General features: G+C 74.9%; 46 protein-coding genes (2 of these 46 cut by a window edge). 12 read left to right on the top strand and 34 right to left on the bottom strand.

Features of this window, described 5'->3' with window-relative positions:
• Positions 1-923, top strand: the 3' portion of a protein-coding gene (locus ACU610_RS04275; protein ID WP_446766477.1) for a tellurite resistance/C4-dicarboxylate transporter family protein. 64 nt of this gene lie to the left of the window's left edge; only the last 923 of its 987 coding nucleotides appear in the window; the start codon falls outside the window, past its left edge; the stop codon is at positions 921-923.
• A gap of 343 nt (positions 924-1,266) precedes the next feature.
• Here the strand turns inward: ACU610_RS04275 and dnaE are convergent, their stop codons facing one another.
• From dnaE to lspA, 5 genes are all read right to left on the bottom strand, one after another.
• Entirely contained in the window at positions 1,267-4,827 is a 3,561-nt protein-coding gene (gene dnaE / locus ACU610_RS04270; protein ID WP_446766476.1) for a DNA polymerase III subunit alpha, read from the bottom strand.
• 184 nt (positions 4,828-5,011) lie between these two features.
• Entirely contained in the window at positions 5,012-5,437 is a 426-nt protein-coding gene (locus ACU610_RS04265) for a GNAT family N-acetyltransferase (RefSeq protein WP_446766475.1), read from the bottom strand.
• Positions 5,434-6,225, bottom strand: coding sequence for a CPBP family intramembrane glutamic endopeptidase (locus ACU610_RS04260; RefSeq protein WP_446766474.1), 792 nt, complete (start codon positions 6,223-6,225; stop codon positions 5,434-5,436). The genes ACU610_RS04265 and ACU610_RS04260 overlap by 4 nt, the downstream gene beginning before the upstream one ends.
• Positions 6,226-6,244: 19 nt before the next feature.
• Positions 6,245-7,192: an RluA family pseudouridine synthase gene (locus tag ACU610_RS04255; protein ID WP_446766473.1), complete on the bottom strand. Its 948-nt coding sequence runs from the start codon at positions 7,190-7,192 to the stop codon at positions 6,245-6,247.
• A gap of 37 nt (positions 7,193-7,229) precedes the next feature.
• Positions 7,230-7,955: a signal peptidase II gene (gene lspA, locus ACU610_RS04250; protein WP_446766472.1), complete on the bottom strand. Its 726-nt coding sequence runs from the start codon at positions 7,953-7,955 to the stop codon at positions 7,230-7,232.
• A 108-nt stretch (positions 7,956-8,063) separates the two neighbouring features.
• Between lspA and mqo the strand changes: the two genes are divergently transcribed.
• A complete protein-coding gene (gene mqo, locus ACU610_RS04245; RefSeq protein WP_446766471.1) occupies positions 8,064-9,557 on the top strand; it encodes a malate dehydrogenase (quinone) in 1,494 nt (497 codons plus the stop codon).
• A gap of 316 nt (positions 9,558-9,873) precedes the next feature.
• Here mqo and ACU610_RS04240 read toward each other — a convergent pair whose 3' ends face one another.
• The gene (locus tag ACU610_RS04240) at positions 9,874-11,385 is read right to left on the bottom strand and encodes a potassium/proton antiporter (RefSeq protein ID WP_446766470.1); all 1,512 of its coding nucleotides are present in this window, start codon (positions 11,383-11,385) and stop codon (positions 9,874-9,876) included.
• 118 nt (positions 11,386-11,503) lie between these two features.
• On the opposite strand from ACU610_RS04240, the gene ileS reads away from it, so the two are divergent.
• Positions 11,504-14,698: an isoleucine--tRNA ligase gene (gene ileS / locus ACU610_RS04235; protein WP_446766469.1), complete on the top strand. Its 3,195-nt coding sequence runs from the start codon at positions 11,504-11,506 to the stop codon at positions 14,696-14,698.
• 101 nt (positions 14,699-14,799) lie between these two features.
• On the opposite strand, the gene ACU610_RS04230 is transcribed toward ileS, so the two are convergent.
• Complete coding sequence (locus ACU610_RS04230; protein WP_446766468.1) at positions 14,800-15,648, bottom strand: hypothetical protein; 849 nt, start codon at positions 15,646-15,648, stop codon at positions 14,800-14,802.
• A 53-nt stretch (positions 15,649-15,701) separates the two neighbouring features.
• Positions 15,702-16,811, bottom strand: a complete 1,110-nt coding sequence (locus ACU610_RS04225) for an ABC transporter ATP-binding protein (protein WP_446766467.1) — start codon at positions 16,809-16,811, stop codon at positions 15,702-15,704.
• Between the two features lie 301 nt (positions 16,812-17,112).
• Here ACU610_RS04225 and ACU610_RS04220 point away from each other — a divergent pair, with 301 nt between their 5' ends.
• The 3 genes from ACU610_RS04220 (at position 17,113) to ACU610_RS04210 (ending at position 20,535) form a co-directional block, all read left to right on the top strand.
• Positions 17,113-18,486, top strand: a complete 1,374-nt coding sequence (locus tag ACU610_RS04220; RefSeq protein ID WP_446766466.1) for an ABC transporter substrate-binding protein — start codon at positions 17,113-17,115, stop codon at positions 18,484-18,486.
• A gap of 139 nt (positions 18,487-18,625) precedes the next feature.
• Complete coding sequence (locus ACU610_RS04215; protein ID WP_446766465.1) at positions 18,626-19,615, top strand: carbohydrate ABC transporter permease; 990 nt, start codon at positions 18,626-18,628, stop codon at positions 19,613-19,615.
• Entirely contained in the window at positions 19,612-20,535 is a 924-nt protein-coding gene (locus tag ACU610_RS04210; RefSeq protein ID WP_446766464.1) for a carbohydrate ABC transporter permease, read from the top strand. Before ACU610_RS04215 ends, ACU610_RS04210 begins: the two co-directional genes overlap by 4 nt.
• 192 nt (positions 20,536-20,727) lie before the next feature.
• Here ACU610_RS04210 and wag31 read toward each other — a convergent pair whose 3' ends face one another.
• The 18 genes from wag31 to mraZ form a co-directional block, all read right to left on the bottom strand.
• Positions 20,728-21,456 carry a DivIVA-like cell division protein Wag31 gene (gene wag31, locus ACU610_RS04205; protein ID WP_446766463.1) on the bottom strand — a complete coding sequence of 243 codons (729 nt, stop codon included), beginning with the start codon at positions 21,454-21,456 and terminating at the stop codon, positions 20,728-20,730.
• A 103-nt stretch (positions 21,457-21,559) separates the two neighbouring features.
• The gene (locus tag ACU610_RS04200) at positions 21,560-21,859 is read right to left on the bottom strand and encodes a YggT family protein (RefSeq protein ID WP_446766462.1); all 300 of its coding nucleotides are present in this window, start codon (positions 21,857-21,859) and stop codon (positions 21,560-21,562) included.
• 55 nt (positions 21,860-21,914) lie between these two features.
• Entirely contained in the window at positions 21,915-22,748 is an 834-nt protein-coding gene (locus ACU610_RS04195) for a cell division protein SepF (protein WP_446766461.1), read from the bottom strand.
• 32 nt (positions 22,749-22,780) lie between these two features.
• The gene (locus ACU610_RS04190) at positions 22,781-23,485 is read right to left on the bottom strand and encodes a YggS family pyridoxal phosphate-dependent enzyme (RefSeq protein ID WP_446766460.1); all 705 of its coding nucleotides are present in this window, start codon (positions 23,483-23,485) and stop codon (positions 22,781-22,783) included.
• 216 nt (positions 23,486-23,701) lie between these two features.
• Positions 23,702-24,433, bottom strand: a complete 732-nt coding sequence (gene pgeF / locus ACU610_RS04185) for a peptidoglycan editing factor PgeF (protein WP_446766459.1) — start codon at positions 24,431-24,433, stop codon at positions 23,702-23,704.
• 63 nt (positions 24,434-24,496) lie between these two features.
• Positions 24,497-25,774, bottom strand: a complete 1,278-nt coding sequence (gene ftsZ, locus ACU610_RS04180) for a cell division protein FtsZ (RefSeq protein WP_446766458.1) — start codon at positions 25,772-25,774, stop codon at positions 24,497-24,499.
• Positions 25,775-26,132: 358 nt separating this feature from the next.
• Complete coding sequence (locus ACU610_RS04175; protein ID WP_446766457.1) at positions 26,133-26,717, bottom strand: peroxidase-related enzyme; 585 nt, start codon at positions 26,715-26,717, stop codon at positions 26,133-26,135.
• A gap of 42 nt (positions 26,718-26,759) precedes the next feature.
• Positions 26,760-27,557, bottom strand: a complete 798-nt coding sequence (locus ACU610_RS04170; protein WP_446766456.1) for a cell division protein FtsQ/DivIB — start codon at positions 27,555-27,557, stop codon at positions 26,760-26,762.
• Positions 27,554-29,029 carry a UDP-N-acetylmuramate--L-alanine ligase gene (gene murC / locus ACU610_RS04165; RefSeq protein WP_446766455.1) on the bottom strand — a complete coding sequence of 492 codons (1,476 nt, stop codon included), beginning with the start codon at positions 29,027-29,029 and terminating at the stop codon, positions 27,554-27,556. Before murC ends, ACU610_RS04170 begins: the two co-directional genes overlap by 4 nt.
• A gap of 76 nt (positions 29,030-29,105) precedes the next feature.
• Positions 29,106-30,212 (bottom strand): undecaprenyldiphospho-muramoylpentapeptide beta-N-acetylglucosaminyltransferase, encoded by a 1,107-nt coding sequence (gene murG, locus ACU610_RS04160; RefSeq protein WP_446766454.1) that lies wholly within the window; start codon positions 30,210-30,212, stop codon positions 29,106-29,108.
• A gap of 76 nt (positions 30,213-30,288) precedes the next feature.
• The gene (ftsW, locus tag ACU610_RS04155) at positions 30,289-31,827 is read right to left on the bottom strand and encodes a putative lipid II flippase FtsW (protein ID WP_446766453.1); all 1,539 of its coding nucleotides are present in this window, start codon (positions 31,825-31,827) and stop codon (positions 30,289-30,291) included.
• Between the two features lie 175 nt (positions 31,828-32,002).
• Complete coding sequence (gene mraY, locus ACU610_RS04150; RefSeq protein ID WP_446766452.1) at positions 32,003-33,082, bottom strand: phospho-N-acetylmuramoyl-pentapeptide-transferase; 1,080 nt, start codon at positions 33,080-33,082, stop codon at positions 32,003-32,005.
• On the bottom strand, positions 33,079-34,473 hold the full coding sequence (locus ACU610_RS04145) for a UDP-N-acetylmuramoyl-tripeptide--D-alanyl-D-alanine ligase (RefSeq protein ID WP_446766451.1): 1,395 nt from the start codon (positions 34,471-34,473) through the stop codon (positions 33,079-33,081). Before ACU610_RS04145 ends, mraY begins: the two co-directional genes overlap by 4 nt.
• A gap of 73 nt (positions 34,474-34,546) precedes the next feature.
• Positions 34,547-36,115: a UDP-N-acetylmuramoyl-L-alanyl-D-glutamate--2,6-diaminopimelate ligase gene (locus ACU610_RS04140; protein ID WP_446766450.1), complete on the bottom strand. Its 1,569-nt coding sequence runs from the start codon at positions 36,113-36,115 to the stop codon at positions 34,547-34,549.
• Between the two features lie 180 nt (positions 36,116-36,295).
• Complete coding sequence (locus ACU610_RS04135) at positions 36,296-38,128, bottom strand: peptidoglycan D,D-transpeptidase FtsI family protein (RefSeq protein ID WP_446766449.1); 1,833 nt, start codon at positions 38,126-38,128, stop codon at positions 36,296-36,298.
• 2 nt (positions 38,129-38,130) lie between these two features.
• Positions 38,131-38,613 (bottom strand): hypothetical protein, encoded by a 483-nt coding sequence (locus ACU610_RS04130; protein ID WP_446766448.1) that lies wholly within the window; start codon positions 38,611-38,613, stop codon positions 38,131-38,133.
• 355 nt (positions 38,614-38,968) lie between these two features.
• A complete protein-coding gene (gene rsmH / locus ACU610_RS04125; protein ID WP_446766447.1) occupies positions 38,969-39,961 on the bottom strand; it encodes a 16S rRNA (cytosine(1402)-N(4))-methyltransferase RsmH in 993 nt (330 codons plus the stop codon).
• Positions 39,962-40,399: 438 nt separating this feature from the next.
• Positions 40,400-40,834 (bottom strand): division/cell wall cluster transcriptional repressor MraZ, encoded by a 435-nt coding sequence (mraZ, locus tag ACU610_RS04120; RefSeq protein ID WP_446766446.1) that lies wholly within the window; start codon positions 40,832-40,834, stop codon positions 40,400-40,402.
• A gap of 554 nt (positions 40,835-41,388) precedes the next feature.
• On the opposite strand from mraZ, the gene ACU610_RS04115 reads away from it, so the two are divergent.
• Genes ACU610_RS04115 through ACU610_RS04105 form a run of 3 tightly spaced genes read left to right on the top strand, consistent with a single transcriptional unit; the run spans position 41,389 to position 46,116 of the window.
• Complete coding sequence (locus ACU610_RS04115; RefSeq protein ID WP_446766445.1) at positions 41,389-42,369, top strand: AAA family ATPase; 981 nt, start codon at positions 41,389-41,391, stop codon at positions 42,367-42,369.
• Position 42,370: 1 nt separating this feature from the next.
• Positions 42,371-43,729 (top strand): DUF58 domain-containing protein, encoded by a 1,359-nt coding sequence (locus tag ACU610_RS04110; RefSeq protein WP_446766444.1) that lies wholly within the window; start codon positions 42,371-42,373, stop codon positions 43,727-43,729.
• On the top strand, positions 43,726-46,116 hold the full coding sequence (locus tag ACU610_RS04105; protein WP_446766443.1) for a transglutaminase-like domain-containing protein: 2,391 nt from the start codon (positions 43,726-43,728) through the stop codon (positions 46,114-46,116). Before ACU610_RS04110 ends, ACU610_RS04105 begins: the two co-directional genes overlap by 4 nt.
• Before the next feature lie 93 nt (positions 46,117-46,209).
• On the opposite strand, the gene ACU610_RS04100 is transcribed toward ACU610_RS04105, so the two are convergent.
• The 3 genes from ACU610_RS04100 to dinB form a co-directional block, all read right to left on the bottom strand.
• Positions 46,210-46,548, bottom strand: a complete 339-nt coding sequence (locus ACU610_RS04100; RefSeq protein ID WP_446766442.1) for a hypothetical protein — start codon at positions 46,546-46,548, stop codon at positions 46,210-46,212.
• A gap of 83 nt (positions 46,549-46,631) precedes the next feature.
• Positions 46,632-47,042, bottom strand: coding sequence for a DUF3040 domain-containing protein (locus ACU610_RS04095; RefSeq protein ID WP_446766441.1), 411 nt, complete (start codon positions 47,040-47,042; stop codon positions 46,632-46,634).
• Positions 47,043-47,274: 232 nt separating this feature from the next.
• Positions 47,275-48,444, bottom strand: a complete 1,170-nt coding sequence (gene dinB, locus ACU610_RS04090) for a DNA polymerase IV (protein ID WP_446766440.1) — start codon at positions 48,442-48,444, stop codon at positions 47,275-47,277.
• Between the two features lie 276 nt (positions 48,445-48,720).
• On the opposite strand from dinB, the gene ACU610_RS04085 reads away from it, so the two are divergent.
• From ACU610_RS04085 to ACU610_RS04075, 3 genes are all read left to right on the top strand, one after another.
• Positions 48,721-49,020 carry a hypothetical protein gene (locus tag ACU610_RS04085; RefSeq protein ID WP_446766439.1) on the top strand — a complete coding sequence of 100 codons (300 nt, stop codon included), beginning with the start codon at positions 48,721-48,723 and terminating at the stop codon, positions 49,018-49,020.
• Positions 49,021-49,328: 308 nt separating this feature from the next.
• Positions 49,329-50,327, top strand: coding sequence for a cupin domain-containing protein (locus ACU610_RS04080; RefSeq protein ID WP_446766438.1), 999 nt, complete (start codon positions 49,329-49,331; stop codon positions 50,325-50,327).
• A 96-nt stretch (positions 50,328-50,423) separates the two neighbouring features.
• A complete protein-coding gene (locus tag ACU610_RS04075; RefSeq protein ID WP_446766437.1) occupies positions 50,424-51,365 on the top strand; it encodes a sucrase ferredoxin in 942 nt (313 codons plus the stop codon).
• An 11-nt stretch (positions 51,366-51,376) separates the two neighbouring features.
• Here the strand turns inward: ACU610_RS04075 and ACU610_RS04070 are convergent, their stop codons facing one another.
• The 5 genes from ACU610_RS04070 to ACU610_RS04050 all read right to left on the bottom strand — a co-directional run.
• On the bottom strand, positions 51,377-52,642 hold the full coding sequence (locus ACU610_RS04070; protein ID WP_446766436.1) for a serine hydrolase domain-containing protein: 1,266 nt from the start codon (positions 52,640-52,642) through the stop codon (positions 51,377-51,379).
• A 95-nt stretch (positions 52,643-52,737) separates the two neighbouring features.
• Complete coding sequence (locus tag ACU610_RS04065) at positions 52,738-53,907, bottom strand: alkaline phosphatase family protein (RefSeq protein WP_446766435.1); 1,170 nt, start codon at positions 53,905-53,907, stop codon at positions 52,738-52,740.
• Positions 53,907-54,659, bottom strand: coding sequence for a class I SAM-dependent methyltransferase (locus tag ACU610_RS04060; RefSeq protein WP_446766434.1), 753 nt, complete (start codon positions 54,657-54,659; stop codon positions 53,907-53,909). Before ACU610_RS04060 ends, ACU610_RS04065 begins: the two co-directional genes overlap by 1 nt.
• 224 nt (positions 54,660-54,883) lie before the next feature.
• On the bottom strand, positions 54,884-55,363 hold the full coding sequence (locus tag ACU610_RS04055; RefSeq protein WP_446766433.1) for a VOC family protein: 480 nt from the start codon (positions 55,361-55,363) through the stop codon (positions 54,884-54,886).
• Between the two features lie 460 nt (positions 55,364-55,823).
• Positions 55,824-57,671, bottom strand: the 3' end of a protein-coding gene (locus tag ACU610_RS04050) for a DNA polymerase III subunit alpha (protein ID WP_446766432.1). 1,959 nt of this gene lie beyond the right edge of the window; 1,848 of the gene's 3,807 nt are visible here — the last part of the coding sequence; its start codon lies off the right edge, out of view; the stop codon is at positions 55,824-55,826.

Raw genomic sequence — 57,671 nt, 5'->3', positions numbered from 1 at the left:
TCGCCCTCGTGATGGCCAGCGGCATCGTCTCCATCGGGCTGGACCAGCACGGGCGGCACCTGCTCTCGGTGCTGTCACTGCTCGTGTGCGAGGTGTCCTACGCCGTACTGCTCGCCCTCAGCGGGTGGCGCGTGCTCGTGCACCGCGATGCAGTACGCGCGGACCTGGCCGACCCCAACCGGGGCTTCGGCTTCTTCACCTTCATTGCGGGCAGCAACGTCCTGGGAGTCCGCGTGGCCATGGACGGCCACCACGCCGTCGCCCTGGTGCTGCTGGTGGTCGCCGGACTGGCGTGGCTGGTGCTGGGTTACGTCATCCCGTGGACCGCGGTCATGGCCCGGCACCCGCACCCCGTGCTCGGAGCCGCAGACGGCACCTGGTTCACCTGGGTGGTGGCTGCGCAGTCGATAGCCGTCTCCGCCGCGACCCTGGAGCCGGAGCTGCCCGACCTGCGCCACGCGCTGGCCGCGGCTGCGGTGTTCTCCTGGTCGGTCGGTGTCTTCCTGTACGCCGCGGTCGGCGTCCTGGTCTCCGTCCGGCTGCTGGTGTACGACCTGCGGGCCACCGACCTGACCCCGCCGTACTGGATCGCGATGGGTGCCACCGCCATCAGCGTGCTCGCGGGGGCGCGGATCGTGGACATGCGCCCCTCTCCCATGGTCGAGGCCACCCGCGGGCTGATCGCCGGTGTCGCGGTCCTCCTGTGGGCCTTCGGGACCTGGCTCATCCCCGTCCTCGTGGCGGCCGGGTGGTGGCGCCACCGGGTGCACCGCGTGCCATTGGTCTACGAGTCCTCGCTGTGGGCGATCGTCTTCCCCCTGGGCATGTACGCCGTCGCCGGCACGTACCTCGGCCGGGTCGACGCCCTGCCGCTGGTGGGCGTGGTGGGGGCGGCCGGCATCTGGCTCGCACTCGCGGCCTAGATGGTGACCCTGGCCGCCATGCTCGTGCACCTGTTCCGGACCCTTCGACGGCCCGGCCCCGCCCGGGGCGGCTGACCGGCTCGCAGCGGTCGGCGGACCGGCGGCCGTGCTGCAGGGGCCCGTGCCTCGCGAGGCGCGGGCCCCTGCAGCGGCCCCGTGCCGAGCACCCGAGCGTGCGAGGTGTCGGACGGCCCGGTCCGGAGGCTCGCCGCGACCCCGTCCCGTGGCCCCCTGCAGGGTCCCGCCGCGAGCCGGCGAGTGGCGGCGGGCAAGGGGGTCCTCCAAGGGGAGGACGGGGTCCTTCCCACGGTGAGAGGGACGGGGCCGTCTCGGGGGTCCTCGGTCAGAGCAGGGCGACGCTGGTCGGGCCCAGCAGCGCCTTGATGTCGCCCATCAGCGCCGTGCTGGGCCGCACCCGCAGGCCCTGGTCGAGCCGCAGCACGGTCTCCCGGCCGTTGTTGAGCAGCTTGAGGTGGACCTCGGTCGTGCCCGGGTGGCTGCCCAGGACCTCACGCAGCCGCTCGACGACCGGCGGGGTGCAGCGAGCCGCCGCCATCGAGACCAGCACCGGGCCGCGCGCGCCCTCGGTGAGCTCCGGGATGGTCACCTCGGAGCCGAACATCGAGGGCTGGTCGTCGCGGCGGCTGATCCGGCCCTTGACCACGACGATCTGGTCGCGGACGACCTTCTCCGAGACCTCCGCCCACGTCTTGGGGAAGAACAGCACCTCGATGCCGGACTCGAGGTCCTCCAGGGTCGCGATGGCCCACGGCGCGCCCTGCTTGTTGGTGCGCGGCGCGACCGAGGTGAGGATGCCGGCGATGGTGACGTTGGCGCCGTCCTCGATGCCGCCGGCGTTGATCTCGGCGATCGGCGTGTCCGCGTTGGCCGCGAGCACGTGCTCCACACCGTGCAGCGGGTGGTCGGAGACGTAGAGGCCGAGCATGTCGCGCTCGAACACCAGCCGCTCGGACTTCGACCAGTCCGCCGTGGGGATCGCGATGTCCAGCGCCCCGCTGAACGGGTCGTCGCCGCCCTCGTCACCGAAGCTCCCGAAGAGGTCGAACTGCCCCTCGGCCTCCTTGCGCTTGAGCGCCATCGCCGAGTCGACGGCCTGGGCGTGCACCGCGACGATGCCCTGCCGCGAGTGGCCGAGGGAGTCGAACGCGCCGGCCTTGGCCAGGGACTCGATGACCTTCTTGTTGCAGGCCACCGTGTCGATCTTGCGCATGAAGTCCGCGAAGTCCTTGAAGGCGCCCTTCTCCTCGCGGGCCCGGCGGATCGAGTCGACGACGTTGTGCCCGACGTTGCGCACCGACGCGAGGCCGAAGCGGATGTCGGTGCCGACGGCGGTGAAGTCCCAGGACGACTCGTTGACGTCCGGCGGGAGGACCTTGATGCCCATCCGTCGGCACTCGGCCAGGTAGATCGGCCGGCGGTCCTTGTCGTCGCCGACGCTGGTGAGCAGCCCGGCCATGTACTCGGCCGGGTAGTTGGCCTTGAGGTACGCGGTCCAGTAGGACACCAGGCCGTAGGCGGCGGAGTGGGCCTTGTTGAACGCGTAGTCGGCGAACGGGACGAGGATGTCCCACAGCGTCTTGATCGCGGCATCGGAGTAGCCGCGCTCCTTCATGCCGGCCTCGAAGCCGACGAACTCCGCGTCGAGGACGGACTTCTTCTTCTTGCCCATCGCGCGGCGCAGCAGGTCGGCCTTGCCGAGGGAGTACCCGGCGACCTTCTGCGCGATCGCCATGACCTGCTCCTGGTAGACGATCAGGCCGTAGGTCGTGCCGAGGATGTCCTCCAGGGGCTCCGCGAGCTCGGGGTGGATCGGCGTGATCTCCTGCTGGCCGTTCTTGCGCAGCGCGTAGTTGGTGTGCGAGTTCGCGCCCATCGGGCCGGGCCGGTAGAGCGCGCCGACGGCGGAGATGTCCTCGAAGTTGTCCGGCCGCATGAGGCGGAGCAGCGAGCGCATCGGCCCGCCGTCGAACTGGAAGACGCCGAGGGTGTCACCGCGGGCCAGCAGGTCGTAGGTCGCCTTGTCGGTGAGGTCCTTGCTGATCTCGTCGAGGTCGATCGGCTCCTTGCCGTTCGCGACGATGTTGCGCAGCGCGTCGTCGATGACCGTGAGGTTGCGCAGGCCCAGGAAGTCCATCTTGAGCAGGCCGAGCGTCTCGCAGGTCGGGTAGTCGAACTGCGTGATGATCGCGCCGTCGGCCTCGCGCCGCATGATCGGGATGCTGTCGATCAGCGGGTAGCGGCCGATGATGACGCCGGCGGCGTGCACGCCCCACTGGCGCTTCAGCCCCTCGAGCTTGCGCGCCTGGTCGACGACCTCGGCCGCCCCGGGGTCGGACTCGTAGCGCGCGCGGAACTCCGCGGCCTCCTTGTAGCGGGGGTGGGCCGGGTCGAAGATCCCCGACAGCGGGATGTCCTTGCCCATGACGGCCGGCGGCATCAGCTTGGTCAGCTCGTCGCCGACCGAGTAGGGCCGGTCGAGCACGCGGGCGGCGTCCTTGATCGCGGCCTTGGCCTTGATGGTGCCGTACGTGACGATCTGGCTGACCCGCTCCTCGCCGTACTTCTGCGAGACGTACTGGATGACCTCGCCGCGCCGGCGGTCGTCGAAGTCGATGTCGACGTCGGGCATGGAGACGCGCTCGGGGTTGAGGAACCGCTCGAAGATCAGCCCGTGCGCCAGCGGGTCGAGGTCGGTGATGCCCATGGCGTAGGCGGCGAGCGAGCCCGCCGCCGAGCCACGGCCCGGTCCGACGCGGATGCCGTTGTCCTTGGCCCAGTTGATGAAGTCGGCGACCACGAGGAAGTACCCCGGGAAGCCCATCTGCGTGATGATCCCGACCTCGTAGTCGGCCTGCTTGCGCACGTGGTCGGGGATGCCGTTCGGCCAGCGCTTGTGCAGCCCCCGCTCGACCTCCTTGACGAACCAGGAGGTCTCGTCCTCCCCCGGCGGCAGCGGGAACCGGGGCATCAGGTCCGCGCCCTCGGTGAAGCTGACGTCGCACTGCTCGGCGACCAGCAGCGTGTTGTCGCACGCCGGGGCGAGTTCGTCGGGGAACAGCGCGCGCATCTCCGCGGCGCTCTTCAGGTAGTAGCCGTCACCGTTGAACTTGAAGCGGTTGGTCTCGTTGAGCCGCGACCCGGTCTGGATGCACAGCAGGGCGTCGTGGGCCTCGGCGTCCTCCTTGTGCGTGTAGTGCAGGTCGTTGGTCGCCAGCAGCGGGATGCCCAGCTCCCCGGCGATCTGCATGAGTTGGGGGCGGGTCTTCTTCTCGATCGCCAGCCCGTGGTCCATCAGCTCGGCGTAGAAGTTCTCCTTGCCGAAGATGTCCTGGAAGTCGGCCGCGGCCTGGCGGGCGCGCTCGTACCTGCCGGCGCGCAGCCACATGTTCACCTCGCCCGACGGGCAACCGGTGGTGGCGATGAGGCCCTTGCCGTACCGCTCGAGCAGGTCGCGGTCGAAGCGCGGCTTGCGGTACTGCCCCTCGAGGCTGGCCATCGAGGAGATGCGGAAGAGGTTGTGCATCCCCTCGGTGGTGCGCGCCAGCAACGTCATGTGCGTGTAGGCGGCCTTGCCGCGCGAGGAGCCGCCCTCGCCGTCCTCGTCGATGAGGTTGTCGCCGAAGTCGAACGGCGCGCGGTCGAAGCGCGAGCCGGGCGTGTAGTAGCCCTCCATGCCGATGATCGGCTTCACGCCGGCGGCCTTGGCCTGCTTGTAGAAGTCGTAGGCGCCGAAGACGTTGCCGTGGTCGGTCATCGCCAGCGCGGGCATCCCCTGCTCGGCGGCGGCCCTGGTGACCTCCGGCAGCTTCGCCGCGCCGTCGAGCATCGAGTACTCGGTGTGTACGTGCAGGTGCACGAACGAGTCGGACGACGGGGTGCTCACGGGCCTTCGTGCTCCTCACGGGTCGTGCGTGCCCGGCCGTCGGGATCCGGCAGGCGACCGGCGGGGAAGACCGGCGGTGCTGTGGTCCGGGGTGCGGGCCGGGGGTGACCCGATCCTCGCACCTGCAGAGGTCTACTCCGGGGCTCTGACAAGACGTGTCCCGGCGATCCGGCGGACCGATCCGTCACACGAGCGGACGCCGCATCGTGACGTGGGCGATGCCCGCCTCCTCGTACACGTCTCCGACGGCGGTGTAGCCGGCCCGCTCGTAGAAGCCCCGCGCGGTGAGCTGGGCGTGCAGCTCCACCTCGGTCAGGCCCAGTGCGACGGCCTGCCGGTGCAGCTCGGCGAGGACGGCGGCGCCGTACCCCCGCCCGCGGGCCGCGGCGTCGACCGCCATCCGGCCGATCACCGCGCGCCCGTCGCGGACCAGCAGCCGTCCGGTGGCCACCACGCACCCCTCGTCGTCCTCGGCGAGGGCGTGCACCGCGGTCGCGTCGTGCGCGTCCTGCTCGATCTCGGCGGGCACGCCCTGCTCCTCGACGAAGACCCGGGCGCGCAGGGCGGCCACCTGGGGCCAGTCCGCGGCAACGGCCCGGCGGGCCCTCACGTCGGCCGCCGGAGGACGTCGGGCAGCGCGGACGCGGGCACCAGCAGGAAGCGCAGGTCGATCAGCGCGTGCAGGACGACGGGCAGCAGCAGCGACCCGGTGCCCAGGTAGAGGCCGGCCATGACCCCGCCCAGCACGCCGGTGGTCACGATGCCCGCGACGCCCTGGTAGGCGTGTGCCAGCCCGAACGCCAGCGCGCCGACCGCGACCAGCACCGGCGTCGGCAGCCCCTCGCCGACGGCGGCGACCACGGCGAGGAAGAACCCGCGGTAGAGCCACTCCTCGCAGACGCCGGCGGTGACCCCGACCAGGGTGAACAGCCGCCGCTCCGCCGTCGTCCGCGGCAGCAGCGCCAGCGTGGCGTGCACGGCCGGCTCGGCGTGCCGCCCCTCCCCGGGCCGGCGCAGCTCGGCCGCGCGCGCCAGCCCACCGGAGCGCAGCGCCCGCGTGGAGACGACGACGAAGCCGAGGACCAGCACGGTGGCGGCGACGGCGACCGGCCCGGGCCACGACTGCGGCCAGCGCAGGCCCACGGCCGCGGCGTCCACCCCGGGTGCCGACAGCCACACGACCAGGGCGAGCGCCGCGAGCCCCCACTCGAGCACCAGCAGCCGGCCGTAGAAGGACCGCCGGGCGCCGTCGTCGGTGCGCAGCCGGCCCTCGAAGCGGCGGTGCAGCACGTGCCCGACCACCGGCTCCCCGACCACCAGGTACCCGGCGACCACCACCGCGGACAGCGCGGCCGGGCCGAAGTCCCCCAGCGAGCCGGGGAGCCCCACCGTGCTCACGGTCGAGCTCGCACGGGCGTCAGGACTCGGCGCGCAGGATGTCGAGCGCGCCGGCCAGGTCAGGCGGGTAGGGACTGGTGAACTCCATCCAGTGGCCGTCGGCCGGGTGCGGGATGCCCAGCCGGGCGGCGTGCAGCCACTGCCGGGAGACGCCCAGCCGGGCGGCCAGCGTCGGATCGGCCCCGTACACCGTGTCGCCGACGCAGGGGTGGCGCAGCGCGGAGAAGTGCACCCGGATCTGGTGGGTGCGGCCCGTCTCCAGCCGGATGTCGACCAGGCTGGCGGCCGGGAACGCCTCGACGACCTCGTAGTGGGTCACCGACGGGCGCCCGCCCTGGACCACGGCGAACTTCCAGTCGTGCCTGGGGTGCCGGTCGATCGGGGCGTCGATGGTGCCGCGCGACGGGTCCGGGTGGCCCTGGACGAGGGCGGCGTAGCCCTTCTCGACGGTGCGCTGCTTGAACGCGGCCTTGAGCGCGGTGTAGGCCCGCTCGCTCTTGGCCACGACCATCAGTCCCGTCGTCCCGGCGTCGAGCCGGTGGACGACGCCCTGCCGCTCGGCGGCACCCGAGGTGGAGATGCGGTACCCGGCGGCGGCCAGTCCGCCGACGACGGTGGGCCCCTCCCAGCCGGGGCTCGGGTGCGCGGCGACGCCGACGGGCTTGTCGACCACCACGACGTCGTCGTCGTCGTGGACGACGGTCAGGCCCGGGACCGGCTCGGGCGGGACCGGCTCACCTGGCGGCGGGGGCAGCTCGACCTCCAGCCAGCTGCCGCCGCTGACCCGGTCGCCCTTGCCGCGGACCCGCCCGTCGAGGACGACCGCACCCGCGTCGGCGAGGTCGGCGGCCGCGCCGCGGGAGAGGCCGAACAGCCGGGACAGCGCCTGGTCGACGCGCTGGCCCTCGAGCCCGTCGGGCACCGGGAGCGCTCGGTGCTGGCCGGCGGGGTTCGTCACGGGGTCCATTCTGACCGGGGCAGCGGGAGGGCCGGCGTCGAGCGGGTCAGCCGCGCGCGGTGTCGCCGTCTCCGGCGCCCCTGCCGCTGCTGCGGGTGCCGTCGAACTCGATGCCGCGCAGCGCGAGCACGACCCCCAGCACACCCCCGCAGACGATCGCCGAGTCGGCGATGTTGAAGACCGGGTAGACCTCGCCGTCCGGCGCGAACACCGAGATGAAGTCGACGACCCCGCCGCGCAGGAAGCCCGGCTCGCGGAAGACGCGGTCGACGAGGTTGCCCACCGCCCCGCCCAGCACCAGACCCAGCGCGACGGCCCAGCCGGTGGAGAACAGCCGGCGCGCCGTGCGCACGATGACCACCGCCACGGCGACCGCGATGAGCGTGAAGACGACCGTGAAGCCCTCGGCGAAGGAGAACGCGGCACCGGTGTTGCGGGTGTGCGTCAGGTACAGCGCCCCGCCGAGCAGCCGGATGTCGGCTCCGCGCTCGACCGTGGCCACGACGAGCAGCTTGGTGGCCAGGTCCAGGGCCAGCACCGCCAGCGCGAGCAGGAGCAGCAGCCGGGTGCGGGGACGCCGTCCGGGGGTGCCGGTCGCCGCGACGGCGCCGTCCCGGGGGTCGCTCGGATCGGACAGGAGGGCTCCTCGGTCGATGGCCTGGCGGGGGCCGGCGCGGCCGGTGGGCGCCGTCCGGACCGACGATAGCCGCGGCGGTCGAGCGGCCCTGCCGCGCACCGCGCCGAGCCGCAACTCGAACGCGGTGTGATCCATCTCATGACGCGGTGCGACATGATTCACCACGGGGAGTGACACGTTGAGGAGCTAGCTGGTCGATGTTTGGGAGAGCACCCGTTCTCTCCCCGAGCAGGGAAGGCCCCCGTGTCCACCGATCTCGCCCCGGCCACCGACCCCGACGTAGTCCTCGTCGGGGGTGGTGTCATGAGCGCGACCCTCGCGTCGCTGCTCGGCATCGTCGCCCCCGACTGGAGCGTCACCGTCTTCGAGTCCGGGCCGGCGGTCGCGGGTGAGAGCTCCGGCCCCTGGAACAACGCGGGCACCGGACACGCGGCGCTGTGCGAGCTCAACTACACGCCCGCCGGCGCGGACGGCTCGGTCGACGTCACCAAGGCCGTGACGATCAACGAGCAGTTCCAGGTCTCACGGCAGTTCTGGTCGCACCTGGTCCGCTCGGGGCTGACCGGCTCGCCCAAGGACTTCATCACCCCCGTCCCGCACGTCAGCTTCGTGACCGGCGAGGGCGGCCGCGCCTACATGCGCACGCGCCACCGGGCGATGTCCGCACAGCCGGTGTTCGAGGGCCTCGAGTACACCGACGACTCCGGCGTCATGGCCGCGTGGCTGCCGCTGATGATGGCCGGACGTCCCGCCGACCAGGTGGTCGCCGCCACCCGCTCGGCCGCCGGCACCGACGTCGACTTCGGGTCGCTGACCCGGCTGCTGCTGGACGACGCCGAGGAGCGCGGCGTGCACGTGCACGTCAACCAGCGGGTCACCGACGTCGAGCGGCGGGACGACGGCCGCTGGACGGTGACGGTGCGCGACACCGTCAGCAGTGAGGAGCGCACCGTCCGCACCCGGTTCCTGTTCGTCGGGGCGGGTGGTGGCGCGCTGCCGCTGCTGCAGAGGGCGGCCATCCCCGAGATCCGCGGCTTCGGTGGTTTCCCGGTCAGCGGCATGTTCCTGCGCACCCGCTCCCCCGAGCTGGTCGCGGCCCACCAGGCGAAGGCCTACGGCCAGGCCGCCGTCGGCGCACCGCCCATGTCGGTGCCGCACCTCGACCTGCGGCTCATCGATGGCGACCACTCGCTGCTGTTCGGGCCCTACGCCGGCTTCTCGCCGAAGTTCCTCAAGGCCGGTTCGGTGTTCGACCTGCCGCTGAGCGTCAAGCCGAACAACCTGAGCTCGATGCTGGGCGTCGCCCGCACCGAGATGGCGCTGACCCGCTACCTGATCGGCGAACTGCTCCAGTCCCGCAGCGCCCGGCACAAGACGCTCACCTCGTTCGTGCCGCTGGCCGAGCAGCAGGACTGGGAGATGATCACCGCCGGCCAGCGGGTGCAGGTCATCAAGCGCGACCCGGCGACCGGCCGCGGCGTCCTGCAGTTCGGCACCGAGCTCGTCGTCGGGGGCGAGGGGACGATCGCCGGTCTGCTCGGCGCCTCCCCCGGTGCCTCGACCGCCGTCTCGGCGATGCTCACCGTGCTGGAGCGCTGCTTCCCCGACCGGATCGCCGGCTGGCGCCCGAAGCTGCAGGAGGCCATCCCCTCCTACGGTCGCCGCCTCAACGAGGACCCGGCCCTGCTGGCCGAGGTCCGCGCCGAGACGATGCAGACCCTCGAGCTCAACGGCTGAGTCCATCGTCGGCCTACCGGCCGACACCGCGGCCAGGTGCCGTCCCCGGCCGGCGCCGAGCCGCTGCCCGTGCCCCGACCGGGGACCCTCCGGGCCCCACACCCGGTCCACCGCGGCCAGGAGCCGTCCCCGACCGGCGCCGAGCCGCTGCCCGTGCCCCGACCGGGGACCCTCCGGGCCCCACACCCGGTCCACCCCGCCCAGGTGCCGTCCCCGACCACCGCTGAACCGCTCCGCCCCGTCCCGGGATCCCGGAGTGGCCCCCTGCAGGGTCCCGCCGCGAGCCTCCGAGTGGCGGGAAGCAGGGGGTCCTCCTTCAGTCCGCCTCCGAGGCGGCGCCGCTCTCGCCGCGCCAGCTGGCCAGCCGGCCGGCCCGGCTGACCGCGCGCAGCCGCCGCTCGGCCTCCGCTCGCGACCTCCGCGTGGACACCAGCAGCGCCTGGTCGCCGCGCATGAGCCGGGTCGTCGGACCCGGCACGAACGACCGGCCGTCGCGCACGATGAGCACCACGGCCGCGTCCTCCGGCAGTCGCAGCTCCGGCAGGTAGACGCCGTGCAGCCGCGAGCCCTCCGGCACGGTCAGCTGCATCAGCTCCGCGTCCAGCTCCTCCAGCGGTGCCGCTTCGACCTGCACGTCGCGCGGCGTGACGGGGGTGGCGATCCGCAGGCGCCGCGCGAGCCACGGCAGCGACCAGCCCTGGACGACCGTGAAGACGACGACCAGCACGAAGACCGTGTCGAAGACGGTCCGCGCCCCCGGGACCTGCATGGTCAGCGGGATGATGGCCGCGACGATCGGCACCGCCCCGCGCAGGCCGGCCCAGGAGATGAACACCTGCTGCGCCCACGGGAACCGGAACCACGCCAGGCTCGCCACCACCGACAGCGGCCGGGCGAGCAGCAGCAGCGCACCCCCCACCACGAGCGCCGGCCCCACGCCGTCGACCAGCCGGCCCGGTGACACGAGGAGACCCAGCAGGACGAACAGGCCGATCTGCGCCAGCGAGGCCATGCCCTCGGCGAACCCGATGCTCGCCGCCCGGTGCGGCAGCGCGGCGTTGCCCAGCACCAGTCCGCAGAGGTAGACCGCGACGAAGCCGGACGTGTGCGCCAGCGACGCCGACGAGTACGCGAGCACGCAGAGCGCCAGCGTCGCGAGGGGGTAGAAGCCGGCCACGGGGAGTGCCACCCGGCGCAGCAGCGCGGCGCCCCCGAAGCCGATCCCGACCCCGATGACGGTCCCCCCGGCGAGCTCGGCGGCCACCTCCAGGCCGACCAGCCACCACGGCAGCGTCGACGCCCCGGTGAGCGACTCGGCCAGCACGGTCACCAGCAGGATGACCGGCGCGTCGTTCAGGCCGCTCTCGGCCTCCAGGGAGGCGGCCATCCGCCGCGGGAGGGGCAGCCGCCGCAGGGTCGCGAAGACGGCGGCGGCGTCGGTGGAGCTGATGACCGCGGCCAGCAGGAGGGCGAAGCCCCAGGCGTAGCCGAGGACCCAGACGCCGACGGCCGCGGTCACCACCACGCTGACCGCCACGCCGACCGTGGACAGCGCGACCCCGGGTCCGATCGCCCGACGGACGTCGGCCCACCGCGTCGTGAGACCGCCCTCCGCCAGGATGACGACGAGGGCGGCGTACGCCAGCGTGTGCGTGAGGCGGTAGTCCTCGAACTGGACGCCGAGGCCGCTCTCCCCGATGGCCACCCCGAGCGCCAGGTAGAGCAGCAGGCTGGGCAGTCCCAGCCGGTCCGCCAGGCGGAGCGCGACGGCGGCCACGAGGACGACGACCGCCCCCGCGGCGAGCGCGACGGTGACCGTCGAGTTCACCGCGTGCCCCTGTCCACCTCCGCAGTCTCCCGTACGTCGAGGCCAGCGCCGCCCCGCGACCCGGCGGCCCGGACGGCGGCCTCGGGAACCGGGTCGCGCGGGGTGGGAGAATCGCGGCGTGAGCTCACCCGGCCCCTTCCGCGCGCTGCCCCCTCAGGTCGACCTGCCCGCCCTGGAGCAGGAGATCCTGGGTCGCTGGGAGGCCGACAAGGTCTTCGCCCGCACGCTGGAGGCCACCGCGGGCCGCCCGCAGTGGAACTTCTACGAGGGCCCGCCCACCGCCAACGGCCGCCCGGGGACCCACCACATCGAGGCGCGGGCGTTTAAGGACGTCTTCCCCCGCTTCAAGACCATGCAGGGCTGGCACGTCCCCCGCCGTGCCGGCTGGGACTGCCACGGCCTGCCGGTGGAGATCGCCGTCGAGCAGGAGCTCGGCTTCGCCGGCAAGCCCGACATCGAGCGCTACGGCATCGCCGAGTTCAACGCCCGCTGCCGGGAGTCGGTGGAGCGGCACGTCGCGGACTTCTCCGACCTGACGCGCCGGATGGGCTACTGGGTCGACATGTCCACCGCCTACTGGACGATGGACCCGACCTACATCGAGAGCGTCTGGTGGTCGCTCAAGCAGGTGCACGCCAAGGGCCTGCTCGTCGAGGACCACCGGGTCGCGCCGTACTGCCCGCGCTGCGGCACCGGCCTCTCTGACCACGAGGTGGCCCAGGGCTACGAGTCGATCACCGACCCGTCGGTGTACGTGCGGCTGCCGGTCACCAGCGGCGAGTGGGCCGGGAAGGCCGACCTGCTCATCTGGACGACGACGCCGTGGACGCTGCCGTCGAACACCGCGGTCGCCGTGCACCCCGACGTCACCTACGTCGTCGCGCGAAGCACCGGGGACCCGGCCCACCCCGCCACCCTCGTGGTCGCCGAACCGCTGCTGGAGGCCGTCTTCGGCGACACCGACGACGTCGAGGTGCTGGCCCGCACCACGGGGCGGGACTGGGAGCGGGTGCACTACCAGCGGCCGTTCGAGCTGGTCGACTTCCCCGAGGGCCCCGACGGTCGGCCGGTCGACGCGCACTTCGTCGTCCTGGCCGACTACGTGACCACCGACGACGGCACCGGGCTGGTGCACCAGTCCCCCGCGTTCGGCGCCGACGACCTCGCCGTCGGCCGGTCCTACGGCCTGCCGGTGGTCAACCCGATCGACGCGACCGGGCACTTCCTGCCCGACGTCCCCCTGGTGGGCGGGCACTTCTTCAAGGCCGCCGACCCCGCGCTGGTCGAGGACCTGCAGGCCCGGGGTGTGCTCTGGCGCGAGCAGCGCTACGAGCACAGCTACCCGCACTGCTGGCGCTGCCACACGCCGCTCATGTACTACGCGCAGCCGTCCTGGTACATCCGCACCAGCGCGGTCAAGGACCAGCTGCTCGCCGAGAACGAGAAGACGCACTGGCACCCCGAGCACATCCAGTGGGGGCGCTACGGCGACTGGCTGCGCAACAACATCGACTGGGCGCTCTCCCGCGACCGGTACTGGGGGACGCCGCTGCCGGTCTGGCGCAACGACGCCGACCCGGGCCGCATGGTCGTCGTGGGGTCGTTGGCCGAGCTGTCGGAGCTGACCGGCCGCGACCTGTCCGACCTGGACCCGCACCGGCCGTTCATCGACGAGGTGACCTTCACGCTGCCCGGCGAGGAGGGCACCTACCGCCGGGTGCCCCAGGTCATCGACGCCTGGTACGACTCCGGCTCGATGCCCTTCGCCCAGTGGGGCGCGCCGTACCGCAACCAGGCCGAGTTCGAGGCCGCCTACCCGGCGCAGTTCATCTGCGAGGCGATCGACCAGACCCGCGGCTGGTTCTACTCGCTGATGGCCGTCGGCACGCTGGTGTTCGGCGAGAACTCGTACGAGAACGTGCTGTGCCTGGGCCACATCCTGGCCGAGGACGGCCGGAAGATGAGCAAGCACCTGGGCAACATCCTCGAGCCCATCCCGCTGATGGACCGGCACGGCGCCGACGCCGTCCGCTGGTTCATGCTGGCCGGCGGTTCGCCGTGGTCGGCCCGCCGGATCGGGCACGAGACGCTGTCCGAGGTGGTCCGCAAGGTGCTCCTCACCTACTGGAACACCGCCAGCTTCTTCACCCTGTACGCCGACACGAACGGCTGGGACCCGACCTCGAGCCCCGCACCGGCGCGGGCCGAGCGGCCGCTGCTGGACCGGTGGGCGCTGGCCACCCTGGCGGAGGTCACCGAGGGCGTCACCGCCGCGCTCGAGGACTTCGACACCCAGGGCGCCGGGCGGCTGATCGCGCAGTTCGTCGACGACCTGTCCAACTGGTACGTGCGCCGCTCGCGGCGGCGGTTCTGGGACGGCGACCCCGCGGCGCTGGCCACGCTGCACGAGGTGCTCGACGTGCTGACCCGGCTGATGGCGCCGTTCACGCCCTTCGTCACCGAGGAGGTGTGGTCCCGCGCCGTCGTCCCTGGTGTGGCCGACGCGGTCGACAGCGTGCACCTGGCCGCCTGGCCGGCCGTCGACGAGGACGCCCGGGACCCGCAGCTGGTCGAGCAGGTGGCGCTGGTGCGCCGGCTGGTCGAGCTCGGCCGCTCGGCGCGCACGTCGGCCAAGGTGCGCACCCGCCAGCCGCTGGCCCGCGCGGTCGTGGCCGCGCCGGGCTGGGCGGAGCTCCCGCGTGACCTGGTCGCCGAGGTCGCCGACGAGCTCAACGTGGCCGAGCTGATGGACCTCTCCGCCGTCGGCGGCGACCTGGTCGACGTGAGCGTGAAGGTCGACTTCCGTGCGGTCGGTCGTCGGCTGGGCAAGCAGGTGCAGGCGGTGGCGAAGGCGGTCGCCGCCGCCGACGCGCCGGCCCTGGTGGCCGCCTACCGCGCCGGGACGGCGTCGGTCGAGGTCGACGGCGCCACCGTGCCCCTGGAGGACGGCGACCTGGTCGTCACCGAGACGCCGCGCGAGGGGTGGACCGTGGCCAGCGGCGGCGGGCTGACCGTCGCGCTGGACCTGGAGCTGACCCCGGAGCTGGAGCGGGCCGGTCTGGTCCGCGAGGCCGTGCGGCTGGTGCAGGAGGCCCGCAAGAACGGCGGGCTGGCCGTCAGCGACCGCATCGAGCTCTGGTGGACCGCTGGCGACTCCTCCGCCGACCCCATGGGCCAGGCCCTGACCGAGCACGGTGCGCAGGTGGCCGACGAGGTGCTCGCCGTCCGCGTGCACGCGCAGCAGCCCGGGGACGGCGAGGGGGTCGAGGGCCCGGCCGGCTCGCGGTTCTGGATCGCCCGCGCCACCGACTGAGGACGGACCCCGTCCTCCCCACCCTCCGCAGGCTCGGGGCGGTGCCCGGGACGGGGCCGCTCCCGGTTCCCGCGGTCCGGGAACGCCCTGGCCGGGCCGGCTCAGTCCCCGCGGGACGCTTGCCGGCGGGAGCGCTCGGTCTCGGCCAGGTGCCGCACCGGGCGGCAGGTGGCGCACGGGGTGAAGCCGCCGGTGCGTGCCTCGACCACGGGTAGGCCGACGCCCACCCGGCCCCGGAGGAACGGGCAGCCGCGCAGGTGGTAGCGCGGGTGCTCGTCGACGACCAGCACCTCGTCGTCGAGGTCCATCACGAGGAGCAGGTCGGTGACCTCGACGTCCTCCTCGCCGGGCTCTCCCGTCGCCGGGTCCGCGAGGGCCTCCCGCGGCTCGTGGGCACCGCGGCGCGCCGGCGCGCCGTCGGCGAGGTGGCCGTTGCCGGTCGGCGCAGCCGCCGGGAAGGCGGACGCGGGCTCGGCCGGCGACTCCACGGCGGGTTGCCCGTCGCGGGGTGGCTGCGGCAGTCCGGCGGCGTGCTGGTCCGGGCGCCGCGGCTCCGCGGGGGGCACCGGGGGGCCCGGCTCAGGGAGCGGCTCGGCCTCGGTTCCCCGGACCGCCGTCGCCCCGGCCGGCCGGCGCGGGGGCTCCGGCGTCCGCTCCACCGGCTCGCGAGCCGGGGCCTGCTCCTCGGCCGGCACCGCCGGTCGCCCGGCCGCCTGGCGCGCGTCGGGCGTCCAGGTGCGGGCCGCGTCCGCCCGCGCGGAGGTCTCCGACGCGCGGTGGTCGACGTCGCCGGCCTCGCGCGCCGGGCGCAGCCGGGCTCCGACCAGCAGGACGGCGGCGAGCCCGCACGCCGCCACGCAGCCCCAGTAGAGCGCCGTCGTCCCGGTGACGATGCCGCCGACGAACAGGCCCAGGCCCAGGAGGACCAGCAGACCCGCGCCCAGGACCACCGCAGGCTCCCTAGGCGCCGGGGGTCCGCGCCGGGTGGCGGTGGGACCGCGGGTCAGTCGTCGGCATGCGAGACCCGTACCCCGGTCTGGGCCGAGAAGACGTGCGCCTCCCCCGGGCGGATGGCCACGTGCACGACCTCGCCCTTGGCCGGGGGTCGGCGGGCGTCCGCCCGGAGCACCAGCGGACCGGTCGGCGCAGGGGCGGCCCCGTCCTGCAGGCGGCCGTAGGCGAAGGCGTCCGAGCCGAGCTCCTCCACCACCTGGACCTCGACGGGGATCCCCCGTCCGGGCGCCACGAACTCGACGGCCTCGGGCCGGAAACCGACGGTGGCCGTGCGGCTGCTCTCCGCGGCGAGGGCGGCGAGGACGGACCGGGGCAGCGGCAGCGGGTGCCCGCCGAGCACCGCGCCGCCCTCGGTCAGCGGCACCGGGACCAGGTTCATGGCCGGGGAGCCGATGAAGCCGGCGACGAACTCGTTGGCGGGCCGGTCGTAGAGGGCGCGCGGGCTGTCGACCTGCTGCAGGACGCCCTCCTTGAGCACCGCCACCCGGTCGCCCATGGTCATGGCCTCGACCTGGTCGTGGGTCACGTAGACCGTCGTCGTCCCGAGGCGGCGCTGCAGGGCGGCGATCTCGGTCCGGGTCTGCACCCGCAGCTTGGCGTCGAGGTTGGACAGCGGCTCGTCCATGAGGAACACCTGCGGCTGGCGCACGATCGCCCGGCCCATCGCGACGCGCTGGCGCTGCCCGCCGGACAGGGCCTTGGGCTTGCGGTCCAGGTACTGCTCCAGGTCGAGCAGCCGGGCCGCCTCGCGCACCCGGGCCAGGCGCTCCTCCTTGCCCATGCCGGCGATCTTGAGCGCGAAGCCCATGTTGTCGGCCACCGTCATGTGCGGGTAGAGCGCGTAGTTCTGGAACACCATCGCGATGTCCCGTTCCTTGGGCGGCAGCCGGGTCACGTCCCGGTCACCGATGCGGATCGACCCGTCGGTGACCTCCTCCAGGCCGGCCAGCATCCGCAGTGAGGTGGACTTGCCACAGCCCGACGGGCCCACGAGGACGAGGAACTCACCGTCCGCGATCGACAGGTCCAGCGCGTCGACCGACGGTCGGGTGGCGCCCGGGTGGACGAGCGTCGCCCGGTCGTACGTGATGGCGGCCATGTGATCCTTCCTGCGCCGGTGCAGAGCGCGCCCACTGTGACACGCGACCGGTCGGGCAACCAGCGACCGGATGGGTCGGCACGCGCCCGGGTGCCCAACCGTGACCCGCCCGTGACCTGCGGGAACGCGCGACGCTGGCGTGACGATCTCGTGTCGAAACCGTTACAGAACGGCTCGGTCTGGGTGCGCGACTCGACGTTATGGTCCCCGGGCGAACGTGACGGTCCGCACGGTGCCGTCGACGCAGAGCTACGCAGCGCGGCGGGGACGCCGCGAGGAGTCCGGAGGAAGACAGATGAACATGCGCGCGAGAGGCCGGCGCTCGACGGCTCTGGCCGGCGGCCTGGGTGTCGCGCTGGTGCTCGCCGGCTGCGGGGCCAGCGAGACCAGCAGCGGCGGCGGAGGTGGCACCGCGGAGGCCTCCGACCAGACCATCGACTGCGCCCCGTACGAGGCGTTCGGCGACCTCGAGGGCGAGACGGTCAGCGTCTACACCTCGATCGTCGACCCCGAGGACCAGCCGCACATCGACTCCTACGTGCCCTTCGAGGAGTGCACGGGCATCGACGTGCAGTACGAGGGCTCGCGGGAGTTCGAGGCGCAGCTGGTGGTGCGTGTCCAGAGCGGCAACGCGCCCGACATCGCCTTCATCCCGCAGCCGGGTCTGCTGGCCACCCTGGTCGGCGCCGGGGCCGTCGTCCCCGCGCCCCAGCAGGTCGAGGCCAACGTCGACGAGTTCTTCGACGAGACCTGGAAGGCCTACGGCACCGTCGACGGCGAGTTCTACGCCGCTCCGCTGGGCGCCAACGCCAAGTCCTTCGTCTGGTACTCGCCGTCGGCGTTCGAGGAGGCCGGCTACGAGGTCCCGCAGACCTGGGACGAGATGATCGCGCTGTCCGACCAGATCGCCGCCTCGGGCGCCAAGCCCTGGTGCGCCGGCATCAACTCCGGTGACGCGACCGGCTGGCCGGCCACCGACTGGCTCGAGGACGTCGTCCTGCGCTCGGCCGGCCCCGAGGTCTACGACCAGTGGGTCAACCACGAGATCCCCTTCGACGACCCGCGGATCGTCGAGGCGCTCGACACCGTCGGCGGCATCCTGAAGAACCCCGACTACGTCAACGGCGGCCTCGGCGAGGTGCAGTCCATCGCCTCCACCGAGTTCGGTGACGCCGGTCTGCCCATCCTCGACGGCAGCTGCTGGATGCACCGGCAGGCGTCCTTCTACCAGGCGAACTGGCCCGAGGGCACCGAGGTCGCCGAGGACGGCGACGTCTTCGCCTTCCCGCTGCCCGCCATCGGGAGCGACGGAGCCGCTCCGGTCCTCGGCGGTGGCGAGTTCACCGCCGCGTTCAACGACCGGCCGGCGACCCAGGCGCTGCAGACCTACCTCTCCTCGGCGGACTGGGCCAACGTCAAGGCCAAGGTCTCCGGTCCCGGCTGGGTCAGCGCCAACACCGGTCTCGACGTCGAGAACCTGACCTCGCCGGTCGACCGGCTCTCCGCCGAGCTGTTCCAGGACCCCGAGGCGGTGTTCCGCTTCGACGGCTCGGACCTCATGCCCGGTGAGATCGGCGCCGGCACGCTGTGGACCGAGCTGACCAACTGGATCGCCAACGACAAGCCGACCCAGCAGGTCCTGACCGACGTCGAGAACGCCTGGCCGGCGTCCTGACCCCCGTGGTCCGGGCAGCCGCCGGCTGACCGCGACCGCACTTCGCCCACCCACGGAGGCCGGGGGGCCACGGCTCCGCTGTCCAGCACAGCGCTGCTGAGGCCCCCCGGCGTCCCGCATTCGGAGGAGGTCCGCTGCGGTGCAGTGGTTCCTGGACGCGAGCACCACCGGGCACAAGGTCGCCCTGATGGTGGTCGCCATCCTGCTGTTCGCCGCCGTGATGGGGGCGCTCCTGTTCGCGGTCGACCGGCCCAGGCGGGTGCCCAACTGGGTGGTCGCGGCCGGTTTCCTCGGGCCCACGGTCCTGCTGCTCCTGGTGGGCCTGGTCTACCCCGCCCTGGCGACGGTCCGCGGGTCCTTCTACGACCGGGACGGCTCGCAGTTCGTCGGCCTGGACAACTACGTCACGGTCTTCACCGAGGACAACTTCCAGACCGTCCTGGTCAACACCGCCCTGTGGGTGGTCCTGGTCCCGGTGGTGACCACCGGCCTCGGGCTGGTCTACGCCTACCTGGTCGACCGCACCCGGTTCGAGTCGCTGGCCAAGGCGCTGGTGTTCCTGCCCATGGCGATCTCCATGGTCGGCGCCTCGGTCATCTGGAAGTTCGTCTACGAGTACCGCCCGGACCAGCCGGGCGTGCGCCAGATCGGCCTGCTCAACCAGCTGCTGGTCCTCGTCGGGCTGGAACCGCAGCAGTTCCTGCTCGACGCGCCGTCCAACACCTTCTACCTGATCGTCGTGATGATCTGGATCCAGGCCGGCTTCGCGATGACGGTCCTGTCGGCGGCCATCAAGGCCATCCCGGACGACGTCGTCGAGGCCGCCCGGCTCGACGGCGTCAGCGGGCTGCAGATGTTCCGCTACGTCACCGTGCCCAGCATCCGCCCGGCCCTCGTCGTCGTCCTCACGACCGTCGCGATCACCACGCTCAAGGTCTTCGACGTGGTCCGGACGATGACCGGCGGTCAGTTCGGCACGAGCGTCGTGGCCAACGAGTTCTACGTGCAGGCCTTCCGCCAGTTCAACTTCGGGCTCGGCGCGGCCCTCGCGGTGCTGCTGTTCGTCCTCGTCATCCCCATCGTCGTCTACAACGTCCGCCAGCTGCGCCTGGCCGAGGAGATCCGATGACCACGACGACCCCCGTCATCGCGCCGGCCCCCCCGGAGGAGCACAGGCTCACCCGCGCCGAGCGCCGGGCCGTGGCCGCCAAGACCAAGCTCAGCTCGTCCGCCGCGTCGGCCATCGCGCTGTTGATCGCCGCACTGTGGACGGTGCCGACCCTGGGCCTGTTCGTCACCTCCTTCCGGCCGGAGCTCGACATCCGCCGCTCCGGCTGGTGGACGGCGTTGTCCGATCCGCGGTTCACGGTCGACAACTACAACGAGGTGCTCTACGGCGGCGGCACGAACTTCGCGACGCTGTTCGTCAACTCGCTGGTCATCACGCTGCCGGCGGTGGTCATCCCGATCACCCTGGCACTGCTGGCGGCCTACGCGTTCGCCTGGATCGACTTCCCCGGGCGCGGCATCCTCTTCGTCGCCGTCTTCGCGCTGCAGGTCGTGCCGATCCAGGTCACGCTCATCCCCCTGCTGAGCATCTACGTCGACACCGGCCTCGCCGGGTCCTTCTGGACGATCTGGTTGTCGCACTCGATCTTCGCCCTGCCGCTGGCGGTCTTCCTCCTGCACAACTTCATGAAGGAGATCCCCGCCTCGCTGGTGGAGGCGGCGCGCATGGACGGCGCCGGCCACGTGAAGATCTTCTTCCAGGTCCTGCTGCCGCTGTTGACCCCGGCGATCGCCGCGTTCGGCGTCTTCCAGTTCCTGTGGGTGTGGAACGACCTGCTCGTCGCGCTCACCTTCGCCGGCGGCGCGCCGGACGTCGTCCCGCTGACCGTGCGGGTGGCGGAGCTCGCGGGCACCCGTGGCTCGGACTGGTACCTGCTGGCCGCGGGCGCCTTCGTGTCCATCGTGTTGCCGCTGGCGGTGTTCCTGGGCCTGCAGCGCTACTTCGTCCGCGGCCTGCTGGCCGGCAGCGTCAAGGGCTGAAGGCCCCCTGCCCCCGAGGAGGACCCCGCCCTCCCCGTCCTCCGCAGGCTCAGGCCGGGGCCCGGGACGGGGCCGATCGGCTCGCGGCGGGACCCTGCAGGGACCGCGGGACCGGGCCGGTGGAACCTGGGAGGGGGCCGACGCGAGAGGGCCCCCGGGTGATCCACCCGGGGGCCCTCTCGCGTGTGCTCGCTAGGCGCCGGCGTGGCTGGTCTGCCGACTGTTGGACGCCGGCTCCGCCGACCCGCGGCTGTCGAGGTCGCGCAGGTGCGACTCGAGGTAGGAGCGCAGCCGGGTGCGGTACTCGCGCTCGAAGGTGCGCAGCTCCTCGATCTTGCGCTCCAGGGTGCTGCGCTTCTCCTCCAGCGACCCCATGACCTCGTTGTGCCGGCGTTCGGCGTCCGCATCGAGCGCGGCGGCCTTGGCGCGGGCCTCGCGCTCCATCGTGTCGGCGCGGGTACGGGCGTCGTTGACCATCGAGTCGGCGCGCATCTTGGCCTCGCTGACCATCTGCTCGCTCTTGGCCCGGGCATCGCTGACCATGCGCTCGCTGTTGGTCTTGGCCGCGACCACCATCTGGTCGGCCTGGGCCTTGGCCTCGTTGACGTACTTGTCGGCGGTCTCGGTGGCCAGGGCCAGCATGCGCGACGCGCGGGCGCTGTCGTCCTCGCGGATCGGTGCCGGCGGGGGCGGCGGAGCGGCGGCGGGCGCCGGGGCCGGCGGCTCGGGCGCCTCGACGGCGCGCGGGGTGCGTCCGGTCGCGGAGCCCGCGCGCAGCTCGTTGTTCTCCTCGATCAGCCGCGCCAGCTCGGCCTCCACGACGTCGAGGAAGGCGTCCACCTCGTCCTCGTCGTAGCCCCGCTTGCCGATGGGGGGCTTCTTGAAGACGACGTTGTGCACGTCGGCAGGCGTGAGTGGCATCGACTTCACCTCGGGTCGGACAACGGGGACAGGGACGACGTCGGACGAGCGGCGGACAGCTCCGACCGGCCTCCGGGGCCACTGCCCCGGTCAGGGGCAGCGGTCACGCGGCGGCGAGCGCGAGGCTGTCCACGATGCCACGCAGGATGTACACGGCGATCAGGAGAACCATAAACGCGAGGTCCAGGCGGATCGACCCCAGGTTGAGTGGCGGGATCACCTTCCGGATCGCCTTCAGCGGCGGGTCGGTGGTCGCGTAGACGACCTCGAGGCCTGCTGCCACCAGCCCGGACGGGCGCCAGCTGCGCGCGAGCACCATCACCCAGTCGACGACGAACCGTGCGAAGAGCAGCACCAGGAAGACGAGCAGGACCGACGAGACGATGTTCCAGAAGAGAGCCACGGTCCTCGCTCGTCCAAGGGCACCCGGGGGTGCCGGTCCGTTCCTGCCACCGACCTCAGGACTCGGCGGCGAAACCACCCTCGCGGATCCGCGCCTTGTCCTCGGCCGTCACGTCGACGTCCCGCGGGCTGAGCAGGAACACCTTGTTCGTGACGCGCTCGATGCTACCGCGCAGCCCGAACGACAGACCCGCAGCGAAGTCGACGAGCCGCTTGGCGTCGGCGTCGTCCATCTCGGTGAGGTTCATGATGACCGGCTTGCCGTCGCGGAAGCTCTCGCCGATCTGCCGGGCCTCGTTGTAGGTGCGCGGGTGCAGCGTGGTGATCCGGTAGGGCTGCGGCGCCGGGGCGGGGGCCGGTTCGGGCGTGGCGGCGACCGGCTCGCGGACGGCGAGCCCGGCGGCACCCACGGGGCCGGACACCGCGGTCGCCGGGCCGGGGACCGATCCGGCACCCGCGCCGGCCAGCCCACCGGCGCGGGAGGCGGTGGCGCCGCCCGGGCTGGGCGCCAGACCCAGGTTGCGGTTGGCCGCGGGGCGCCGCGGCAGCGCGAGGGGTTCGGGGTCCGGTGTCTGCGGCAGGTCGGCGTCGAGGTCGGTGAAGTGGCGGTCGTCGGCCCGGAAGTCGCCGTCGCGGTAGTCGGCTTCGTAGCGGTCCCCGACGTCGTAGCGGTCGTCGTAACCGTTGTCGGCGGCGTAGCCGTCCTCGGACACGTACCGGGAGTACCGGCGGTCCTCGAGGCGGTCGTAGTGGTCGGCGTCCCCCTGGCGGGCGTCGTACCGGCCGTAGGCCCGGGCGTCGTCGTCCTCCACGAGCCCGAGGTAGATGCCCATCTTCCGCATCGCTCCGGCCATCAGCCCTGCCCTTCTCCCGTGCGCGCGCGTGGCCACCCGGGCTCCTGGGACCCGTGTGACTGGTGTGACTAGTCCTGCGGGGAGGCTAGAGGCCGCGTCCCGAACAGCGCGGTTCCGACACGCAGGAGGGTGCTGCCCGCCGCGACCGCCTCCTCGAGGTCCGCGGTCATCCCGGCGGAGAGGTCGCGCGCCTCCGGGTGGTCGGCCCGGACCCGCTCGGCGAGGGCGGCCAGCCGCGCGAAGGCCGGGCCCGGCGCGGCACCGCGCGGGGCGACCGCCATGAGCCCGCGCAGGACGACGCCCTCCTCGTCGGCGACGGCGTCGGCCAGCGCGGGGACGTCGGCCGGGTCGGCCCCGCCGCGGGCGGCCAGCTCTCCCTCGGGCCCGCCGAGGTCGACCTGGACGAAGACCTCGACCGGCCGGCCGGTCTCCACCCCCACCCGAGCGAGGGTGCGGACCAGCGGGAGGCGGTCGACGGAGTGGACGACGGCGCCCAGGCGGGCGACCGCCGCGGCCTTGTTGCGCTGCAGCTGCCCGACCATGTGCCAGCGCAGCGGCAGGTCGGTGAGCTCGGCGGCCTTGCCGGTGAGCTCCTGGGCGCGGTTCTCCCCGAAGTCGGCCTGGCCGAGGGCGGCGAGCTCCCGGACGGCGGCCGCGGGCCACGTCTTGCTCACCGCCACCAGCCCCACGTCGGCGGGGTCCCGGCCCGCGGCGCGCGCCGCGGTGGCGATGCGGTCGCGGACGGCCTGCAGGCGGTCGGCCGGGGTGCTCACGGCGACGATCATCCCGCTGGCCGTGGCCCCCCTGCAGTGCAAGGACCCCGTCCCCCCGCCCTCCGCGCGCTCAGTGGAAGGACCCTCCTGCCCCCCGCCACTCGCCGGCTCGCGGCGGGACCCTGCAGGAGGGCCGCCGGGACGGGGCCGCGGGGCCAGGTCAGCCCGTCCCGCGGCTCACGCGAGCGCCGGCGAGGGGTGGGGGCGGGAGGGTCCTCACTCGATCCAGACGACGCCGGCCTGGCGGCCGGTGGCGCCGTCGCGGCGGTGGGAGAAGAGGAAGCGGTCCTCGACGGTGCACCGGGGGTCGTGCACGACCTGCCCGACGCCCGCACCGCGCAGCACCTCGGCCAGCCCGGCCCGCAGGTCCAGCCCCGGCGTCCCCCGGCGGGTGCGGACCGCGGCGGCGGGCGCCACGCGGGCCACCTCGACCTGCATCGCCCGCGGCACCTCGTAGCAGGCGCCGCAGACGGCCGGGCCGAGCAGCGCGGTGACGTCGCCCGGGCGGCTGCCCAGCTCCGCCATGGCGGCCAGCGTGGCGGGGACGACGCCGGCACGCACGCCCTCGCGGCCGGCGTGCACCGCGGCCACGACGCCCGCGGCGGTGTCGGCGAGCAGGACCGGGACGCAATCGGCGACCAGTACGCACAGCAGCAGTCCCGGCGTGCGGGTGACGACGGCGTCGGTGCCCTCCAGCGGGCTCTCGACCGGACCGTCCACGACGGCGACCCGCGTGCCGTGCACCTGGTCCATCCACACCAGTCGGTCGGCGGGGACGCCGAGCTCGCGGGCCAGCCGCTCGCGGTTGGCGGCGACGGCGACGGGGTCGTCACCGACGTGCGCGCCGAGGTTGAAGGTGTCGTACGGAGGAACCGACCGGCCGCCCCGCCGGTCGGTGACGACCCGTCGGGGTCGCACCGCCTGCGGAGCGGCCGGAGCGGAGCTCACGGTGCGGCCCCCGTGCAGGGGCCCGCCACGAGCTCGCGAGTGGTGGGGGGCACGGGGGTCCTCCTACTGACGGAGGAACTCCGGGATGTCGAGCTCCTCCTCGAAGTCCTCGTTGGACAGCGGACGCCGGGCCGCGGCGTTCGAGGTCGAGCCCGGGACGGGCGGCAGCGGCGGCACGGTGATCCCGCCCCCGGCGGCCGGACGGCCGGGCATCTGCGACGTCGACGGCGGGTTGGACTGCGCCTGGTGCGGTTGCGCAGAGCCGACCAGCCGCTCCCCCGTCGGGACGCCGGCGACCGGCTGCGGCTGCACCACCGGCATCCGGGGAGTGGTCGGCGGGGCCACCGGGGCGGCCGGCACGGAGGCGATCCCGGCGTCCTTGCGGCCCTGCGGCTTGCCGCCGTCGAAGCCGGCGGCGATGACGGTGACCCGCACCTCGTCGCCGAGGGCGTCGTCGATCACCGCACCGAAGATGATGTTGGCGTCGGCGTGCGCGGCGTCGGAGACCAGCGAGGCGGCCTCGTTGATCTCGAACAGGCCGAGGTCCGAACCACCGGAGATGGACAGCAGCACGCCGTGGGCGCCCTCCATCGAGGCCTCCAGCAGCGGGCTGGCGATCGCCTGCTCGGCGGCCAGCAGCGCCCGGTTGTCCCCGCGGGCGCTGCCGATGCCCATGAGGGCCGACCCGGCGCCGGACATGACCGACTTGACGTCGGCGAAGTCGAGGTTGATCAGACCCGGCGTGGTGATCAGGTCGGTGATGCCCTGGACACCGGAGAGCAGCACCTGGTCGGCGGTCCGGAAGGCGTCCATGACGCTGACGTTCCGGTCACCGAGCTGCAGCAGCCGGTCGTTGGGGATGACGATGAGCGTGTCGCACTCGTTGCGCAGCTCCTCGATGCCCGACTCGGCCTGCACGGCCCGCCGCTTGCCCTCGAAGGAGAACGGGCGGGTGACCACGCCGATGGTCAGCGCGCCGAGCTTGCGGGCGATCGAGGCGACGACCGGCGCGCCGCCGGTGCCGGTGCCGCCGCCCTCGCCGGCGGTCACGAAGACCATGTCGGCGCCCTTGAGCACCTCCTCGATCTCCTCGCGGTGGTCCTCGGCGGCCTGCCGGCCGACGTCGGGCTGCGCGCCCGCGCCGAGCCCGCGGGTGAGCTCACGGCCGACGTCGAGCTTGACGTCGGCGTCGCTCATCAGCAGCGCCTGCGCGTCGGTGTTGATGGCGATGAACTCGACCCCCTTGAGGCCGACCTCGATCATCCGGTTCACCGCGTTCACGCCGCCGCCGCCGATGCCGACGACCTTGATGACCGCGAGGTAGTTGTGCGGAGGTGTCATGTGGGGCTCCCGACCTCGACCCTCATCCTCAAGTAAAGCCTTATAGTTATGTCAACTGGGTCGACGCGCACGAAGTTAGGTGGGCGTTCACGGGCGCTACAAGCACCCTCCTGGGCCCGGCGTGTCGAACACGCGTTTCCCCACGGATCTCGGACAACGCACTGGTCACACCTGCACCACCGTGGGTGACGACCCGCGCGCCGAACGTCTCACGTACGGGTCGAGGGCCGTGACATGACCGGCAGCGGGAACCAGCGAAGTGATCTGCCGTGTCGGGCGTGTCGTGTTGCCGCGCGTGTCGTCGTCCGCTCGCGCCGGACACGCCGCGACACCGGATGACGACCCAGCGCAGTCCCCGCTACTGCCGGGGGACGCGTCCCATGAGGAAGAACTCCTCGTTCGGTGGGATCGCCGCCCAGTGCGCCAGCCGGTTGGACAGCGCGAACAACGACACGATCGCCCCGACGTCCCACACGTCGTCCTCGGTGAGGCCGTGGCCGCGCAGCCGGTCGAGGTCGGCGGCGGTGACCGTCGCGGGGTCCACCGCGAGGCGGACGGCGACCTCGAGCACCGCGTGCAGCCGCTCCGACACCGGCGCCTTGCGCCAGTCGACGGCGACCTGGTCGGCGAGGTACGGGTCGCGGGCGCGGATCCGCGCGATCGCCCCGTGGGCGACCACGCAGTACAGGCAGCCGTTGGCCGCGCTGGTGGCGACCACGATCAGCTCCCGGTCGGCCGTGGACAGCGCCGGCGTGTCCTTGTCCATGAGCGCGTCGTGCAGCGCGAAGAAGGCCGCCGCCTCGGCCGGGCGCCAGGCCAGGGCGGCGAAGACGTTGGGCAGGAAGCCCGAGCGCTCCTCGACGTCGGCGTAGCGCTCGCGCAGCTGCTCGGGGAACTCGTCGTGCGGAGGAACGGGGAAGCGGCTGACCGGCCCGGTGCTCACCGGGCCACCCTCCCCCGCCGGCCGGGCCGGGGCCAGCCCGACCTAGCGGAGGACGATCGCCGTGGGCGTGCTGACGTCGATGGTGCCGGCCGGCTCGAGCGTGCCGGCCCGCAGCTGCCCGAGCAGCGCGACGAGCGCGTCGGCCTTGTCGCGGGCCCGCTCGTCGCTCCCCCAGAGCACGGTGGTGCCGTCCTCGAGGCTGAGCGTCACGTCCTCGGCGCTGCTCGCCCGCGCCTCGGCCAGATCGACGCGGACGTCCTGCGGCAGCGCGACCAGGGCCGACAGCGCCGCGCGGGTGGCGCGGTCCTCGGGGCCGGGGTCGGCGACGTCGAGCGGCACCACGCCGACAGGCGGATCGCCGGTGACCGTGTCGAAGAGGACGCCGTCGGCGTCGAGCAGCGTGCGCGTCCCGGACTGCTCCACCACCGCGACCGGCACCCGCTCGACCACGGTGACGACGATGCTGCGCGGCCAGCCGCGGGTCACCTCGACGTCAGCCACCTGCGGCAGGCGGGCGACCCGGGCCTCGGCGGCGTCGACGTCGACGTGCAGCAGGGGCGTCCCCTCGTCGATGCCTGCGACGTCGACGACCTCGGCGGCGGTCAGCGTGCCGGCGCCGTCCACCCGCACGGCGGAGACGGCCAGCACGGGGCTCCCCCACAGCAGCCAGGCCAGCAGGCCGAGTACCGCGACGAGCACGCCGCCGCGGACGAGCAGCCGGCGGCGGCGGGCGGCCGGGGGGCGCCGCCGCGGGCGGCGGCGCGGACGCGCCTCGGCGCCGGCCCGGGAGGACCCCCCGCCCCGCGCGCGGTCGCTGGTGGTCGTCCCCGAGCGGCTCACCGCGCGGGACCCCCCGGATCGCCGTCCTCCGGCGCTGGACCGTCGGGGTGGGTGGGGCGTGAGCGCAGCGCCTCGAGCACCTCCGGGCCGACCATCGAGACGTTGCCCGCCCCCATGGTGATCACCAGGTCGCCGGGCCGTGCCCGCTCGGCCAGGGCCGGGGCCGCCGCCGACCAGGACGGCTCGAAGCGCACCTGCCCGGCCGGCAGCGTCACGGCGTCGGCCACCATCGCGCCGGTGACGCCGGGGACCGGGTCCTCGCGGGCACCGTAGACGTCCATGACCACGACCTCGTCGGCCAGGCCGAGCGCCGCGCCGAACGCGGCGGCGAACTCCCGGGTGCGGCTGTACAGGTGCGGCTGGAAGGCGACGACCACCCGGCCGGTGCCGGCGACCGCCCGCGCGGCGCGCAGCTGCGCCTCCACCTCGGTCGGGTGGTGGGCGTAGTCGTCGTAGACCCGCACCCCGCGGACGGTGCCCTTGAGCTCGAAGCGGCGGTGCACCCCGCCGAAGCGGCCGAGACCGGTGATCAACTGCTCCGCGGGCAGACCCAGCTCCAGACCGGCCAGCAGCGCGGCGGCGCTGTTGCGGGCCATGTGCTCCCCGGGCACCTGGATCGACACCCGGCCGAGCACCCGGCCGTCCAGCACCGCGGTCCAGGCGGTGGTCTCCGGGCCCACCTCGATGTCCACCAGCCGCAGGTCGCTGTCCTCGGCCGTGCCGTACATGCGCACGCGGGCCGGGGTGGGCACGGCGCGCAGCCGCGCCGCGCCCGGGTCGTCGGCGCACAGCACCAGGAAGCCCGCGGGGTCCAGCGTCTGCAGGAACCGGTCGAAGGCGGCCTCGACCGCGGCCAGGTCGCCGTAGTTGTCCAGGTGGTCGGCCTCGACGTTGGTGACGATCGCGCCGTGGGGGGCCAGCAGCAGGAAGGAGCGGTCGCTCTCGTCGGCCTCGGCGACGAAGACGTCGCCCTTCCCGGCGTGCGCGTTGCTGCCCGACTCGTTGAGGTCGCCGCCGATGGCGAACGACGGGTCCACGCCGCAGGCCTGCACCGCGACGGTGAGCATCGAGGTGGTCGACGTCTTCCCGTGCGTGCCCGCCACCGCGACGCTGCGCTTGCCGGCCATCACCGCGGCCAGCGCCACCGCGCGGGGCAGCACCCGCAGGCCCCGCTCACGGGCCGCGGCCAGCTCGGGGTTGTCGTCGCGGATCGCGGTGGAGACGACGACGGTGTCGGCGTCGCCGAGGTTCGCCGGGTCGTGGCCGAGCTCCACGCGGGCGCCGAGTGCCCGCAGCGCCAGCAGCGTCGGGGTGTCGCGGCGGTCGCTGCCGGAGACCCGGACGCCGCGGGCCAGGAGGATGCGGGCGATGCCGCTCATCCCGGCCCCGCCGATGCCGATGAAGTGCACCGCGCCGAGCTCCTCGAGGCTCGGCACGGGGTCGGTCCACGCGGCCACCGCAGCGGCGCTCACTCGTCCTCCTCGCTGGCGCTCGTCGGTCGCGTTCGCGCCCGCGCTGCTGTGTCCCCGGGTGAGCTCGCCAGCTCGCTCACTTGGCAGCCACCTCCAGCACGATGTCGGCCAGGCGCTCGTCGGCGTCCCGGGCACCGGCGGCCGCGGCGTGCTCGGCGTAGCGCACCAGTGTGACCGGGTCGGTGACCATCGGGACGACGTGCTCCTCGATCCAGGACGGCGACAGGTCGGCGTCGTCCACCAGCAGTGCTCCCCCAGCCTCGACGACGGGCAGGGCGTTGAGCCGCTGCTCCCCGTTGCCGATCGGCAGCGGCACGAACACCGCCGGCAGCCCGACCGCGGACAGCTCGGCCACGGTCACCGCCCCGGACCGGCACAGGGCCAGGTCGGCGGCGGCGTAGGCCAGGTCCATGCGCTCGAGGTAGTCGACGACGACGTAGGGGGCGTGCCCGGGCGCGCGCGGAGGCACCGTCACGTCGGTGTTCCTGGGCCCCCGGGCGTGCAGCACCTGGACCCCGGCGGCGGTGAGCGCGTCCGCGGCGCCGACGGCGGCCCGGTTGAGCGAGGCCGCGCCCTGCGACCCGCCGAAGACCAGCAGCGTGGGCCGGTCGGGGTCCAGGCCGAAGGCGACACGGGCCTCCGCGCGGCGGGCCGAGCGGTCCAGCGTGCTGATCGCCGTCCGCAGCGGCATGCCGACGTGCTCGGCACCGCGCAGCGGCGTCCCGGGCGCGGTGACCGCGACCCGCGTGGCGACCCGCGCGCCGATCCGGTTGGCCAGGCCCGGGAGCGCGTTCTGCTCGTGCACGACGACCGGCACCCGCTCCCTCCGGGCGGCCAGGTAGGCCGGCAGCGCCACGTAGCCACCGAAGCCCACGACGACGTCGGCGGACAGCTCGCGCAGCAGCGCCCGCGTCTCGGACACCGAGCGGACCACCCGGCCCGGCACCCGCAGCAGGTCGACGGTGGGCTTGCGCGGCAGCGGCACCGGCGGGATCAGCCGCAGGTCGTAGCCGCGGGCGGGGACCAGCCGGGTCTCCATGCCCCGGGCGGTGCCCAGACAGGTGATCCGAAGGCCGCCCTCCACCGCGCCGCGGCGCAGCAGCGCGTCGGCGAGGGCCAGCATCGGCTCGATGTGGCCGCCGGTGCCACCCCCGGCGAGGACGACGCTCAGGCGGGCGCTCACGATGCCTCCTGGTTCGCTCCGCGGTCGCTCCGCTCCTCGCCCTCAGAGTTCGCTGCGATGTTCCCTCCCGGTCCGCTCACCGCGGCCGCCGGGGCGACTCGGGGGCGGTGGTGCGGGCCCGGGGCGGCGGTTGCCGGCGGGCCTCGGGCACCCGGCCGCGGGCCTCCGCCGTCCGCCGCTCGCGGGCTGGCACCCGCTCGCGCGGGGCGCGCTCCCCCGGCGGGACCGGGACGACGCGGGCGACGGTGCGTGCGCCGGGGGCGGCGGTGCGGCGGGTGGGACGCTCGGACGCGCGGCCGGGGCGCTGGTCGGGCCGCTCGGGACGGCGGGCGCGGCGCGGGCGCACCGTGTCGACGGCCTGCTCGGGCACCGGCAGCAGCCAGCGGGACAGCCGCCCGCGCTCGGCCCGGCGCAGGTGCTCGATCGCCTCGGGTTCGGAGCGGGCGAAGCGGATGAGCAGGCCCACGATGAACAGGGTGAGCACCAGCGAGGTGCCGCCGGCGGAGACCAGCGGCAGCGTCAGGCCGGTGACCGGCAGCAGGCCCACCACGTAGCCCATGTTCAACGCCGCCTGGCCGACCAACCAGACGGTGATCGCCACGCAGGCCAGTTGCACGAAGCGGTCGGCCGTGCGCCGGGCGATCCGGAAGCCGGCCCAGGCCAGCACGCCGTAGAGGGTGACCACGACCAGGCAGCCGAGGAAGCCGAGCTCCTCGCCGATGATCGCGAAGATGTAGTCGGACTCGGCCTCGGGCAGCAGGTTCCACTTCATCGCGCTGTTGCCCAGCCCCACGCCCCACAGCCCGCCGGTGGCCAGCGCGTAGAAACCGCGGATGGCCTGGAAGCCGGAGTCCGACGGGTCGGCGAACGGGTCGAGGAACGAGGTGATCCGCTCCATCCGGTAGGGCGCGACGGCGACCATGAGCACCACCGCCCCGACACCGACGGCGGTGAACGCGGCGAACCAGCGGCGCGGCAGTCCACCGGCCCAGAGCAGGCCGACGAGCACCAGGCCGAGGCTGACGACGCCGCCGAAGTCCGGCTCGAGGATGAGCAGGAGCGACAGGACGGCGAACACCGGCAGCAGCGGGACCAGCAGCGTCCGGACGGTGAGGAAGCGGTCGCGCACCGCCAGGATGTGCGCGCCCCACAGCGCGAACACCAGCTTGGCCAGCTCGGAGGGTTGGAAGTTGGTGAAGCCCAGGTCGATCCAGGCCCGGGAGCCGTTGAGCTGCATGCCGATGCCGGGCACGAGGACCGCGACCAGCAGCAGGGCGGAAACGAGCAGCGCGATCGGCGCCCAGCGGCGCACCAGCCCGACCGGGAGCCGCACCGCCACCAGCAGCGCGCCCAGGCCGATGACGGCGAAGACGACCTGGTCGACGCCGGGCCGCCAGGCGGGCTGGTCGTCGAGCGCGGCCTCGATCGCCGAGGCGGAGAAGACCATGACCAGGCCGATGGCCAGGAGCATGCCGGCCGCGCCGGCGACCAGCTGGAAGCTGGTCATGGGGCCGTCGAGCCAGGGCGGTGGCGCGAACCGGCGGACCGGCGTCCTGCGCCCGGTCGCCCCGGTCCGGCGCCGCCCGGGAGCGGTCGGGACGCCGGTGGTCTCCATCGGGCCATCGTCGCCGGTGGGGCCGGTTCCCCGGCGCACCGTGCTGGCGTGTCGCGGTGGTGAGGTGCTGCAACGGCCACCCCCAGCAGGAGGACCCCCTGCCCCCCGACACTCGCGAGCTCGCGCCGGGACCCTGCAGGGGGCCGATGCGGCGTGGGGGCAGGGTGGGCCTTCCTCACAGGCCCGCGAAGGTCAGCCAGTCGGCGTAGAACAGGCCCAGCCCGAAGGCGACCGACATCCCGGTCACCAGCCAGAAGCGGACGATCACCGTGTTCTCGGTCCAGCCGGCCAGCTCGAAGTGGTGGTGCAGCGGGGCCATCCGGAACACCCGGCGGCGGGTCGCGCGGAAGAAGGCCACCTGGATGACCACCGAGAGCGTCACCGCGACGAACAGCCCGCCGAGCACGACGAGCAGCAGCTCGGTGCGGGTCACCACGGCCAGGCCCGCCAGCAGCCCGCCCAGCGCGAGCGAGCCGGTGTCCCCCATGAAGATCCGCGCCGGGCTGGTGTTCCACCACAGGAAGCCCAGGCACGCACCGAGCCCGGCGGCCGCGACCAGCGTGACGTCGAGCGGGTCGCGGACGGTGTAGCAGCCGGCGATCGACTCGCTGGTGCAGTCGTGGGTGAACTGCCAGAACGAGATGACCGTGTAGGCGCCACAGACCATGGCCGAGCAGCCGGCGGCGAGCCCGTCGAGGCCGTCGGTGAGGTTCACCGCGTTGGAGAACCCGGCGATGAACAGGTAGGCCAGGATCACGAAACCCACCGACCCGAGGAACAGCGGGTCGATGTCACGGACGTAGGAGACGAACTCCGAGGCCGGGGTGATGCCGGCCTCGTCCGGGAAGTTCAGCGCCAGGACGGCGAAGGCCACGCCGACCACCAGCTGACCGACGAGCTTGGCTGTCTTGTTCAGCCCGAGGCTGCGCCGGAAGCGGATCTTCAGGTAGTCGTCGAGGAAGCCGACGGTGCCCAGCCCCACCATGAGGAAGAGCACCAGCAGGCCGCTGGCGGTCACCCCGCGACCGGGTTGGTCGAGCAGGAACAGGTGCGCGATCAGGTAGCCGCCGACCGTGGCCCCGACGATGACGGTGCCGCCCATGGTCGGCGTGCCCTTCTTCGCCAGGTGGCTCTCGGGTCCGTCGTCGCGGATCTCCTGGCCGAAGCCCTTGCGGCGGAACAGGTGCACGGCGACCGGTGTGGCCAGGATGGAGATCGCCAGACCGAACGCGGCGGCGATGAGGATGGACCTCACGCGCCTGCCCCTGCGGCGAGCAGGTCGGCCGCGAGCACCTCGAGCCCGTAGGACCGGCTGGCTTTCACCAGCACGACGTCACCGGGCACCAGCACCTCCGTCAGCAGTTCCCGGGCGGCTGCCCGGTCGGGCACGCGCACCGCACCCTGGTCCTCGCGTGCACCTGCGGCGAGCGCCCCGTCGGCTATCCCTACCGCATCCGGCCCGACGGCCACGACGACGTCCACCCCGGCGGCCACGGCGTCCCGGCCCAGCCGCTCGTGCTCCTCGGCGGCGCCCGGCCCCAGCTCGGCCATCGCCCCCAGCACGGCCACCCGCCGCCGCGCGGGCAGCCCGGCCAGCGCGGCCAGGGCGGCGCGCATCGACTCGGGGTTGGCGTTGTAGGCGTCGTTGACCACGGTCACGCCGTCGTCCCGGCGGGTGACCTCCATCCGCCAGCGGCTGCGCGGCACGGCGGCCGACAGCGCGGCGGCGACGTCCTCCGGGGTCATCCCGGCGGCCAGCGCCGCGCCGGCGGCCGACAGGGCGTTGGCGACCTGGTGGGCGCCGACGACCTGCAGCCGCACCGGCGCGCGGGCACCACCCGTGACCAGCGTGAAGCCGGCGCGGCCGGCCTCGTCGAGGACGACGTCCTCCGCGCGGACGTCGGCGTCCAGCGACCGGCCGGTGGTGACCACGCGGGCCCGGGTGCGCGGCGCCATGCCGATCACCCGCGGGTCGTCGGCGTTGAGGACGGCGGTGCCCTCTGCCGGCAGCGCCTCGACCAGCTCGCCCTTCGCGACGGCGATCCCGTCGGCCGAGCCGAACTCGCCCAGGTGGGCCGAGCCGACGTTGAGGACGACGCCGACGTCGGGGCGGGCCACCCGGCACAGGCGGGCGATGTGGCCACGCCCGCGGGAGCCCATCTCGAGCACGAGGAATCGGGTGTCCTCGTCGGCGTCGAGCACGGTGAGCGGCAGACCGATGTCGTTGTTGTACGAGCCGGGCGGGCTGACCGTGGCGCCCGCGGTGGCCAGGACCTGGCCGAGGAGGTCCTTGGTGCTGGTCTTGCCCGAGGAGCCGGTGATGCCGATCGTGGCCAGCCCACCCCCGGCGGCCAGCCGGGCGTGCACCGCGGCGGCCAGCCGGCCCAGCGCGGTGACCGTCTCGTCGACGACCACGCAGGGCAGCGCGTCGTCGGGCCGGGTGGTCAGCGCGGCGACGGCGCCGGCGGCCGCGGCGGCACCGACGAAGTGGTGCCCGTCCACCCGCTCCCCCGGCACGGCGACGAACAGGTCGCCGGGCACCACGGCCCGGGAGTCGACGGTGACCTTCCCGGTCACGGTGCCGTCGCCGCGGGTCAGCCGGCCGCCCACCGCCTCGGCCACCTCGGACAGGGTCAGGGGGATCACGCGGTCTCCTCGCTGGCGCTCGACGACCCCGTGCCCCGGGCTGCCGTGTCCTCGCACGCCCTCGCGAGCTCGGTCATGGTCTGGGCTCCACTCCGGCCGGCACGTACCGCGCCAGGGCCTCACGCAGGACGGCGCGGTCGTCGAACGGGTGCAGGGTGCCGGCCACCTCCTGGCCGGTCTCGTGGCCCTTGCCGGCCACGAGGACGGCGTCGCCGGGCCGGGCGCGGGCGACGGCGGCGGTGATGGCGGCGCGGCGGTCGCCGATCTCCAGCACGTCGCCGCGCCGGTCGGGGGGGACGCCGGCCAGCATCGCCGCGCGGATGGCGGCGGGGTCCTCGGAGCGGGGGTTGTCGTCGGTGACGACCAGCACGTCGCTGCCACGGGCCGCGGCCGCCCCCATCTCCGCCCGCTTCCCCGGGTCGCGGTCGCCGCCGCAGCCGAGCACGGTGAGCACCCGCCCCGGGGTCGCGGCGCGCAGCGCGGTCAGCGCCGTCGCGACGGCGTCGGGGGTGTGCGCGTAGTCGACGACGGCGACGAACGGCTGACCGGCGTCCACCGGCTCCATCCGGCCGGGCACCACCGTCTCGGCCAGCCCGGTCAGCGCCGTCTCCACCGGGACACCGACCGCGTCCAGCAACGCCACCGCCAGCACGGCGTTGGCCACGTTGAACCGGCCGGGCAGCCGCACCCGGGCCGGCCAGGAGCGCCCGTCCGGCCCGGTCAGCGTGAACGCCGTCCCGCCGGCGGGGGCAGGGACGAGATCGGTCGCCGTCCAGTCGGCGTCGGCACCCTCGATGGAGACGGTGACCGCGCGGCCGCCGAGCATGCCGGCCAGCCGCCGCCCGTGCACGTCGTCGACGTCGACCACCTCGACGGCGGCGCGACCGTCGAAGAGGCGGGCCTTGGCCTGGAAGTAGTCCTCGAGGTCGGCGTGGAAGTCCAGGTGGTCGCGGCCGAGGTTGGTGAACCCGGCCGCGGCGAACGGGATGCCACCGACCCGGCCGAGCACCAGCGCGTGGCTGGAGACCTCCATGACCACCGTCTGCACGCCGGAGTCGGCCATCCGGGCCAGCAGCGCGTGCAGGGCGGGGGCCTCCGGCGTCGTCCGCACGCTGGGCATGGTGGTGACCGTCGGCGTCCCGTCGGCGGCCCGGCCCCGGGTGCGGGTCTCCACGGTGCCGACCAGGCCGGTACCGCGGCCGGCGGCCACGAGGCCCGCCTCGACCAGGTAGCTCGTCGTGGTCTTGCCGTTGGTGCCGGTGATCCCGATGACCTGCAGTCGCCGGGCCGGTTCCCCGTAGACACGCGCCGCGACCGCGCCGAGCAGCCCGCGGGGGTCGTCGACGACGCACACCGGCAGGCCGGTGGCGACGGCCTCGTCGCAGCCGGTGGGGTCGGTGAGGACGGCGACCGCACCGCGCGCCGCGGCGTCGGCGGCGTACCGCGCCCCGTGGGTGCGGGCGCCGGGCAGGGCGGCGTAGAGGTCCCCGGGGTCGACCTCCGCCGACGCCAGCGTCACGCCGCTGACCGCGGTGCCGGGGTCGCCCTGGACGGGGGCGCCGAGCAGGTCGGCGAGGTCGGCGAGGGTCACGGGGTCGGTTCCCGTCGACCGGGACGTCGTCCCCCTCCCGCTCTCGCTCACGGGACTCCAATCTACCGGCGGGTCGGTTGCGGCCCGCCGCCCACACGCGGAGGGCCCGCTCGCCGCCTCGACGGCGGCCCCGTCCCGAACCCGGCGCAGGCCCCGTCCAGAGGCTCGCCGGGAGCCCGTGAGCGGTGAGGAGGACGGGTCCTTCCAGGAGCGGTGGGGGCAGAGGGGTCCTCAGTCCTCCGGGCCGGTCAGCACGAAGTCGGGGCGGGGCGTCCCCGACGGCACGATGCCGTCGGCGGTCAGCGCCTGACGCATGACGTCGGCGAAGACCGGGGCGGCCACCTGCCCGCCCTCGGCGTCGCTGGTGGGCCGCTCGAGGTCGACGGCGACGACGTACTGCGGGTCGTCGGCCGGGGCGAACCCGACGAACGTCGTCACGTAACCGCCGCCCGCGTAGCACCCGCACTCGGGGTTGGCCCGCTGCGCGGTGCCGGTCTTGCCGGCCACCCGGAAGCCCTCGACCTGCGCCAGCGGGGCGGTGCCGCCCGGCCCGACGACGGCCTCGAGCATGGAGGCGACGCCGTCCGCGGTGGCCTCGCTGAGCACCCGGGTGCTCTCCGGCGCCGGGGTCGGCTCACCGCCCACCGCGGAGACGATGCGCGGCGGGATGCGCACCCCGCCGTTCGCGATCGCCTGGTAGACCGAGGCCATCTGCAGCGTGGTCACCGACACGCCCTGCCCGATCGGCACGTTGGCCGAGCGGCTCTCGGTCCAGTCCGCGGAGTCCTGGAGGATGCCGGCGCTCTCACCGGGCAGCTCGATGCCGGTGGTGCTGCCCAGGCCGAAGGCCCGCAGGTACTCCTCGAGTTTCTCGTCGCCCACCTCGCGGGCCAGCATGATCGTGCCGACGTTGCTGGACTTGGCGAGGATCCCGGTGACGGTCCAGTCGATCGGCGGGTGGTCGTGGGCGTCCCGCACCACGCGGTCGCCCGCCTGGATGTGGCCGTTGACGCTCAGCACGGTGTCCGGCGTCGCCCTGCCCTCCTCGAGGGCCGCGGCGAGGGTGACCGCCTTGAGCACCGAGCCGGGCTCGAAGACGCTGGAGACGATCGGGTTGCCCAGCAGCTCCGGATCGGTCCGGGCGTAGTTGCCGGGGTCGTACCCCGGGCAGGAGCCCATCGCGGCGACCTGACCAGTGTGCACGTCGAGGACGACCGCCGAGGCGCGGGTGGTGGCGCCGTCCTGGCAGGCCTCCTGCAACCGCTGCTCGGTGACGAACTGCAGGTCGGCGTCGAGGGTCAGCTCGACGGTCCGGCCGTCGACGGCGGGCGTGGACTGGTCGATGCCCGACGGGATCGGGTGCCCGCCGCTGCCGACCTCGACCCGCCGCTCCCCCGGCGTGCCGGCCAGCTCCTCGTCGAGGGTCTGCTCGACGCCGGCCAGCCCCTCGCCGTCGCGGCCGATGAAGCCGACGACCTGCCCGGCGACCGACCCGGCGGGGTAGTGCCGCACCGGGTCGTCCTCGGAGAAGATCCCGGCCAGCCCGAGCTCGTCGATGGCATCGACGGTCTCCGGCGGCACCTGCGAGGCCAGGACGACGTAGCGGCCGTCCCCGGAGAGCAGGTCGGTGAGCTCGGAGACCGGGACGTCGAGCAGCGTGGTCAGCGCCAGGGCGGTGCGCGCCGGGTCGGCGACCAGGGTCGGGTCGGCGGTGACGCGGAACGCCTCGGCGGTGTAGGCCAGCGGGTTCCCGTCGCGGTCGACGACCGAGCCGCGCAGGGGGGCGATGTCCTGGACCCGGATGCGGTCCTGGGTGGCGGCGAGGGCGTACTGGCCGCTGTCGACCCCCTGCAGCAGCCAGAGCTTGCCGGTGATGACCAGCAGCGGGACGACGACGAGGACGAAGCCGACGCTGTAGCGACGACGGCTGGCCTGCAGCGCGCCGGGCACCCGACGGCTGCCGGGAGCGCGGCGCGAGGTGAACGCGCCGGCCGTGCCGCTCCGCAGCGGGGCACGGTCAGCCGGACGCCGGCGGGGAGCGGACGAGCGGGGTGGGGTCGCCACGGTCAGTCCCCGGCCGCGGCCACGGGCGGGGCGGGCAGCCTCGGCACCTCGCTGGGCTCGGGCTCCTCGGCCGGGACCGCCTCGCCGCGCAGGGTGACCGTGCCGTCCTCCCCGACGACCAGGTAGGCCGCCGGGCCGGCGGGCACCATGCCGGCCCGCCGGGCCTCACGCGCCAGCTCGGCGGGCGTGCCGCCGGCGATCACCTGCTGCTCCAGGCGCTGCACCTCCTGGGCGCGGTCCTCGTTGACGGCCGCGAGCTGGGTGGCCTTGAGCGAGTTGACCGCGATGGCGGTGTTGAGGAACAGCAGCCCCAGCGCGGTGGCCACCAGCAGCGTGACGACCAGCAGCACGAAGGGCGCACGGTGGGCACCGACCGCGCTGCGCAGCCGGGACGCCGGCGAGCCTGGGGCGGCGGTCCGGGCCGCCGGGCCGGGAGCCTGGGTCGGGCGGGCCGCGGTGCGGCTGCGCAGCGAGCCGGTGCGCACGGGGGCCGTGTGGGCGCGGGCGGGCGCCGGGGTGGCGGTCCGCGGAGCGCGCGACGCGGCACCTGGCCGCCCGGCGCTCGCAGGCCGCTCCGCGGTCGCCGGCCGTCCGGGCGCACCGCCCATCGCTCGCGCGGGCGGCCCCGTTCGGAGGCTCGCCGCGAGCGGGCGAGCGGCGAGGGGGACGGGGTCCTTCCTCAGCGGGGGCGGGGTCCGGCGGCCGGGGCGGTCCTCGGACGGGTTCCCCGCCGCGCGGGCGGTGGCACTCATGCGGCCTCCTCACCGTCGCTGGTCGGCCGCGTGCGCGGCCCGTGCGTCGTCCCTCTCGTCCGGTGCGGCGTCCGTGCCGCCGCGGCGCTCACGCGGCCCGCCGGATGCGCTCGGCGGCCCGGACCCGGGCCGAGGCGGCCCGCGGGTTGACCGCGACCTCCGCCTCCGAGGGCGCCTCGCCGCCGCGGGTCAGCAGCCGCAGCGTCGGCCCCATCTCCGGGAGGGGCACCGGCAGGCCGGGCGGCGTGCGGTCCACCGCACCGGCGGCGAGGGTCTGCTTGACGATGCGGTCCTCGAGGGAGTGGAAGGTGATGACGGCGATGCGGCCGCCGAGGGCGAGCGCGTCGAGCGCGGCCGGCAGCGCCCGCTCGAGCACGCCGAGCTCGTCGTTCACCTCGATGCGCAGCGCCTGGAAGGTCCGCTTGGCCGGGTGGCCGCCGGTGCGGCGGGTGGCGGCGGGGATCGAGTCGCGCACCAGGTGCGCCAGCCGCTCGGTGTGCGTGAACGGCGCGCGCTCGCGCTCGCGGGCGATGGCCTGGGCGATGCGGGTGGCGAAGCGCTCCTCGCCGTAGACGCGCAGCACCCGCGCGAGGTCGGCGACGGGATAGGTGTTGACGACGTCGGCGGCGGTGCGCGGCGCCGACGGGTCCATGCGCATGTCCAACGGGGCGTCGGCGGCGTAGCTGAAGCCGCGAGCGGGGCGGTCGAGCTGCAGCGAGGAGACGCCGAGGTCGAACAGGACCGCCTGGACCTCGGTCAGGCCGAGCCGGTCGAGCACCTCCGGTAGCTCGTCGAAGACCGCGGGGACGACGGAGGCCCGGTCGCCGACGCCGGCGTCGGTGAGCCGGCGGGTGGCCTCGGCGCGGGCGTCGGGGTCGCGGTCGAGGCCGACCAGCCGCAGCCCCGGGTGGGCTCGCAGCAGGGCCAGCGAGTGCCCGGCCAGGCCGAGGGTGGCGTCGACGAGGACGGCCCCGTCGGCGGTGCAGGCGGGGGCGAGCAGCTCGGTGACCCGGTCGAGCAGCACGGGCACGTGCACCGTGGACGTGCCCCGCCCTCCTGGCGCCGGCTCGGTGCTGCTCATCGTCGGCGGCTCCTGAACGGGATCGGGCGTCCTCGGGGGCGTGGGGGCCCGTCCATGGTGGGGCTGGGCGGCGGTCGGCGGGTGGAGCGCGGCGGCGTTTCGCCGGGGCTGGGGAGCGCTGACGGGGCGGATGGGGCGCGGGAGGCACCGTGTGACCGCTCGGCCGTCCCGTGGGTACCGGCCCGCGGCACGCGCCCGGCCCGCCCCCCGCGGGGTTCCGCCTGGCGTCGGGGAAGTACGTCAGGTGGAGCCCCGCGGGGACGGGCGGGCCCGCGCCGGTGGGGAGCCGGCGGCGCGCCCCTGGGCGGTGCGTCTCCTCCGGCGCCGTGGGGGTCCGAGCCGCGGGGAAGGTGGCTCGGGCCGGTCCGGTCGAGCCGCGGGGAAGTCGGCTCGGTCGGGGGGTGGGGCCCGGAGGGGTCGGAGGAGCGGGACGGAGGGTCAGGAGAGGGTGGGCATCCCCTCGCTCTCCATGTCGGCGTAGGTGGCCTCCTGCTCGGCCACGTAGGCGTCCCAGGTGGCGGCGTCCCAGATCTCGAAACGGGTGTCGACGCCGACGACGACCACGTCGCGATCGAGGCCGGCGTACTCGCGCAGGTTGGCCGGGATGGTGATGCGGCCGGTCTTGTCCGGCTCCACCTCGACCATGGACCCGAAGCTCATGCGCGCGCGCATGCGGGCGGCCGCGGTGTCGGAGGGCGCCATCGCGGCGGCCGCGGCGCTCTGCTCGGCGACCCGGGCCATGGTGAGCCCGTAGATGCAGCGTTCCTGGCCCTTCTTGATCACCATGCCGCCGGCCACCTGCTCGCGGAAGCGGACCGGGAGTGCGAGCCGGCCCTTCTCGTCGAGACGCAACGGGTAGCTGCCGACGAACACCGGATCACCTCCCCCATCGGTCCTCCTCGCACTCCGGGGCGCCCCCGGGACGGGCCGTACCTCCCCACCGGGCCACACAGTAACCCACTACGCCCCACCGAACACCACTCGACACCATGTCGTGACCGGACCTCTCCACCGCCACTCCCGCAGGTCAGCGGCCCGGACGCGGGTCTCCGCCGCGAGGTGGGGCGCGGTGGGGTGCCCTCCCACTCCGCCCCACCGGCGGAGCCCGCCGGTGGGGCCCGTCGCGGGACCCGTGGGCGAGCCGGTGGGGAGCCGAGGCAGGGCCAGCGGTGCGTGCGCGACGCCACGCCCGGGAGGCGTGCAGGCACGTAACGTTGATGACGTGACCGAGCTCGCGAGGTCACCCGGGCCGGGCACCGTCGGACACGGGTCCGGGAACCGCGCTCGCGAGGTCACCCGTGGACACAGCACCGTCGGACACTCGGCCGACGAGCGCCAGCGGGAGGCCCGGTGACCGAGCTCGCGAGGTCACCCATGAGAACAGCACCGTCGGACACGCGGCCGACGAGCGCCAGCGAGGAGGCTGCGTGACCGAGGTGACCCCGACGACCGCGGGGACAGCGACCCCGGTCGACGTCGCGGCGGAGGGCGCGCGCATCGCGGCGAACATGGCGCGTGTCGTCCACGGCAAGCCCGACGTCGTCCACCTGGCACTGGTCGTGCTGCTGGCCGAGGGGCACCTGCTGGTCGAGGACGTGCCCGGCGTCGGCAAGACCACGCTGGCCAAGGCGCTCGCCGCCTCGGTCGACGCCAGCGTGCGCCGCATCCAGTTCACGCCCGACCTGCTGCCCAGCGACGTCACCGGGGTGTCGGTCTACGACCAGGAGACCCGCGAGTTCGAGTTCAAGCCGGGCGCGGTGTTCGCCAACATCGTGGTGGCCGACGAGATCAACCGGGCCTCCCCCAAGACCCAGTCGGCGCTGCTGGAGTGCATGGCCGAGCGGCAGGTCACGGTGGACGGCATCAGCTACGAGCTGGCCCGCCCGTTCCTCGTCATGGCCACCCAGAACCCGATCGAGATGGAGGGCACCTATCCCCTCCCCGAGGCCCAGCGCGACCGGTTCACCGCGCGGGTCTCCATGGGCTACCCCGACCGCGAGGCCGAGCTGGCGATGCTCGACGACCTGGTGACCACCGACCCGCTGACCACGCTGACCCCGGCCACCGACGCCGCGGGGGTGCGCGCGCTGGTGGCCGCCGTCGGCCGGCTGCACGTCTCCGAGGCGGTGCGCCGCTACGTGGTGGCGCTGGTCGAGGCCACCCGCCGCTCGGCGGACCTGCGACTGGGCGCCTCGCCGCGCGCGGGCCTGCAGCTGCTGCGCACCGCCCGCGCCACCGCGGCGCTGGCCGGCCGTGACCACGTGCTGCCCGACGACGTGCAGAGCGTCGCGGTGCCGGTGCTGGCGCACCGCCTGCTGCTCACCCCTGACGCCGCCGCCTCGCGGCGCACCGCCGAGCAGGTGGTGGGCGACCTGCTGAGGACCGTGCCCGTCCCCCGCGGACGCTGAGGTGGCCGGCTCGGTCGCCACCGCGCTGGCGAGCCTCACCCTGCGCGGGCGCTGCCTGGTCGCCGCCGGGCTCACCCTGCTGCTGCTCGGCGTGCTGCTGGGTGAGCAGCCGCTGGTGCAGGTGGCGGTCTTCGTGCTCGCGCTGCCGCTGCTGTCGGCCGGAGCCGTCGCCCGGCACCGCTTCCGGGTCGCCTCCCGCCGCACCGTCACCCCCGTCCGGCTGCCCCGCGGGGGGGACGCCGAGGTGCAGCTGGAGCTCAGCAACGCCAGCCGCGGCACCGGCGGGCTGTGGCTGCTCGCCGAGACGCTGCCCCGGGAGCTCGGGCCGAGCCCGCAGTTCGTCGTGGACCGGCTGCCCGGCGGCCGCTCCACGACGCTGCACTACCGCGTGCACGGCGGACGACGCGGCCGCTACCGGCTCGGACCGCTGAAGCTGCGGCTCGTGGACCCCTTCGGCCTGGTGCTGCGCAGCGTCGTGGGGGCCGACACCGCCGCGCTCGTCGTGGTGCCGCGCGTGGTGCCGCTCGGCCCCGGCGGCCCGGGCGGCGGGCACGGCGCGGGCGGCTCGGGCGCGCGCCGCTCACTCGCCGTCCACGGTGAGGACGACGTGAGCACCCGGCCCTACCGGCAGGGCGACGACCTGCGGAAGGTGCACTGGCGGGCGACCGCGCGCACCGGAGAGCTGATGGTGCGGCTGGAGGAACGGCCGTGGCGCGCGCAGGCGACCCTGCTGCTCGACACCCGGGCCCGCGCCCACCTGGTCTCCCGTCCCCTGCCCGCCGACCGCCGGGCGGTCCCTCCCGGCCCGGACACGCCTCCGCCCGACAGCTTCGAGTGGCTGGTCGAGGCGGCGGCCAGCATCGGCACCGAGCTGCTCGCGCGCGGCGCCAGGCTGCGGGTGGTCACCGAGGGCGCCGAGCTGGCCGGCGCCGACTCCGGCGGGGGGCTGAGCGGCGAGGAGCTGCTGGACCGGCTCGCCGGGGTGGCGCCGTCCCGGCTGGCCGGCCTGGGCCCCGGCCTGGCGCTGCTGACCCGTGCGGCCGGTGAGGGCCCGGTCGTCGCGCTGCTCGGGGCGCTCGGCCCGGACGAGGCCGCCGAGCTGGTGCGGGTGCGCTCGGGCCCGGCCACCGACCTCGCCGTCCTCACCGACATCGGCAGCTGGGCCGAGGTCGAGGGTGCCCGCCGCCGCCGGCCGGTCGGCGCGGCGGCGCGGGCGGAGCTGACCCGCCAGCAGGAGGCGGCGGCGGACCTCCTGCGCGCCGGCGGCTGGCAGGTGGCCGTCGCGGGGGCCGGCGACACGGTGGCCGACGTGTGGGCCCAGGTGGCCAGGCCCGGCGTCCTGCAGGCCGGCGTCCGATGACCAGCGACACCGCCCGCGACCTGCTGCGCGACGCCGGGACGACGGTGGCCGCCGCGGTCGCCACCGCTCTGGGCACCCTCGCGCTGGTGCCGGTCTTCACCGCCGGCGACTGGCGGCCGCCCGTGCTCGCGGCGGTCGTCGCGGTCGCCGCGGGCGGCCTGTTGCTGCGCGTGGCCGGCGCCGCGCTGGCCGACCGGCTGACCTCCGACGGCGCGGTCCCCCGCTGGTGGACCGCACTGGTCGCCCTCGCCGTCCCGTTCGGCCAGCTGGTCGTGCTGGCCTGCGTGCTGACCGCGCTGTTCGCCCCGGACCGGGCGTGGGGCGGGTGGTGGCCGACCGGCGGCAGCCTCGGCGACCTCGGCACGGTGATGGCCGAGGGCACGGTGGAGATGGCCGAGCAGGCCACGCCCGCGCTGCCGCTGACCGGGCTGGTCGCGCTGACCACGCTGCTGGCCGGCCTGGTCGCCGTCGCCGTGGACGTGGTGGCCGTCGGCGCGCGGCAGCCCGCGCTGGCCGGGCTGGGGCTGCTGGTCCTGTTCTGCGTGCCGGTCAGCACGGTGACCGGCACGATCGGCGTGCTGCCGGTGGCCGCGCCGGCCGCCGGGCTGGCGCTGCTGCTCTTCGCCGACCAGCACCGGCGGCTGGGCCGGCGCTCGCCGGAGGGACGGCGTCCGCTGCTGGGGGCCGGCACGCTGACCGCCGTCCGGACCGGGGCTGCGGCCGTGGTGCTCGGCCTGGTGGTCGGCGCCGTCGTCCCGACGCTGACCGAAGGCGGCTTCTCCGGCGGCTTCGGCCGCGGCGGCGGCAGCTCGACGGGGACCGCCCTCGACCCGGCCGCCGCCCTGCAGGGCCAGCTCACCCGCGACGAGCCGATCGACCTGCTGCGGCTCAACGCCTCCGTGCCCGACCCCGGGTACCTGCGGGTCGTCGCGCTGGAGGTCTACGACGCCGCGGAGGGCTGGTCGATCGGCAACCTCGACGGCGAGACGGACGTCGCCGACGACGCCGAGCTGGCCACCCTCCCCGGGCGGCGCGGGGGCCGGCCGGTCGACGCGCTGGTCACCGCCCTGGGCCACGAGGACCGCTTCCTCCCGGTGCTGTACGTGCCCCAGTCGGTCGACGTGGCCGAGCCCGACCACTGGCGCTTCGACCCGGGCACCGGCACGGTGTTCGGCCGCGACGTGTCGACCGCCGAGCAGACCTGGTCGGTCGCGGCGATCGAGCCGCGGCCCACCGCCGAGGAGCTCGCCGCGGCCGACCCGCTGCCGCCGGAGCTGCCCATGGTGCAGCGCTACACCGCCCTGCCCGACCTCGACCCCAGCGTCGACGAGCTGGTCGCCACCCTGACCGCCGGCGCGGAGACCCCCTACGAGCGTGTGCAGGCGGTCTACGGGCACTTCACCGACCCGGCCAACGGCTACGAGTACTCGCTGTCCACCACGCCGGGGACCAGCGGCGACGACCTGGCCGACTTCCTGCGGCTGCGGCAGGGCTACTGCGAGCAGTACGCCGGGGCGATGGCGGCACTGGTCCGGGCGGCCGGCGTCCCGGCGCGGGTGGTGCTCGGCTACACACCCGGGACGGTGCAGCCCGACGGCAGCCGGCTGATCACCAGCGACGACGCGCACGCCTGGGTCGAGGTCTACTTCGACGACCTGGGCTGGATCCCCTACGACCCCACCCCGATCGACCTCGACCGCGCCGTCGAGCTCCCGTGGGCGCCACGGCCGCAGGACCTCGAGGTCGACCCGCGCACCGACCCGACCACCGCGCCCCTGCCCGCCCCGACGGTCCCGACGCCGCAGAACCAGCCGGCGCCCCAGGACGTGCCGGTGCCGCAGGCCGCGCCGCAGCAGGCCGACTCGTGGGTGCCGACGGCGCTGCGCACCGTGGGCCTCGTCCTCGCCGTCCTGGCGCTGGCGGCAGTGCCCGCGGGGCTGCGGGTGCTGCAGCGCCGCCGCCGGCTGGCCACCGGTAGTCCGGCGGCGCTGTGGGACGAGCTCGCCGCCACCGCGCTGGACCTCGGCCGGACCACCGATCCGGCCCGGACACCGCGACAGGTGGCCGAAGCCCTGACCGAGGCGGCCGAGCCCGGCGGCGGCGCACACCGGCCGGGCCGGCGCGCGGTCGCGGGGTCCGGGGTGGCGGCGGCGGTCACCCGGCTGGCCCGGGCCGAGGAGGCGGCCAGCTACGCCCGCCCCGGCAGCGTCCCGGCCGTCGGTCCGGAGCTGCGCGCTGACCTGGCCACCGCCCGCCGCGGGCTGCTGGCCGCGGCGCCGCGGGGTGCCCGGCTGCGCGCGCTGCTCTGGCCGCCGTCCCTGCTGACGGGGTTGCGCGCCGCCCTGCCCCGGCTCCGGTGGGGCGGCTGGACGGCGCTGCGCGACTGAAGGAGGACCCCCTCGCCCCCGCCACTCCCAGGCTGGCGGCCCCGTCCCGCGTCCCACCCTGAGCGTGCGAAGGGTGGGGAGGACGGGGTCCTTCTACTGCAGGCGCAGCAGCCGCTCGGTCAGCTCGGTCAGCGGCACGGTGAGGGTGAACCGGCCGCCCTCGGACTGCAGTCCCGCCTCGCGGACGCCGGCGGCCACCCACTCGGGGATCGCCTCGAGCAGCGTCTCGACGTCGAGGAACACCGGACCCTCACCGGGCTCGGCGTCGGACAGCGACTCCTCCTCGGCCCGGTCCGCCGCGGTCCACAGCGGGACGACGTCGTGCCCGTCGCCGTCGGTCCACGGGGCCACGCCGTCCTCGTCGCCCCAGGCCCACAGACCGCCGCCGGCGGCGAGGCCCTCCCAGACGGCGGTCGTGTCGGAATCGGTCACGGTGCCTCCTGCGGGGAGTCGGGCCACGAACGACGACAGCCGCCGTCCGGGAGGGACGGCGGCTGTCGTACGGGAGCTGCGGGCTACTGGTCGTAGCGGCGGCGGAAGCGCTCCTCGAGCCGGTTCTTCAGCGGCTGCCGGCGGACCTTGCCGCCGCGACCGCGACCACCCCGGCCGGGAGCCGCGCCGCCGGCCGGGGCGCCGGGGCCGACCTCGACGGCGCCGGTGGCCGAGCGGTAGTTCAGGACGGTGAGGGCGAGCCCACCGAAGGCGACCAGGAAGCCGAGGGCACCCAGCGGCACCGACGGGATCACCGCGCCGCCGATGAGCGCGGCCATGCCCACCACGAACAGCAGGACGCCCAGCTGCAGCTTGCGACGTGCCTTGCCGCGGCGGTCACCGGAGCGGACCGACGAGGCGAACTTGGGATCGTCATCGACGAGGGCGCGCTCGATCTGCTCCAGCAGTCGCTGCTCGTGCTCGGAGAGCGGCACGTCGACCTCCACGTGGGCCAAAGCCAAGACCCGACGGCGGTGCCCGCCGTCGGTGACACCGAGGATACGAGCCCTCCGCGGGGTGCGAAAGGCGGGCCGCGCCGGGCTCGTCGTGATCACACCGGCGGGTGGCCCACGGTGTCGGCGGGGACACGAACGGGGTCCGGTCGGAGTTCCCACCACCCGGTCGGGTGCGACCTCGTCGGGCGTGTCCCACCACGACGGGGCCGGCTCAGCGGGTGCGCTGGCCGTCGCGGTGCAGCAGCGTCGCCGGGCGGACCGCGCCGGCGCCGAACCGCCGGGCGGCGCGGTCGGCGGCCAGCTCGGCCTCCCGGCGGCCGCGCTCCCGGGCGCCCAGCTCGAGCTGGCGCGGCGTCTCCCCGGCCGGCACCAGGCGCTCGGCGCGCACGCCGACCAGCCGGATGCGGGCCCGGTCCAGGCCGAGGGCGTCGAAGAGGGCACGGGCGGTGTCGTAGAGCTCCTGCCCGACGTCGGTGGGGACGTCGAGGGTGCGGCTGCGGGTGATCGTGGCGAAGTCGGCGAAACGGACCTTGATCGTCACCGTGCGGGCCAGCCAGCCGCCCGAGCGCAACCGGCCCGCCGTCCGCTCCGCCAGCCGCAGCAGCTCGCGGTGGATGACCGCCGGGTCGTCGACGTCGGTGCCGAAGGTCTCCTCGTGCCCGGTCGACTTCTCCGGCTCGTCGGGCGTCACCCGGCGCGGGTCGCGGCCCCAGGACAGCTCGTGCAGGTGCGCACCGGCCGCCGGGCCCACCGCCCGCTGCAGCGTGCGCACCGGCACGTGCGCGAGGTCGCCGACGGTGCGCAGCCCCAGCCGCAGCAGCAGCTCCTCGGTCTTGGCGCCCACGCCCCACAGCGCGCCGACCGGCAGCGGGTGCAGGAACTGCATGACCTCCGCCGGCCGGACGACCAGCAGCCCGTCGGGCTTGGCTGCGGTGGAGGCGAGCTTGGCGACGAACTTGGTGCCGGCCACGCCGACCGAGCAGGTGATGCCCTGCTCGTCGAAGACGCGGGCACGCAGGTACTCGCCGATCTCTGCGGCATCGCCCAGCCGCCGCCCGGCGCCGGACACGTCGAGGAAGGCCTCGTCCAGGCTCAGCGGCTCCACCAGCGGGGTGATCGAGCGGAACAGCGCCATGACGGAGCGGGACACCTCGGCGTAGAGCGCCATGTCCCCCGGCAGCACCGTCGCCGTCGGGCACAGCCGCAGCGCGCGGGACGTCGGCATCGCCGCGTGCACCCCGTAGCGGCGCGCCTCGTAGGTCGCCGAGGTGACCACCCCGCGGTTGCCCGCCCCACCGACGATCACCGGCGTCCCGGCCAGCTCCGGCCGGCGGCGCACCTCGACGCTGGCGAAGAACGCGTCCATGTCGACGTGCAGCACGGTGCAGCCCGCAGCACGGGACGACGACCCCGACGACACCCGACCCCTCCCGCAGCTCGAACGCCTGTTCGACTTCCAGGAGGACGCTAACGCCCGCGCGACCCCGGGGGCACCTCGACGCGACGTCGTGACGGAGACGTTGCGGACAGCCCGTCACCGCTGGTCGAGGCGGGCGTGTGAGAGCAGGATGCGCGAGGTACAGCACCCCCGGAGGGTCGCCGGCCGGCGGCCCGGACCCGACGTGATGGGAGACCCATGGCTCTCGACGACGACGACATGACCAGCACCGAAGGTCCCGCGGACGGCGGTGCCTCCGGCACGCCCGGCGTCTCCGACGGCGGCGCGGACGGTGGCGCCGACAGCGGCGCCGGCCACGGCCCGGCCGACGGCGGCGCCGTCGGTGGCGGTTCGGACGGCGGCGCCGATGGAGGTGCGGACGGCGGGGCCGACGGCGGTGCGGACGGTGGCGCCGACAGCGGCGCCGGCCACGGCCCGGCCGACGGCGGCGCCGTCGGTGGCGGTTCGGACGGCGGCGCCGACGGTGGCGCCGACGGCGGCGCGGACGGTTCCGCCTGACCGAGGACCCCACCGCGCAGGGCCGGCCGGCCGACCGGTCGGCCCTGCGTCGGTGCACCGCTGTCGACCCGCGGGTCTTCGCCGAGGAGTACTGGGCCTGCCGGCCGCTGCTGACCCGCGCCGAGGAGACCGGCGGCTCCTTCGACGACCTGCTCGACCTCGCCGCGGTCGACGAGCTGCTGTCCCGCCGCGGGCTGCGCACCCCGTTCCTGCGGATCGCCAAGGACGGCGCGGTCGTCGACGCCAAGCGCTTCACGACCTCCGGCGGCGCCGGCGCGGAGGTCGCCGACCAGGTCTCCTCCGACGCGGTGCTGCGGCTGTTCGCCGACGGCAGCACCGTCGTCCTGCAGGGGCTGCACCGGCTCTGGCCGCCGCTGATCGAGTTCGCCGACCAGCTGGCCGCCGACCTGGGCCACCCGACGCAGGTCAACGCCTACATCACCCCGCCGTCCTCGCGCGGGTTCTCCCCGCACTACGACGTCCACGACGTGTTCGTCCTGCAGGTGGCCGGTGAGAAGCACTGGCGCATCCACGAGCCGGTGCTGACCGACCCGCTGCGCACCCAGCCGTGGAACGACCGGGCCGCCGCGGTGGCCGCCGCGGCCGAGGGCGAGCCGGTGATCGACGCGGTGCTGCGCCCCGGCGACGCCCTCTACCTGCCCCGCGGCTACCTGCACTCGGCGACCGCGCTGGGTGCGATCAGCGCGCACCTGACCGTCGGGATCCACTCGGTGACCCGCTGGGCGGCCGCGGAGAACGCGCTCGACCTGGTCCGCGGGCTCGCCGCCGAGGACCCGGAGCTGCGCCGCTCGCTGCCGCTGGGCGTGGACCTCGCCGACCCGGCCGCGGTGGCCGACGACGTCGCGACGGTCGTGACCGCGCTGAAGGGCTGGCTCGACCGCGTCGACCCCACCGAGGTCGCCGACCGGCTGCGGGCCCGCACCTGGTCGCAGGTCCGCCCGGAGCCGGTGGCGCCGCTGGCCCAGGCGACCGCGGCCGCCGCCCTCTCCCCCGACACCGTGCTGCGGCTGCGCCGGCGACTGCGCTGCCAGCTGCGCGAGGCCGCCGACGGCCGGGTGACGCTGATCGCCGGACGGCGCTCCCTCGAGCTGCCCGCCCAGACCCGGCCGGCCGTCGCCGGGCTGCTGGCCGCCGGCGAGCTGAAGGTCGCCGACCTACCGGGACTCGACGCCGCCGACCAGCTGACCCTGGCCCGCCGGCTGGTGACCGAGTCGATCGTCACCGTGCCCGGTGCGACCGCGGAGGACCATGGGCGGGGTGAGCGCACGCCCGGGAACGGATCGTGAGCCGGCCGGGCCCCGTCGCGTGACCGAGCTCGCGAGGTCACGCACGTGCACAGCACCACCGGTCACGGCCCACCCGAGCGCCGGCGAGGAGGGGACGTGACTGCTCCGGCCGACTTCTGCCGGGTCGCGGCAGCGCCGGGGCTGCCCACGGGACGACTCGACCCGGACCGCTGCTCGGTGCAGGCGCTGGTCCGCGGCGACTCCGGCGTCGCGACCGCCTCTCCGGCGCAGCGCTGGCTGCTCGTCGAGCAGCCGGGTCCGTGGGGCGTCGACGCGCTCACCCAGTCCCGCTTCGACCCGGCCGTGGCACCGCGGCTGGCGCACCGGGCGCGGGTCGAGGGCGTGCGGGTGCTGCTCGTCCGCCGTCCTGGCGACCGGCTCGCCGACTCCCAGCGACGCTGGGCCTACGTCGACGGCCGGCCCGGCGCCGAGGGCGTGTGGTGGTCGGTGCGCGACAGCGACGCCGAGCTGGTCGACGTCCCCTGGGACGGGTCGGTCGGGGCACCGGCCGATCGGCCGCTCTACCTGGTGTGCGCGCACGGCGGGCACGACGCCTGCTGCGCGCTGCGGGGGCGGCCGCTGGCCCGGACGATGCCCAGCGACGACGTCTGGGAGTGCAGCCACCTGGGCGGCTGCCGGTTCGCCAGCAACGTGCTCGTGCTGCCGCACGGCTTCTACTACGGCCAGGTGCCCGGGGACGGCACCGAGCTGGTCGAGGCGCACACCGGGGGCCGGGTCGCGCTGCCCTGGCTGCGCGGTCGCTCCGGCCTGCCCGCGCCGGTGCAGGCGGCCCAGCACACCGCCCGGGCGCAGCTGTCACTGCTCGGGGTCGACGACCTGCTGCCGCGCGACGTGCGCCGGCTGACCCCGGCCGGCGTCGAGGTCGAGCGGTGGGTGGTCACCCTCGCCGGGCCGGACGGCGACGTGGTCACCGAGGTGGAGAGCCGTCCGTCGGAGGAGACGGCGCCGCTCACCTGCCGGGCGGTGCACGCCGCGCACAGCCGCACCTGGCACGTACTGCTGCTCGACGGCGTCTGAGTCCCCGGGCGTCAGGGCACGGCGCCGGCCGGGACGGGCCCGAGAGCGCCGTGCGTCAGCAGCGTGTCGTACACCGACGTCGCCAGGGCCCCGATCCGGTCCTCGTCGGGCCTGCTGTTCAGGCCCACGGCGACGACGAGCCCGGACTCCGGGAAGTAGGCGTGGAGGAACCGGAACCCCATGGTCTCCCCCTCGTAGAACCAGAACGTGCCCAGGTCGTCGGTCATCTGGGCGACCCCCAGGCCGAACCCCCTGGGGTCCTCCGGCGACGTCGCCTCGATGGGCTCCCCCGTCGCCGTCGACACCAGGCTCAGCAGCTCGGCCTGCTGCTGCGGCGGCAGCAGCCAACCCCCGTACAGCACGCGTGCCCACAACGTCATGTCGGCCGTCGTGCTCAGGATGGCGCCGGCGCCCCGCGCCCAGGACAGGCTGTCCCGGCTGACGTCCTCTCCCTCCAGCGGACCCATTCCGGGCTCGGTGGTGCGGGCGTAGTAGCCGGCCGGCATGCGGCCGGCGATCCCCGGGGGGTAGAGGTGGGAGCGGTAGTACGTGTCCGCCAAGCCCAGCGGCACCAGGAGCCGGGCGGACAGCTGGGCCGCGTAGCCGGTGCCGGTCACCCGCTCGACGATCATCTCGGCGAGCACGTAGTTGGTGTTCGAGTAGCTGTACCCGGAGGTGGCCGGGGCGCCGACCACGTAGTCGACCAGCTCCGCCGCGGTGAACTGCCGGAGCGGGTCGGCGGCGTAGTCGGCGTCGAAGGCCGGCTGGTCGTCGTAGGTCGGGATGCCGCTGGTCATGTCGAGCAGGCGCCGGATGGTGACCTCGCCCCACTGCGGGTACTCCGGCAGCCACCGGCTGAGCGGATCGTCGATCGAGAGGCGCCCCTCCGCCTCGAGCTGCAGCAGCAGCACCGAGGTGAACGCCTTGGTGTTGCTGCCGACCTGCCAGAGCGCGTCGGGGCGCACCGGCACCGAGCCGCCGAACTCCGTCGTCCCGGCGCTGACGTCGATGGTCGCCTCCTGCATCGGGAGGCTGACGCTCAGCGCGGCGGCCGAGACGTGCTCGGCCGCACCGCGGGCCTGCAGGTACGCCTCGAGGTCCCCCCGCAGGTCCTCCACGAGCGCGGGGTCCGCGGCCGCGCTCGCCGCCACCGGCGCGGCCGGCACGGGGGCGGCCGGGGCGGCGGCCGCGCCGGGTGCGACCAGGACCAGCGACGCCGCGACGGCCGGCACGCAGGCCAGGGCGCCTCGGGTGGAGAGAGAGCGTCTGGCGGTCATCGTGGGCTCCGCCCTGCCGGGGGTCGGGACGTCGAGCGCCGGGCACTGTCGTCCGCGCCGCCCGGGCCGTCAACGCCCACCGGTGTGGCGCCGGGTCACGCCAGGGCGCGGCCCCGCGTGGCGAGCAGCGGGATGGCCAGCTCGGTGGCGGTGAGTGAGCCGTGGTAGCCGACCAACCGGCTCGGGCCGGGCTCCCGCTCCGTGGCGGTCAGGGCCCAGGTGCCGCGGGCGAGCGCGACGACGTCGCCGATCCGCCCGGCCAGGTCGTCGTCCACCGGGCCGAAGACACCGCTGGCGATGGCCTCGTCGCGGCCGGCGACCCAGGCGCGGTCCCCCAGGACCTCTCGCCACCGCGCCAGCAGGTCGGCCTCGGCGCCTGCGACGGCGTGCAGGTAGCGGGCCCGCGGCTCGCCGGCGAGCAGCCGGACGTCCTCGGTGAGCTCGGGGTGGGCGTCGAGGTCGAGGCGGGTGCCGGGCGGGACGTCGAGCATCCCGTGGTCGGCCGTGACCAGCAGCGCGGCGTCGTCCGGGAGGCCGTCGACGACCTGCTCGACGAGCCGGTCGACGAGGGCCAGCTGGGCGCGCCAGCTGGGCGAGTCGACGCCGCGGACGTGACCGGTGAGGTCGAGCTCGGCGGTGTAGCCGTAGACGAGGGTGCGCGGCGCGGCGGCCAGCGACTCCAGCAGGACGGCGGCCAGGTCGCCGGCGCCCACGGTGCCGGTGTAGCGGGCGCCGCGGTAGGCGACGTTCGACAGCCCCGACCCGCGGAACGCGTAGGGCGCCACGGCGGCGACCTCGACCCCCGCGTCGGCGGCCTGCTCGAAGACGCTGCGCCGCGACATCCAGACGGCGGGATCGGGGTCGTCGGTCCACTGGACGTGGTTGAGGATGCGGTCCTCCCCTGGCACGGCGGTGACGAAGCCGAGCACCCCGTGGCTGCCCGGCGGCAACCCGGTGCCCAGGGTGGTGAGGCTGACCGGGGTGGTGCTCGGACACGGCGCGGAGAGGTCTCCGACGGGAGTGGCCAGCCCGGCCAGGGTGGGGGCGATGTCGGGGTGCGCGCGGACCAAGTCGGCGCCGAGCCCGTCCACCAGCAGGACGGCCACCCGGCGGGCCCCGGCCAGCGCGGCGGTGAGGCCGAGCGGGTCCGGCGGCAGGTCGCCGCGCTCCACGGGGACGCCGAGCGCGGTGGCCGCGCCGGGGAGGACGTCGGCGAGGGTGGCCGTGCCGTAATCGGGCCGGGCGAGGTCGGCGGGCAGAGCCATCAGGGGCGGGTCGCGAGCAGGTGCAGCCCGGCGGCGACGTCGCGGTAGGGCGAGCTGCCGGCCAGCGCCAGTTCCAGCCGGCGGACCGCCTCGGGGTCGGCCCCGGAGGCGACGTCGAGCAGGTCGGCGACGACCGAGACGCCGCGCCAGCCACCCGGTCGGAGCCCGGCGTCCTCGACCAGGACGAGCAGGTCGTCCGGGGTGAAACGGCGGCGGGCCGGGCGGCGGGCGCGCCGCGGGGCGGGGTCGCGGTCCTCGAGCAGGGCCAGCGCCTCGACCGGGTGCCCGGCGACCGCCCGGGCCAGCACCGCGCCGGCCCGGTTGGCCGAGGCGACGCTCGCGGTGCCGCCGGGGCGCAGGGCGCGGGCGAGCTCGCGCAGCGTGGCGGCGGGGTCGTCGACCACCTCGAGCACCGAGTGGCACAGCGCCAGGTCGTAGCCGCCGTCGGTCCCGGCGGGCACCACCTCGTGCAGCCGGTCGCCGTCACCCTGGACGCCGTGCACCCGCGGCCCGACGCCGGCGGTCTCGGCCCGCCGGTTCAACGTGGCGAGGGCGTCGGCGCTGGGGTCGACCACGGTGACGTCGTGGCCCATCTGGGCCAGCCGGACGGCGGAGTTGCCGCTGCCGCCGCCGACGTCGAGGACCCGCAGCGGGCGGCCCGCCGCGACGAGCGGGTCGAGGGCGGCCCAGACGGCGGCCGCGCGGGCGGGCAGCTGGTCCGCAGCGGACGAGGTGGGGGCAGACGGCGGCACCCGTCGGAGCCTAGCGGCGGTCGGTCCCGGTCACCGGCCCGCTCGCAGGGGTGCGTCCGGCAGCGGTGGCGCGCGCCGGGCCGGCCGCGCCGGGCGGCGGTGTGCGCTCGCGGCGCGTCCCGGGCGGGGATCACGCCGTCCGCGCGCATCGCCCACCGCGTGCGGGCGGCCCCTGCAGGGCCCCGCCGCGAGCCTGCGAGCGGTGAGGGGCAGGGGGTCCTTCCTCAGGCGGTGACCCCGTCGGCCGCCCGCTTGATCTCCTCGACGTCGATGCGGCGCATCTGCAGCATCGCCTCGGTGGCCCGCCGGGCGCGCCCGGGGTCGGGGTCGTTGAGCAGGGTGGTGAGCTCGGTCGGCACGACCTGCCAGGAGACGCCGAAGCGGTCCTTGAGCCAGCCGCACATGCTCTCCTCGCCGCCGTCGGTCAGGCGGTTCCAGTAGTGGTCGGCCTCCTCCTGGTCGGCGCACATGATCTGGAAGGAGATGGCCTCGGTGAACGGGAACTGCGGGCCGCCGTTGAGGCCGACGTACTCCTGGCCGTCGAGGGTGAAGGAGACGGTCATGGCGGTGCCCTCGGGCATCGGCATGTCGCGGCCGTAGCGGGTGACCTCGCCGATCGAGGAGTTCGGGAAGATCGAGGTGTAGTGGGCGGCGGCCTCCTCGGCCGCGCCGTCGAACCACAGGCACGGGATCTGCTTGGGCATCAGGGGTCCTCTCGGCGGGTGTGCGGGACGGTCGGCTCCCGCGTCGAGGAGTAGACCGCCCGCCCACCCGCAGGTCATCGGTCGCCGGCGCGCGAGTTCGGCTGCGTGGGCCCGGACCGTGGCGCCGACTGCTGCACGCCGGCTGCACACGGCTGGGCGGTGACGGGCCACCGGGGTACAGCGGTGCCGGCCCCGCCGGCCCCGTCCGGAGGCTCGCCGCGGCCCGTCCCGTCGCCCCTGCAGGGTCCCGCCGCGGCCGCGTCCCGAGACTCGCGCCGAGCCTGCGAGGCGTGGGGAGGACGGGGTCCTTCCGCTGAGCTCGCGAAGGGGGGACGGGGTCCTTCCACGGTGAGCTCGCGAAGGGGGGACGGGGTCCTTCCACGGTGAGGGGGACTGGGTCCTCCCACGAGTGGTGGGGGGCGGGCGTCCTCTGACGAGGCGTGGGGCAGAGGGTCCTCCGTCAGTGGCCGGAGCTGCCCGGGCTGGAGTGCCACAGCTTGCGCGGCGGCGACGTCCCCCGGTGGGTGGCGTCGCGGCGTGCCACGGTCATGGCGTCCTCCCCCGCCGGCTTGATGTCGGCGTAGGGCGACATCCGGAAACCCGTGGGGTGCACCAGCACCGGCTTGACCACCACCGGGCGCGAGCCGCGGGAGGCCGCCGCGCCGGCGATCGACTGCTCGGTGTACTCCCCCGGGGCGGCCATCTGCTCGGCCACCGCCTCCGGCCCGCCGGTCGCCCAGGCCTCGTGCAGCGCCGGCAGCTCCCACGCGCCGGTGGCCCGCAGTGAGACCCCGCGCGGGCCGGTGCGCCGCAGCACCCCGCGGATGACCAGCAGCCACGAGTGGAAGACCGTCGAGGCGTAGGGACCCTGGGCGTCCTCGAAGAAGGTGGAGTCGGTGCAGCCGGTGCCGTCGTCGAGGGTCACGAAGACCACCCGGCGGCCGGAGCGGATCGGCGGCGTCTGGGTGGCCACCTTGACCCCGGCGACCAGCACCTCGGCGCCGCTGCGGCTGGTGAGCAGCTCACTGGCCGGCACCGCGCCGATGGCGGCCAGGAACGGACGGTAGAAGTCGACGACGTGCCGGCTGGCGTCCAGGCCGAGCACCTCCAGCTCGGCGCGCACCAGTTCGGCGTCGGTGAACTCCGGCAGCCCGCTGCCCTCGGCCCAGCCGAGCCCCGGCTCCTCCGCCTCCTCGCCGGGCGGCTCCGCGCCCTCCATGTCGAGGCCCATGAGGTCGAGGCTGAGCTGCCCGGTCGTGGCGGCCTTCGCGCCGCTGCGGCTCCACCGGTCCAGCTCGCCGATCTGCAGCAGCAGGTCGCGGCGGGTGACCTGCCGGCGGCTGCGGGTGGGCCGGCCGGCCTCGCGGTCACGGACCCCGAAGCCGTAGAGGGAGTCGAACCCGCCGGCCAGCACCAGCCGCTCCACCACCGGCCGGGACACCGACGCCCGGTGCCAGAAGTCGGTGAGCGAGCGGTAGGGCTGCCCGGCGACGACCCGCTCCACCTCGTCGGCGGAGATGCCCTTCACGTCGGCCAGGGACAGCCGGATGCCGTAGCGGGACGGGTCGGGCATCGCCGCGGGCATCCACTCCGGCCGGGTCCAGCCCTCACCCTCGACCTCAGGTCCAGCCTCAGGGTCGGTGTCGGACCCGAGCCGTTCGACCCGGTAGGTGCCGGCGGAGGCGTTGACGTCCAGGCCCAGCACCCGGACGCCGAAGTTGCGGGCGTCGTCGAGGATCAGCCGCTTCGGGTACATGCCCGGGTCGTGGGTGAGCACCCCGGCGAGGAAGGCCGCCGGGTGGTGGGTCTTCAGCCACGCCGACTGGTAGGTGGGCAGCGCGAACGCCGCGGCGTGGGCCTTGCAGAAGCCGAAGGAGCCGAAGGCGACCAGCACCTCCCACACCTCCTCGACCACCTCCGCCGGATAGCGCTGCAGCGCCTGGGGCATGAACCAGGCCCGCACCTCGGCGTGCAGCTCCCGGTCCCCCAGCGCCCGGCGGACCTCGTCGGCCTCGGCCAGGTCGCAGCCGGTCATCTGCGCCACGATCTGCAGCACCTGCTCGTGGAAGACCACGACGCCGGCGGTCTGCTCGAGGAGCGGCGCGAGGTCGGGGTGCGGGTGGACCGGGTCCTGCCAGCCGTTCCGGGCCAGCAGGAACGGCGTGACCATGTCGCTCTTCACCGGGCCGGGCCGGAACAGCGAGATGTCGATGACGATGTCCTCGAACGTCTCCGGCCCGAACTTGCCGACCAGCTCCCGCTGCCCCGGGGACTCGATTTGGAACATGCCGAGGGTCCGGGTGCTGCG

The organism is Geodermatophilus sp. URMC 61, from assembly GCF_052931555.1.
The sequence above is the reverse complement of the archived record's forward strand: the minus strand, read 5'-3'. Positions and strand labels throughout refer to the sequence as shown.

Coding starts and splice junctions, on each gene's coding strand:
- ACU610_RS04225 (WP_446766467.1), bottom strand. CDS start 16,811: ATGGCCGCCATCACGTACGACCGGGCGACGCTCGTCCACCCGGGCGCC.
- ftsW (WP_446766453.1), bottom strand. CDS start 31,827: ATGGAGACCACCGGCGTCCCGACCGCTCCCGGGCGGCGCCGGACCGGG.
- ACU610_RS04255 (WP_446766473.1), bottom strand. CDS start 7,192: ATGGACCCCGTGACGAACCCCGCCGGCCAGCACCGAGCGCTCCCGGTG.
- wag31 (WP_446766463.1), bottom strand. CDS start 21,456: ATGCCACTCACGCCTGCCGACGTGCACAACGTCGTCTTCAAGAAGCCC.
- ACU610_RS04055 (WP_446766433.1), bottom strand. CDS start 55,363: ATGCCCAAGCAGATCCCGTGCCTGTGGTTCGACGGCGCGGCCGAGGAG.
- ACU610_RS04065 (WP_446766435.1), bottom strand. CDS start 53,907: ATGGCTCTGCCCGCCGACCTCGCCCGGCCCGATTACGGCACGGCCACC.
- ACU610_RS04220 (WP_446766466.1), top strand. CDS start 17,113: ATGCGCGCGAGAGGCCGGCGCTCGACGGCTCTGGCCGGCGGCCTGGGT.
- ftsZ (WP_446766458.1), bottom strand. CDS start 25,774: ATGACACCTCCGCACAACTACCTCGCGGTCATCAAGGTCGTCGGCATC.
- ACU610_RS04210 (WP_446766464.1), top strand. CDS start 19,612: ATGACCACGACGACCCCCGTCATCGCGCCGGCCCCCCCGGAGGAGCAC.
- ACU610_RS04070 (WP_446766436.1), bottom strand. CDS start 52,642: ATGACCGCCAGACGCTCTCTCTCCACCCGAGGCGCCCTGGCCTGCGTG.
- lspA (WP_446766472.1), bottom strand. CDS start 7,955: ATGGATCACACCGCGTTCGAGTTGCGGCTCGGCGCGGTGCGCGGCAGG.
- rsmH (WP_446766447.1), bottom strand. CDS start 39,961: ATGAGCAGCACCGAGCCGGCGCCAGGAGGGCGGGGCACGTCCACGGTG.
- ACU610_RS04105 (WP_446766443.1), top strand. CDS start 43,726: ATGACCAGCGACACCGCCCGCGACCTGCTGCGCGACGCCGGGACGACG.
- ACU610_RS04085 (WP_446766439.1), top strand. CDS start 48,721: ATGACCAGCACCGAAGGTCCCGCGGACGGCGGTGCCTCCGGCACGCCC.